The sequence below is a fragment of the Desulfoluna butyratoxydans genome (assembly GCF_900699765.1).
GTDB lineage: Bacteria > Desulfobacterota > Desulfobacteria > Desulfobacterales > Desulfolunaceae > Desulfoluna > Desulfoluna butyratoxydans.
In genome coordinates this window covers 173,014-230,684 of record NZ_CAADHO010000010.1, presented here as the reverse complement: position 1 = coordinate 230,684, position 57,671 = coordinate 173,014, and the positions used below count along the sequence as shown (strand labels likewise).

At 57.8% G+C, this 57,671-nt stretch carries 49 protein-coding genes (1 of these 49 running past the window's edge); 19 read left to right on the top strand and 30 right to left on the bottom strand.

Annotation, left to right across the window (positions count from 1 at the left end; translation table 11 throughout):
• Window positions 1-962: 962 nt before the first annotated feature.
• Together MSL71_RS22030 and MSL71_RS22025 are read right to left on the bottom strand one after the other, a co-directional pair.
• Window positions 963-1,790: a hypothetical protein gene (locus MSL71_RS22030; protein ID WP_180144999.1), complete on the bottom strand. Its 828-nt coding sequence runs from the start codon at window positions 1,788-1,790 to the stop codon at window positions 963-965.
• Window positions 1,791-2,206: 416 nt separating this feature from the next.
• Complete coding sequence (locus MSL71_RS22025; RefSeq protein ID WP_180144996.1) at window positions 2,207-2,635, bottom strand: hypothetical protein; 429 nt, start codon at window positions 2,633-2,635, stop codon at window positions 2,207-2,209.
• Window positions 2,636-3,289: 654 nt separating this feature from the next.
• Between MSL71_RS22025 and MSL71_RS22020 the strand changes: the two genes are divergently transcribed.
• From MSL71_RS22020 to MSL71_RS22010, 3 genes are read left to right on the top strand one after another with little or no spacing between them, the layout of a single operon-like run.
• Window positions 3,290-5,068: an adenine deaminase gene (locus tag MSL71_RS22020; protein ID WP_246317873.1), complete on the top strand. Its 1,779-nt coding sequence runs from the start codon at window positions 3,290-3,292 to the stop codon at window positions 5,066-5,068.
• Between the two features lie 12 nt (window positions 5,069-5,080).
• Window positions 5,081-6,811, top strand: a complete 1,731-nt coding sequence (gene ade / locus MSL71_RS22015; protein WP_180144990.1) for an adenine deaminase — start codon at window positions 5,081-5,083, stop codon at window positions 6,809-6,811.
• Between the two features lie 17 nt (window positions 6,812-6,828).
• Entirely contained in the window at window positions 6,829-8,385 is a 1,557-nt protein-coding gene (locus MSL71_RS22010) for a xanthine/uracil/vitamin C permease (protein ID WP_180144987.1), read from the top strand.
• Between the two features lie 1,057 nt (window positions 8,386-9,442).
• On the opposite strand, the gene MSL71_RS22005 is transcribed toward MSL71_RS22010, so the two are convergent.
• Both MSL71_RS22005 and MSL71_RS22000 read right to left on the bottom strand, forming a co-directional pair.
• Complete coding sequence (locus MSL71_RS22005) at window positions 9,443-11,620, bottom strand: SulP family inorganic anion transporter (RefSeq protein WP_180144984.1); 2,178 nt, start codon at window positions 11,618-11,620, stop codon at window positions 9,443-9,445.
• A 600-nt stretch (window positions 11,621-12,220) separates the two neighbouring features.
• Window positions 12,221-13,501 carry a Y-family DNA polymerase gene (locus MSL71_RS22000; protein WP_180144981.1) on the bottom strand — a complete coding sequence of 427 codons (1,281 nt, stop codon included), beginning with the start codon at window positions 13,499-13,501 and terminating at the stop codon, window positions 12,221-12,223.
• Window positions 13,502-13,852: 351 nt separating this feature from the next.
• Between MSL71_RS22000 and MSL71_RS21995 the strand changes: the two genes are divergently transcribed.
• Window positions 13,853-14,782 (top strand): foldase protein PrsA, encoded by a 930-nt coding sequence (locus MSL71_RS21995; protein WP_180144979.1) that lies wholly within the window; start codon window positions 13,853-13,855, stop codon window positions 14,780-14,782.
• Between the two features lie 16 nt (window positions 14,783-14,798).
• Window positions 14,799-15,812, top strand: coding sequence for a 3-oxoacyl-ACP synthase III family protein (locus tag MSL71_RS21990; protein WP_180144976.1), 1,014 nt, complete (start codon window positions 14,799-14,801; stop codon window positions 15,810-15,812).
• A 528-nt stretch (window positions 15,813-16,340) separates the two neighbouring features.
• On the opposite strand, the gene pgi is transcribed toward MSL71_RS21990, so the two are convergent.
• Entirely contained in the window at window positions 16,341-17,975 is a 1,635-nt protein-coding gene (pgi, locus tag MSL71_RS21985; RefSeq protein WP_180144974.1) for a glucose-6-phosphate isomerase, read from the bottom strand.
• A gap of 352 nt (window positions 17,976-18,327) precedes the next feature.
• Here pgi and MSL71_RS21980 point away from each other — a divergent pair, with 352 nt between their 5' ends.
• Complete coding sequence (locus tag MSL71_RS21980; protein ID WP_180144971.1) at window positions 18,328-19,578, top strand: hypothetical protein; 1,251 nt, start codon at window positions 18,328-18,330, stop codon at window positions 19,576-19,578.
• Between the two features lie 39 nt (window positions 19,579-19,617).
• On the top strand, window positions 19,618-20,961 hold the full coding sequence (gene glmM, locus MSL71_RS21975) for a phosphoglucosamine mutase (protein ID WP_180144968.1): 1,344 nt from the start codon (window positions 19,618-19,620) through the stop codon (window positions 20,959-20,961).
• A gap of 221 nt (window positions 20,962-21,182) precedes the next feature.
• Here the strand turns inward: glmM and MSL71_RS21970 are convergent, their stop codons facing one another.
• Window positions 21,183-21,884, bottom strand: coding sequence for a Bax inhibitor-1/YccA family protein (locus tag MSL71_RS21970; RefSeq protein WP_180144964.1), 702 nt, complete (start codon window positions 21,882-21,884; stop codon window positions 21,183-21,185).
• 409 nt (window positions 21,885-22,293) lie between these two features.
• On the opposite strand from MSL71_RS21970, the gene MSL71_RS21965 reads away from it, so the two are divergent.
• The 8 genes from MSL71_RS21965 (at window position 22,294) to MSL71_RS21930 (ending at window position 31,948) form a co-directional block, all read left to right on the top strand.
• Window positions 22,294-22,566, top strand: a complete 273-nt coding sequence (locus MSL71_RS21965) for a hypothetical protein (protein ID WP_180144961.1) — start codon at window positions 22,294-22,296, stop codon at window positions 22,564-22,566.
• A gap of 459 nt (window positions 22,567-23,025) precedes the next feature.
• Window positions 23,026-24,375 (top strand): exodeoxyribonuclease VII large subunit, encoded by a 1,350-nt coding sequence (gene xseA, locus MSL71_RS21960; RefSeq protein WP_180144958.1) that lies wholly within the window; start codon window positions 23,026-23,028, stop codon window positions 24,373-24,375.
• Complete coding sequence (xseB, locus tag MSL71_RS21955; RefSeq protein ID WP_180144955.1) at window positions 24,356-24,598, top strand: exodeoxyribonuclease VII small subunit; 243 nt, start codon at window positions 24,356-24,358, stop codon at window positions 24,596-24,598. The genes xseA and xseB overlap by 20 nt, the downstream gene beginning before the upstream one ends.
• Window positions 24,595-25,488 carry a polyprenyl synthetase family protein gene (locus MSL71_RS21950; RefSeq protein WP_180144952.1) on the top strand — a complete coding sequence of 298 codons (894 nt, stop codon included), beginning with the start codon at window positions 24,595-24,597 and terminating at the stop codon, window positions 25,486-25,488. The genes xseB and MSL71_RS21950 overlap by 4 nt, the downstream gene beginning before the upstream one ends.
• A gap of 75 nt (window positions 25,489-25,563) precedes the next feature.
• Window positions 25,564-27,474, top strand: a complete 1,911-nt coding sequence (gene dxs / locus MSL71_RS21945; protein ID WP_218951108.1) for a 1-deoxy-D-xylulose-5-phosphate synthase — start codon at window positions 25,564-25,566, stop codon at window positions 27,472-27,474.
• A 40-nt stretch (window positions 27,475-27,514) separates the two neighbouring features.
• A complete protein-coding gene (locus MSL71_RS21940) occupies window positions 27,515-28,237 on the top strand; it encodes a TlyA family RNA methyltransferase (RefSeq protein WP_180144949.1) in 723 nt (240 codons plus the stop codon).
• 215 nt (window positions 28,238-28,452) lie between these two features.
• Window positions 28,453-30,510: an elongation factor G gene (gene fusA, locus MSL71_RS21935; protein WP_180144946.1), complete on the top strand. Its 2,058-nt coding sequence runs from the start codon at window positions 28,453-28,455 to the stop codon at window positions 30,508-30,510.
• 97 nt (window positions 30,511-30,607) lie between these two features.
• Window positions 30,608-31,948, top strand: a complete 1,341-nt coding sequence (locus tag MSL71_RS21930; RefSeq protein WP_180144944.1) for a pyridoxal phosphate-dependent aminotransferase — start codon at window positions 30,608-30,610, stop codon at window positions 31,946-31,948.
• 95 nt (window positions 31,949-32,043) lie between these two features.
• On the opposite strand, the gene MSL71_RS21925 is transcribed toward MSL71_RS21930, so the two are convergent.
• The 16 genes from MSL71_RS21925 to MSL71_RS21850 all read right to left on the bottom strand — a co-directional run bounded on the left by MSL71_RS21925 (window position 32,044) and on the right by MSL71_RS21850 (window position 46,706).
• Complete coding sequence (locus MSL71_RS21925; RefSeq protein WP_180144942.1) at window positions 32,044-32,511, bottom strand: PilZ domain-containing protein; 468 nt, start codon at window positions 32,509-32,511, stop codon at window positions 32,044-32,046.
• 26 nt (window positions 32,512-32,537) lie between these two features.
• Window positions 32,538-33,005 carry a PilZ domain-containing protein gene (locus MSL71_RS21920; RefSeq protein ID WP_180144939.1) on the bottom strand — a complete coding sequence of 156 codons (468 nt, stop codon included), beginning with the start codon at window positions 33,003-33,005 and terminating at the stop codon, window positions 32,538-32,540.
• Window positions 33,006-33,118: 113 nt separating this feature from the next.
• A complete protein-coding gene (locus MSL71_RS21915; protein WP_218951107.1) occupies window positions 33,119-35,500 on the bottom strand; it encodes a GspE/PulE family protein in 2,382 nt (793 codons plus the stop codon).
• Between the two features lie 39 nt (window positions 35,501-35,539).
• Window positions 35,540-35,920 (bottom strand): hypothetical protein, encoded by a 381-nt coding sequence (locus tag MSL71_RS21910; protein WP_180144937.1) that lies wholly within the window; start codon window positions 35,918-35,920, stop codon window positions 35,540-35,542.
• 34 nt (window positions 35,921-35,954) lie between these two features.
• Window positions 35,955-36,992 (bottom strand): response regulator, encoded by a 1,038-nt coding sequence (locus MSL71_RS21905; protein ID WP_180144934.1) that lies wholly within the window; start codon window positions 36,990-36,992, stop codon window positions 35,955-35,957.
• A gap of 85 nt (window positions 36,993-37,077) precedes the next feature.
• A complete protein-coding gene (locus MSL71_RS21900; protein WP_180144930.1) occupies window positions 37,078-38,082 on the bottom strand; it encodes a hypothetical protein in 1,005 nt (334 codons plus the stop codon).
• Window positions 38,083-38,244: 162 nt separating this feature from the next.
• On the bottom strand, window positions 38,245-39,474 hold the full coding sequence (locus MSL71_RS21895; RefSeq protein WP_180144926.1) for a HAMP domain-containing protein: 1,230 nt from the start codon (window positions 39,472-39,474) through the stop codon (window positions 38,245-38,247).
• Window positions 39,475-39,557: 83 nt separating this feature from the next.
• The gene (locus tag MSL71_RS21890) at window positions 39,558-40,019 is read right to left on the bottom strand and encodes a DUF8082 domain-containing protein (protein ID WP_180144923.1); all 462 of its coding nucleotides are present in this window, start codon (window positions 40,017-40,019) and stop codon (window positions 39,558-39,560) included.
• Window positions 40,020-40,037: 18 nt separating this feature from the next.
• Complete coding sequence (locus MSL71_RS21885) at window positions 40,038-40,586, bottom strand: hypothetical protein (RefSeq protein WP_180144920.1); 549 nt, start codon at window positions 40,584-40,586, stop codon at window positions 40,038-40,040.
• Between the two features lie 2 nt (window positions 40,587-40,588).
• Entirely contained in the window at window positions 40,589-41,209 is a 621-nt protein-coding gene (locus MSL71_RS21880; RefSeq protein WP_180144918.1) for a GTP-binding protein, read from the bottom strand.
• A gap of 62 nt (window positions 41,210-41,271) precedes the next feature.
• Entirely contained in the window at window positions 41,272-41,667 is a 396-nt protein-coding gene (locus MSL71_RS21875; RefSeq protein WP_180144915.1) for a roadblock/LC7 domain-containing protein, read from the bottom strand.
• A 401-nt stretch (window positions 41,668-42,068) separates the two neighbouring features.
• Entirely contained in the window at window positions 42,069-42,944 is an 876-nt protein-coding gene (locus tag MSL71_RS21870; protein ID WP_180144912.1) for a phosphoribosylaminoimidazolesuccinocarboxamide synthase, read from the bottom strand.
• A gap of 311 nt (window positions 42,945-43,255) precedes the next feature.
• Window positions 43,256-43,591, bottom strand: coding sequence for a PilZ domain-containing protein (locus MSL71_RS21865; RefSeq protein WP_180144909.1), 336 nt, complete (start codon window positions 43,589-43,591; stop codon window positions 43,256-43,258).
• A gap of 198 nt (window positions 43,592-43,789) precedes the next feature.
• Window positions 43,790-44,953, bottom strand: a complete 1,164-nt coding sequence (locus MSL71_RS21860) for a cyclic nucleotide-binding domain-containing protein (protein ID WP_180144906.1) — start codon at window positions 44,951-44,953, stop codon at window positions 43,790-43,792.
• 118 nt (window positions 44,954-45,071) lie between these two features.
• Window positions 45,072-45,686 carry a GTP-binding protein gene (locus MSL71_RS21855; protein WP_180144903.1) on the bottom strand — a complete coding sequence of 205 codons (615 nt, stop codon included), beginning with the start codon at window positions 45,684-45,686 and terminating at the stop codon, window positions 45,072-45,074.
• A gap of 93 nt (window positions 45,687-45,779) precedes the next feature.
• Window positions 45,780-46,706 carry a hypothetical protein gene (locus MSL71_RS21850; protein WP_180144900.1) on the bottom strand — a complete coding sequence of 309 codons (927 nt, stop codon included), beginning with the start codon at window positions 46,704-46,706 and terminating at the stop codon, window positions 45,780-45,782.
• Window positions 46,707-47,468: 762 nt separating this feature from the next.
• Between MSL71_RS21850 and MSL71_RS21845 the strand changes: the two genes are divergently transcribed.
• The 3 genes from MSL71_RS21845 to MSL71_RS21835 all read left to right on the top strand — a co-directional run bounded on the left by MSL71_RS21845 (window position 47,469) and on the right by MSL71_RS21835 (window position 51,496).
• Entirely contained in the window at window positions 47,469-49,733 is a 2,265-nt protein-coding gene (locus MSL71_RS21845) for a Tex family protein (RefSeq protein ID WP_180144897.1), read from the top strand.
• A 94-nt stretch (window positions 49,734-49,827) separates the two neighbouring features.
• Window positions 49,828-50,268 carry a D-aminoacyl-tRNA deacylase gene (dtd, locus tag MSL71_RS21840; protein WP_180144893.1) on the top strand — a complete coding sequence of 147 codons (441 nt, stop codon included), beginning with the start codon at window positions 49,828-49,830 and terminating at the stop codon, window positions 50,266-50,268.
• A 13-nt stretch (window positions 50,269-50,281) separates the two neighbouring features.
• Complete coding sequence (locus MSL71_RS21835) at window positions 50,282-51,496, top strand: D-alanyl-D-alanine carboxypeptidase/D-alanyl-D-alanine-endopeptidase (protein ID WP_180144889.1); 1,215 nt, start codon at window positions 50,282-50,284, stop codon at window positions 51,494-51,496.
• Window positions 51,497-51,575: 79 nt separating this feature from the next.
• Here MSL71_RS21835 and folE2 read toward each other — a convergent pair whose 3' ends face one another.
• The gene (gene folE2 / locus MSL71_RS21830) at window positions 51,576-52,376 is read right to left on the bottom strand and encodes a GTP cyclohydrolase FolE2 (RefSeq protein WP_180144886.1); all 801 of its coding nucleotides are present in this window, start codon (window positions 52,374-52,376) and stop codon (window positions 51,576-51,578) included.
• Between the two features lie 60 nt (window positions 52,377-52,436).
• Complete coding sequence (locus MSL71_RS21825; RefSeq protein WP_281374541.1) at window positions 52,437-53,168, bottom strand: PP-loop family protein; 732 nt, start codon at window positions 53,166-53,168, stop codon at window positions 52,437-52,439.
• A 63-nt stretch (window positions 53,169-53,231) separates the two neighbouring features.
• Here MSL71_RS21825 and MSL71_RS26755 point away from each other — a divergent pair, with 63 nt between their 5' ends.
• Window positions 53,232-53,363 (top strand): hypothetical protein, encoded by a 132-nt coding sequence (locus MSL71_RS26755; RefSeq protein WP_281374543.1) that lies wholly within the window; start codon window positions 53,232-53,234, stop codon window positions 53,361-53,363.
• Here the strand turns inward: MSL71_RS26755 and rpoZ are convergent.
• From rpoZ to lon, 6 genes are all read right to left on the bottom strand, one after another.
• Window positions 53,325-53,525: a DNA-directed RNA polymerase subunit omega gene (gene rpoZ, locus MSL71_RS21820; protein ID WP_180144883.1), complete on the bottom strand. Its 201-nt coding sequence runs from the start codon at window positions 53,523-53,525 to the stop codon at window positions 53,325-53,327. The genes MSL71_RS26755 and rpoZ overlap by 39 nt on opposite strands.
• Window positions 53,526-53,694: 169 nt before the next feature.
• Window positions 53,695-54,162, bottom strand: a complete 468-nt coding sequence (greA, locus tag MSL71_RS21815; protein WP_180144880.1) for a transcription elongation factor GreA — start codon at window positions 54,160-54,162, stop codon at window positions 53,695-53,697.
• Window positions 54,163-54,368: 206 nt separating this feature from the next.
• Window positions 54,369-55,112 (bottom strand): CDP-diacylglycerol--serine O-phosphatidyltransferase, encoded by a 744-nt coding sequence (gene pssA / locus MSL71_RS21810; RefSeq protein WP_180144877.1) that lies wholly within the window; start codon window positions 55,110-55,112, stop codon window positions 54,369-54,371.
• Window positions 55,109-55,780, bottom strand: a complete 672-nt coding sequence (locus MSL71_RS21805) for a phosphatidylserine decarboxylase family protein (protein WP_180144874.1) — start codon at window positions 55,778-55,780, stop codon at window positions 55,109-55,111. Before MSL71_RS21805 ends, pssA begins: the two co-directional genes overlap by 4 nt.
• A gap of 301 nt (window positions 55,781-56,081) precedes the next feature.
• On the bottom strand, window positions 56,082-56,792 hold the full coding sequence (tsaB, locus tag MSL71_RS21800; protein ID WP_180144871.1) for a tRNA (adenosine(37)-N6)-threonylcarbamoyltransferase complex dimerization subunit type 1 TsaB: 711 nt from the start codon (window positions 56,790-56,792) through the stop codon (window positions 56,082-56,084).
• Window positions 56,789-57,671 carry the end of an endopeptidase La gene (gene lon, locus MSL71_RS21795; RefSeq protein ID WP_180144868.1) on the bottom strand. It continues 1,598 nt past the right edge of the window, so 883 of the gene's 2,481 nt are visible here — the last part of the coding sequence; its start codon lies off the right edge, out of view; it ends in the stop codon at window positions 56,789-56,791. The genes tsaB and lon overlap by 4 nt, the downstream gene beginning before the upstream one ends.

Genomic DNA, 57,671 nt, shown 5'->3' with positions numbered 1-57,671 from the left:
CCAGGAAAAGATGGGCACGCTCCGCTTTGCCCATCCTACGTGTGACACGCGGCTACCGGAATCGCGTTAACCCGAACCCTGTAGGATGGGCAAAGGCAAGCCCGCAACCGTTGGGATGGCGATGGCATTGGCGCCGTGCCCATCGCGTATGGCGAAAGATTCTGTTGCTTGGGAAGGTGTGGGGTAACCATACGAAGATGGGCACGCTTCGCTTTGCCCATCCTACGTGCAACACATGGCTAACGGAGCCGTTACCCCGAGATCTGTAGGATGGGCAAAGGCAAGCCCGCAACCGTTGGGATGGCAATGGCCTTGGTGCCGTGCCCATCGCGTATGCCGAAAGATTCTGTTGGTTGGGAAGGTGTGGCGTAACCAGGAAAAGATGGGCACGCTCCGCTTTGCCCATCATACGTGTGTCACACGGCTACCGGGGTCGTTAACCCGAGCCTGTAGGATGGGCAAAGGCAAGCCCGCACCCGTTGGCCTGGCGACGGCCTTGGTGCCGTGCCCATCGCGTGTGGCGAAAGGGTCTGTTGGTTGGGAACGTGTGGGGTAACCAGAAAAAGATGGGCACGCTTCGCTTTGCCCATCCTACGTGTGGCACACGGCTACCGGTGTCGTTAACCCGAGTTCTGTAGGATGGGCAAAGGCAAGCCCGCACCAGTTGGACGGGCGTCGGCCTTGGCGCCGTGCCCATCGGGTATGGTGAAGGGTTCTGTTGGTTGGGAAGGTGTGGGGTAACCAGGCAACGATGGGCACGCTCCGCTTTGCCCATCCTACGTGTGGCACACGGCTACCGGGGTCGTTAGCCAGAGCCTGTAGGATGGGCAAAGGCAAGCCCGCAACCGTTGGGCGGGCGACGGCCTTGGTGCCGTGCCCATCATGTATGAGGAAAACCGGCCATGTCTGGAATGGCCTTTGTCGGTCTGCGTCAATGAGCATGACGCGCCCTTTTTTTCTACCTATCGGTTGAGGCTTATGCTCAGCCCGTAAGAGAGCGTTTCGTTTTCCGGTTCGACCACATGGCCGATGGGCGCGCCATTGGAGTAGAGATCGCCAACCTCTGAACGCTGCATGTCCCAATAGGAAATAAACGGCTCGATGGAGATTGAAGCGCCCCCGGCAAGAGCCCTTTCAAACATCAGGGAGCACCGGACCCCATAGCCTTCGCCAAAGTCCTGATCAAGGGAAGGGTCATTGTAGGCTGGGTCTGCATCGCTCACGTGGCTTTTCACGGTCCCCCGACAAAAAAGATCGTATTCTGCCGTCAATCCCCACGTCCACTTCTCGGCAAGCGGTCCCGCCGTTTTCACACCGATGGGGGCATACCAGTAGTGAATTTCTCGTTCATATCCATAGGCAGAGGAGATAACGTCGTTCCAGTAGCGATACCCGACTCCCGTATAGGGCGTTATGAGGTATCTGCCCTTGATGCCGATGTCATAGCCAATAAGGCCCCGGCACTCCACGAGCCAATCATCCGTATCTGTTTCAAAAGGTGTCCCGTCCTGGAGGTGACCGTCGTAGTCGAGGCTGCCCATGCTGTATTCGACGCTGGCATGAACCATCACATTGTAAGCCGTGTGGTGCGTATAGTGTCCGACAACGCCATACATGAACCCCGTCTCCTCCATGATCCCGGGCTCCTTGTAGTCGAAATAGTGGGTTTTCAGCCCCACGCCAAACCGATGCCGGTCTGTTAGCGGTGTTTGGGTGTCTGCAAGGGCAGGGGTAAGCATGCTTATGAGAAAAATCATTGACAGCAGGCAGCCCGTAAACGTCTTTTTCATGTCTCTTTGTACCTCACATCGGTTTCGGCCATCCAGTCAAGCCGCCGGAAAGCAGTTCAAACGCACAGAAATGTATTGCCCGTTTCCTGATTTACTTAAAAATGGACCAAATGGTAGTACGGTTCACGGTGGTTTTCAAGGGGAGACTTCATCACGTGGCGGCGTTTCAGGGCAGGGGAGGATGATTTTTTTTTTGGGGGGGGGGGGAGGGCATGTGACGAGCCGGCCATGCCCGGGATGGCTGTGTGAGGAAGCCTGAGTTTCCATGGTGATGGGTGGTGTTGGGCATTGCCCGACGGGCAAGGTAGTGCCACGCCCATCGGGCACGGGAAGAATAAGCCGTTTCGGGGCCGTCGTATAAGCTCCTTAACATTGATATTGTGGGCCAATCACATCCGAACAGGACCTACAGACCGCTACTCGATTATTTGATCTATTTGTTCCAAATGTTCCCAAGCCTCTTGGACAGAAACAGTCGGAATCGTAAAATGAGGTTTCGAGAGATCGTTGATATCTCTTCCTGTGCTTGCAGCACAAGCATATACAACCATGTATAAGGCTTTATGGATGGATTCTATTTTTGAATTGTAAGCCTCAATTGATATATCACCCGCCACAAGTTGTGTGCACAACTCTTCAGATTTCTTTTTGATATTGAGAGCGATCTTCTCTTCATCCTTGGATGGACAACACTCACTAAAATCAAATTCAATGTCTGCTTTCATAACACCGATGTTTGCATTTTTCATATCAAGGGCATTCATTTCAGGTCTCACCTTGAGACTTTTCATGCAACACGCAGTAAGACAAACCGATACCAGAATGATTAAAATGACATGTTTCATTTAACGCCTCCATTTAAAATTGATGATGAATGCCACGAGTAACCGGTTGAAGACCGCTCAGGCTCTCGGTAAAAAATAAATTATTCAGGTAAGAAGTAATGATGGTTCGTCGCCAGTGGCAGGTGAGCCACTTATAGCTTTAATAGTCATTTTTTTCCAGGCAAAACGAAACATTGCGAGAGATAACAAAAAATCCCATGACAAATTCCCACCACAAGAAAATACCAGATCCATGGAAAGAAAAGTGAGGACGGCGATAGAAGGGTGAGCTGGTTTTGAACGGTATGGGTAAATGACCAATGAAAGGCACTCTCCGCTGCTCGTCATACGGAGGCGTGGTGCGAATGTCTTTGGTGTTTGCGGCATCATGTCAGGGGAGGGGAGAACATGCCCGGCCCCCTGCGGCATTGTTTTGCCTCAGCAATGTGCCTTTCAAGGGAAACTAAAAAACCATCTCCTCAATTCGTCTTGTTCAAAAAAGATTGAAATAATTTCCATATGGTTTAATATAGCCCCTCATCCACAACATAGCTTCTTTTGTAAGCGCTTGTAATCTTTCATAAATTCGTCGGGATATGTGTTGCAGGACGGGAAACCTGATTTGCCAGAAATGGACGGCCTATCTCATAACTATTTATAGGAGGATTTATGCAAATGGGTAAAGATAGGCTGAAACGACTCATTCGGGCCGGACGTGGCCTTGTTCCGGCACACAAAGTCGTACGAGGCGGTCAGCTGGTCAATGTCATGTCCAGTGAAATCTACCCCGCAGACGTGGCCATCTATGATGAGATCATCGTCGCCATCGGTGATGTGACAGACTACATCGGCGAAGAGACCGAGATCATCGACGCCACCGGCAAGTACCTTGCACCCGGACTCATCGACGGGCACCTGCACAGCGAATGCAGCAAACTCAGCATCACAAGCTTTGCAAAGGCGGTGGTTCCCTGTGGAACGACCTGCATCGTCTCCGGCCTTGACGAGTACATCTCCGTATCGGGGATCGAAGGCTTAAAGGAAGTCTTTGCCGAGATCAAGGAAAGCCCCTTGAAAGTCTTCTGGGGAGCCCCTTACAAGACCCCGTACACCTTCCCCAAATCCACGGTATCCTACAACTTCACCGAAGAGACCCACAAAGAGGTCCAGACGTGGCCGGAGTGTTTCGGCGTGTGGGAGACTGTCCGCGAAGCGGTGATCGAAGAAGACGAGGACACCCTGGGAGCCCTGGCTGTGGCCCAGGCCAACAGGATGCCCATCTTCGGATGCGCCCCCATGGCCCGTGGTAAGGACCTGAACGGTTACCTCTGTGCCGGTGTCCGCCTCGACCACGAGAGCTACGATCACGAAGAGGTGGTGGAAAAAATGCGAAACGGCATGCACATGCTGATCCGCGAGTCGTCCGTTACCCATTTCCTGAAAGAGAACATCCGCGCCGTCACCGAGGTGAACCCCGCCTTTGCGCGCCGCGTGAGCTTCTGCACCGATGATGTCACGGCAACGGACATCCTGGAGAAAGGGCACATGGACCACGTGGTCCGCCTGGCCATCAAAGAGGGTGTCGATCCCATGACCGCCATCCAGATGGGCTCCATCAACAGCGCCGAGGCTTACCGTGTGGACCACCTGGTGGGCTCCATCACCCCGGGCAAGCTTGCGGACATCCTCGTGGTGGACAACCCCGAAACCTTCAACGTCGAGGCGGTGATCACCAACGGCAAGCTGGTCTCCAAAGGCAGGGACCTGACTTACGAGCTGAACGCTCCCAAGCGCAGCACCGTGCTCTCCAGCGAGCTCAAATGCGAGAAAACCACCCAGGCCGACTTTGAATACCGGGTGGATATGGAAGAGGGCACCGCAGAGGTTCTCTCCATGAACGTGGTGGGCCCCTTTGTCCGCAAGCGCCGCGACGTGACCTTAAACGTTGAGAACCACATCGTCCAGCCCGATACCGAGCAGGACGCCCTCATGGTCTCTGTGGTGGAACGGTTCGGCCGCAACGGCAACAAGTCCCTGGCGTTCTGCTCCGGCTGGAAGCTGAAGAAAGGGGCCATGGCCTCTTCTGCGGCCCCTGACGACAACAACATCGTGGTCATGGGCGCCGATGCAAAGGACATGTCCATTGCCGTGAACCATCTCATCGAAAACGGCGGCGGCCAGGTGATTGTTGAAGGTGGAAAAATCATCGAGTTCCTTGCCCTGCCCGTGGGCGGCATTGCAAGCGACCTGGACGCAAAGGAGATCGCGCATCAGGAGACATTGCTCAACAAGGCGGCCCAGGCCCTTGGCTGCGACCTGCCTGAGCCCCTGATGTACATGTTCTTCCTGCCCATTACGGCGATCCCCGACTACGCCATCACGGACGTGGGGCCTGTGGACTGCATCGCCCTTGAAACCTTTGACCCCATTCTTGGCCTGACCCCGGCGAAGTAGGGGAGGAAACCCATGAAAAAGACAGAGCTGAAAAATTTGATCGATGTGGCCGCAGGCCGCGTCGAAGCCGACCTTGTTATCAAAAACGCCAAGGTTGTTGATGTTTACAACGGCACCATCGTGGAAGGCGACATTGCCGTCACAGGCGGTCTCATCGCCGGTGTGGGCGAGTATGCCGCCGCCAACGAAGTAGACGCCAAGGGCCAGTACGCGGCCCCCGGGTTCATCGACAGCCATATCCATATCGAATCATCTTATGTAAGCCCGGAGGAGCTCGGCCGCCTGGTGGTCCCCCACGGCACCACCACCATCATTGCCGACCCCCACGAGATCGCCAACGTCTGCGGGTTTGCGGGTCTGGATTACATGATCTCCGCATCCAAGCTCACCGCCCTGGACGTGCAGATGATGCTGCCCTCGTGCGTGCCGGCAACACCCTTTGAACACGCCGGTTGCACCATCGACGCCCAGGCCATGGAAGAGCCCATCAAGCGTGACGAGGTCCTGGGCCTCGGCGAGTTCATGAACTTTCCCGGCGTTGTCAACGGCCTGGATGATTCCCTGGACAAGCTCCTGGTGGCAAAACGCGCGGGCAAACCCGTTGACGGGCACAGCCCCGGCGTCTTCGGCAACGACCTCAACGCCTATGCCGCCGCCCGCATCCGCACCGACCATGAGTGCGCCACCGTGGAGGAGATGCACGACCGCATTGCCCGCGGCATGTACGTACTCATGCGCCAGGGCTCTGCCTGCCACAACCTCAAAGACCTGCTCAAAGGCGTCACCGCTTCCAACAGCAGGCGCTGCCTGTTCTGCGCGGACGACTGCCAGCCCAAGACCATTCTCAGCATCGGTCACCTGGACAACCACCTGCGCATCTGCGCAGAAGAGGGCATCGATCCCATCATGGCCATCCAGATGGCCACCTTAAACGCTGCGGAGTGCTACGAGCTCACCGACCGAGGCGCCATTGCCCCGGGCCTGAAGGCCGACATCGTGCTCTTTGACAACCTGAGCGATTTTGCCGTTCAAAAGGTATGGATCGACGGGGCCCTGGTGGGAGACGGCGGCACCTACCTGCCCGAAGTCACGCGCCACGATATCTCCGCCACCAAGGGTCACTTCAAGGTCAAGGAGTTCTCCAAAGAGAAACTCTCCCTTAAGATCAACTCAGACAAGGCCCACGTCATTCAGATCCTGCCCGGCGGCGTGGTCACCGAAAAAGGCGTTGAAGAGATCTCCCGCACCAGTGACGGAGAGTTCCTCCACAACCCGGACAAGGACGTGGTGAAGGTGGCCGTGGTGGAACGCCACCAGAACACCGGCAACGTGGCCGTGGGGCTTCTCCGCGGCTACGGCATCAAGCAGGGCGCAATTGCCCTGTCCGTGGCCCACGACTCCCACAACATCATCGTGGTGGGCGTCACCGACGAGGACATGGCCTTTGCCGTGGAGTCCCTCATTGCCCAGGGCGGCGGCATTGTCCTGGCCAACAACGGCGAGGTGGTGGAGAGCATGCCCATGCCCATCGCAGGCCTCATGAGCGATCAGAGCGGGGAGTGGGTGGAAGAGCGCCTGACGGCCATCCACGAAAAAGCCCACGAGGTGTTGTCCGTCAGCGGCGATGTGGAGCCGGTGATGACCCTCTGCTTTATGTCCCTTGCCGTAATCCCGGAGATCAAGCTCACCGACATGGGGCTGTTTGATGTGACCCGTTTTGATTTCATTTCCATTGAAGCATAAAGGACTGGCTTAAAAAGATGAGTACGAAGTTACCCTTGTTCTGCAAAGGCGATATTGGCGGCCTCACCTACATCCTGGCCAACAATATCGTAAACTATATCATTGTCATCGCGACCCTCTCCGGTGTCCTCGGATGGCCGGACGAAATTGTCTACGGACGCGTGATCCCCGGTCTCTCCATGGGGCTCCTGGTGAGTGGTTTCTACTATGCCTACAACGCCTGGCGCCTGGCCCAGACCGAAGGCCGCACCGATGTCACCGCGCTGCCCTCGGGCGTGTCCACGCCTGCCATGTTCGTGATCCTCTTCGGCGTCATCATGCCGCTGCACTACGCCCTGGGCGACCCTGAACTGGAGTGGTCCGCAGCGGTTGCCGCCTGCTTTATCGGCGGGTTCATCGAGTTCCTGGGCGGATTCATCGGTCCCTGGCTCAAGGAGCGTATTCCCCGTGCAGCCCTCCTCGGCACCGTGGCAGGCATCGGGTTTATCTGGATGTCCACCCAGGGTGTGTTTGACCTCTACAGCGATCCTTTGGTGGGGCTGCCCATCCTGGCCGTGGCCGTCATGGGCGTGTTCGGCGGGTACCTGTTTCCCAAACGCATGCCTCCCTTTGCTGTTGCCATCGTGGGCGGCATTGTGTACGCCCTTGTCCTTGGCCGCACCTCCATCGACTTCAGCGGCATCGGCTTCTACACCCCCAACCCTGTTCGAGCCTTTGACGCGCTGCTCAACGGGTTTGCCGTGGTGCTGCCTTACCTCTCCGTGATCATCCCCATTGAGGTCTACAACTTCATTGAGACCATGGACAACGTGGAAGCTGCCAACGCCGCTGGGGACAACTACAACGTCCGCAACGCACAGTTCGCAGACGGCGTGGCCACCATGATCTCCGCCCTCTTCGGCGGTGTGGTTCCCAACACCGTATGGCTGGGCCATGCCGGTCTCAAAAAGGCCGGGGCCTGCATCGGGTTCTCCTGGCTGGGCGGTCTTCTCCTGGGGCTTTCCGGGATCTTTGGCCTCTTCACCTTTTTCAGCGCCCTGGTGCCCCCTGCGGTGGCGGCCATCACCTACCTCTGGTGCGCAACCATCATGCTTGCCCAGGCCTTTAAGGACTGCAAGCCCAAGCACTACGCCGGTGTGGGTATCGCCATGGTTCCCCCCATCGCCGATTTCCTCTACACCCAGGTAACCGGCGCCGTGGGCATCTCCGGTGTCTGGGCCGAAACCCAGGCCTCCGGCCTCGCCGGGTACGGCTCCAAGGTCACCCAGAACCTCATGGAAGCAGGCGTCATGTGGAACGGCGTCCCCGCCGTTAAAGCCGGTGCTATCATCATCGGCATCATCCTGAGCAGCTTCGTGGTGTTCATCATCGACCGCCGCCTGGACAAAGCCGCCATCGTCTCCTTTGCCGCAGCGGGCCTCTCCGTGTTCGGCTTTATCCACAGCGCCATGCTCGGTTTCTTCCCCACCTCCGAGTTTGTCCTCGCCTATGTGGTCATGGGCTGCGTCTGCTTCGTCCTCCACCTGGGGCGCGGCAAGTGGTTCGACGCCGAAGAAGATTTTGATTATGTGTAACAGCTCCGGTGCTCCGGTCGTGTGACGCCCGGGGCCAGAGCTCAGAATAGAAGATGAAAACCCAAACGCCCTTCGGCTTCGCGCCGAAGGGCGTTTGGTGTTTGTGGGGGAGGTGTTAAGGGCGGCTCAATTAAAAACACCCGTGCAGCCAAACCGAAAAAGGCGTAAGGCCGCACCCAACGAAAACCGGAAGCCGACGATGAGTCATACCGCCGCGTGTTTCGACAGTAAGCGATGTGCCGTAGGGTGCGCCGTGCGCACCGAAAATCAGTCAAGGTATCGATATGTATGGATTTTTGAAGTAGGCCGGTGGTCCGCGTTACGCCGGGCGGTGCGGGGGCCGCACCCTACAAAAACCGGGAGTTTACGGTGAGTCATACCGACACGTTTTTCGACAGTAGGCGATGTGCCGTAGGGTGCGCCGTGCGCACCGAGAGGCATCCAACAAACCGAATTTGAACGATTTTTTAAAAGACGCCCGTATAGCCGAAACCGCCAAAAGCGTAAGGCCGATGGTCCTTGTTACGTCAAGCGGTGCGGGGGCCGCACCCTACAAAAAACCGACGCCGACGATGGGACATACCGCTTCGTACCTCGGCAGGGGCCTAAGAATTCAATAAATATTACGAAAAATACACTTCCGAATGATCCGGCTTGTGCCGGTTGACAATTTCCGTATGATTTTCTTCAGAAGGGAAGCATCCCTTTTTGCCAGATGGTCAGAAACGATCTCGTCTGTTGTGTCATCTAAAATCGGTAACACCTTAAAATCTGCGAGGCACGACATGGTTTCCTCATACATTTACGGTTAAAAGAAGCATCCGTCACGGATCGTATCGACGCGCCCAATCAATGAGCACGGCAATCGCCATGCGTCAACACGTATATCCTTAAATGAATACCAGAAATCAATCTCCATGCCCATCAAACTTATTTAAACCACAGAAAATATAATCCCGGCCGTCCGGCTAAACGATCCATACTGTGTATCTGTATAAAACGGGGAGGGAAGGGGCATGGGGCCGTAAGGCAACCCGCATGCCCCTTTCCTTTTCCATCAGGCCCGGGCCTTGTGAAGGGATTTTTCTTCCCTGGGCAGGTAGGTGGAAAGGGGGCACGACTGGCACTCCCCCTCCCGGTGGATCTTTTCATAGACTGATTTCAATGCCTCGTCGCCGGTGGCATAGAAATGATCCTCGCCGATGGTTTCCAGAAGATGGGTTCGCTTCAACACGTCGAAGACCCTTTCCTTGACTCCGCTGAAGGAGACGTCCCGATTGCTTTCACGCACGGTCTCCACCAGAATGGCCAGGGCCTCTTCACCTGATGCGTCGATGTCGTTAATTCCGCTTGCTTCGATGATGACGTGCTTCAAATCCGGCTTTTCGGCGATATACGCCAGGACCTTGTCTTCAAGATAGGTGGCGTTGGTAAAGATCAAAGGCCCGTCAAAACGGACCACGGCAATATGATCGCACTCCTTGAGCCCGTATTTTTCAGCGCTCTTGAGGGAGTCGTTATGGGATCGTGAGAGAAGCGCCACCTGCGGCCTGAGGCTCTTGAAAAGAAAAACCAGAAAGGTCATGCCCACCCCCACATAGATGCCTTCTTCCAGGTTGGGGGCAAAGTAGAGGGTGCAGACAAAGGTCACCACGGAAATCACGCCGTCGGCCCGCTTTGCCTTCCACGCATGGACAAACCCACGCACATTGATCAGCCCGATGACCGCCATCATAATCACGGCCGCCAGGACTGCCTGGGGGAGGTGGTAGAGAAGCGGGGTAAAGAAAAGCAGGGTCAGGGCCACCATGATGCTGGTGACCACAGAGGAGATCCCGCTCACCGCGTTGGCCTGAAGGTTGACCGCAGAGCGGGAAAAGGACCCGGAGACTGCGTAGCTCTGGCCAAAGGCACCGATCATGTTGGCAAGGCCCTGGCCGATGAGCTCCTGATTGGGATCAAGCTTCTGTCCTGTTTTGGCGGCCATGGCCTTGGCAATGGCGATGGCCTCCATGAACCCCAGCAGGGAAATAATCACCGCATAGGGCAACAGCTGGACAAAGGCCGCCAGGTAGCTGCTGTTCTCCGGTGCGGCAGGCACACTGAGTTTCAAGCCCCGGGGAATATCCCCCACGACGGCTCCGGCACCGATCATCTCAATGGCGTCGTCTGCGATGACCCGGTTTTTTACCCGGATGCGCCATGTGCGGCCATCGGTCTTCATGCCCGATGGCAAGGTATCTCCAACATAGAACCCTCGAGCACCGTCCGATTCTTCGGGTGCAAGAAGGTGAACCCGTCTCAGGGCCTCGCGCTTTTGCCGTGATGCATCCTTGAGCCCCAGAATTTCCGCGTTGATCATGGCCAACCTGTAATCGAATTCAAGCTGTTCCGAGGAAGGCGCGCGGGGCGTCACGCCCTTAGGCAATTCCTTTCGCCCGTTGTTCAGCGTTGCCCGTTCTTCCGCGAGGCGTTCAATGGATCGAATGTCATCGTTGAATGCGGCAATGGTCTCAAGGACCGCAGGGGCATGGATGTCTGCCGTTGTCACCACCTGATCGTTGTTGAAATGAAACGCCTTGGACAGGACAATGGTCAGGGCCACGGCCACCAGAACGTTGGGAACCTTTGGCGCCACGCGCTTAAGCACAAGCATGACGGCAATGGCAAAGGCGCCCAGGCCCAGGGTGGGCAAGTGGGTGTAATGAAGGGCGGACTGAATGACATGGATGATGGTCTGGTAGTGATGGGGAGCCTTGTCCACATACACACCGAAGAGCTTTGAAAACTGGCTGGACGCGATGATAATGGCCGCAGCATTGGTAAACCCGTTGACCACCGGGTGGGAGAGAAGGTTCACCACCAGCCCCAGGCGAAGCGCCCCCAGAAGAAACTGAAAGATCCCCACGGTGAGCGCCAGGAGCACAGAGTAGGCGATGAACTGGGCACTCCCCGCTGTGGCCAGCGGTTCAAGGGAGGCCGCTGACATCATGGAGACAATGGCCACCGGCCCTGTGGCCAGCTGGCGGCTCGACCCGAACAGCGCTGCGATCATGGGCGGCAGGAATGCCGCATAGAGCCCGTAATAGGCGGGAAGCCCGGCGAGCTGGGCGTACGCCATGGACTGCGGTATCAATACCATTGCAACGGTGATCCCGGCCACGAGATCGGTTTTAAACGTGCCTGAGTCGTACGCCTCGAACCATGATAAAAACGGAAAAATCCTGGTTAGCATGTGGGTTTTCCCCCTCTACAGTGGAGCGTTATGGTTTGGCAAACGGTGGTCCCCGCCTGCTTACGACCCTGTACAGATTTCCACCAGAAATCAAGCAAATCACCAGGCACAACAAGGCAAGTATTCCCCTTCACCACACAGAGCAAATTACGCTTACCAAACAATGAATTAACACACGCACTACACCAAGACAAGAACGGGGTCGCAAAACGACATACAAAACAGAGTAATTGAGTAAATTTGGTATGATTTAATCGGCGGGGACGCACGGCCGGCAGGTTGCATCAAGCGGCGCGAAAACCGGGAAATCGCAGGGCAATGCCGTGCGAGTTTCTTACAGGGGGCGAAAAATCGTAGGGTGCGCCGTGCGCACCAAAAACTGGGCAAGATATCTATATTGTTTACTTTTCAGACTGGATCCATGTAACAGGACCGATCAAGCGTAAGGCCGACGGCCCCCGTTACGCCAGGCGGTGCGGGAGCCGCACCCTACGAACCCTGGCAAACCAAAAGACGTCGATAAGCAATGCCGTGGCGAGTGTCAACAGAAGACGATAAATCGTAGGGTGCACCGACAAGAAACAAAACCGGGAAAAGAAATCAAGTCACCCGGAGAAGCTGATCCCAGCGCGTGGTGTAGGAAGGGGACTTGTGGTTGAACCGGGTGTGCCAGGCTTTGGGGGCCAGGCGGCTTGCGGCGAGCCCGGAAGAGGCGTAGCCCACGGTGCGCCGCCCCATGGAGGTGTTCAGGGCGTCCACGGTTTTCATCAGGGCCGAGGCACGGGTGCGGTCCATGGTATCGAAGAGGAGCTGCTGCTCCGCAGCTTCCCGGGTCAGCTCCCGCATGTGGACTCCCAGTTTTTTGAACGGGGTGTTTTCCCGGTAGATGGTGTCAAAGGCTTCAAGGGCGCCCTTGATGATCTCCGGGCTGTCCGAGGTCGTGGTCGGGAACCGGAACGTGGCCGTGTTGTAGTAGAAATCGTCTTTGCGAAACCTGCTGCTCATGGCGTAGACTTCCATGGCGCCTGCCCGAAGGCCGTCTTTTCGAAGCTTTTCAGCGGCCCGTTCTGCATAGGAGGAGAGGGCCTCCCGAAGTTCCCGGAGGTCATCGATGCCCCTGACAAAGGTGCGGGATACCCCGACCCCTTTTTTTGTGGGTGGATTGGCCTCCAACGGGTAGCAGGAGATCCCGGAGAGCTCGTCCATGATCCGGGTGCCGTTGATCCCCATGCGTTTGCGGATCATGGCCCGGTCCGCCTTTGCCAGGTCCAGGGCGGTGTTGATCCCCCGAACCTTCAGAAATTCTGCATACCGCCGGCCAACGCCCCACACCTTGCCCGCCGGCGTGGCCGCAAGGGCCCGTTCATGCCAGACCGGATCACAGATATCGCAGACTCCGCCAAGACTGGGGCACTTTTTGGCAAACCCCGTGGCCACCTTGGCCAGGGTTTTGGTGGGGCCCACACCAACGGAGACCGGGATACCCGTGTCCTGCGTCACGGTTTGGGCGATGGTGCGGCACAGCCTTGGAACATCTGCCGCCCGGAACGCGGAAAGGTCCAGAAAGGACTCGTCGATGGAGTACACCTCAAGGTCCGGCACCAGCTGGCCCAGGGTGATGGTCACCCGCCGAGACATGTCCCCGTAGAGGGCATAGTTCGATGAGAAGACGGCCACGTCGTGCTTTTTGAGCAGCGCTTCCAGGGTGAAGACCGGAGCCCCCATGCCGATGCCCAGGGCCTTGGCCTCGTTGGAGCGCGCCACAGCGCATCCGTCGTTGTTGGAAAGGACGATGACAGGACGGCCCACAAGGGTCGGGTTGAACACGCGCTCGCAGGAGACGTAAAAATTGTTGCAGTCCACAAGGGCAAAACGGGCCATGGGTGCCTCGGTAAAGGTAATGGTTCGGGTTCCTGATGAGGGATACAACCACAGAATAAAGGCTCGGGCAAGCTTTTGAAAGGATTTGTTCCCCAAGACGACCCCGGCCAATGGCCTCTGTGGGTACAGGCTGTATCCCCTTGTGAAAAAGCCCATCCGCCCCATGACCGCCCAAGGCCCTTACCTTATAAAAAGCCCTGTGAACGCCTGCCTGCCGGGGCGGACCATACGCCCCTGTTTGACATATCGTACGCTTGTGCGTAGAGTGTCAGAGCACGATGGAGGGCATCCAAGCCCTCACAAGGTCCTGCATAACCATGTACCCATTTAAAAACACTTTGGAGACCACACATGCTGAAACCTCTCACCAGACTCCTTGCCACCACCTCGGCATGCCTCATGCTTATGGCGGGTGGAGCCGGGGCCATGGAGATCGCTTCCGTCAATGACGAAGCCATCACCCTCAAGGAACTGAACTACGCCGTCCAGACTCTTCCGGAGTATCGGAAGCTCCAGCAGGAGGTCCTCAAGCGCGTTATCATCAACACCCTTTACTACCAGGAAAGCGTAAAAGCAGGGGTCAAGGTGGAAGAAAACCTTGTGACCGAAAACTATGAAAAGCTGAAAAGCCAGTTCACCAGCGACAAGGTAGACTTCGACAAGCTCCTGGCCTCCCAGGGCAAGACACCGGCAGACATCAAAAACGGCATCCGAAAGCAGCTCATGGTCCAGACCTTTATGGAGCAGCTCGATAAAAAAGCCAACATCGTGGTCACCGACGAGGAAGCGCGACTCTTTTACGATGAGCAGCCCGCCCTTTTCAGCACCCCGGAGAAGGTACGCGTCAGCCACATCCACATCGCACTTCCCGCCGACGCCACCGACGAAGAGACCAAAGAGGCCCTTAAAAAGATCCAGGCCGTGGAAAAAGAGCTGGACGCAGGCAAGCCCTTTGCCGAGGTCGCCAAGGCCAAATCCAACGCGGTGGACGCCAAGAACGGCGGGGACGTCGGGTTCATCACCAAAGACTCTCCCGTGGCCAAGTCCCTGCTGGATGCATCCTTTTCCCTGAAAAAGGGTGAGCGCAGCGGCATCGTCAAGTCCCTGGACGGCTACCACATCATTGAAGTAACCGATCGCAAGGCGCCCTCCACCATGGGCTTCGACGAAGTCAAAAGTTCCATCAAGAACAACATGACCAAAGAACGCCTGCAGATCCAGCGCGCCTACTTTGAAAAATCCATGGCTGACAAGGCCGACATCAAAATCTACCTTAAATAGAAAGGAACATATATATATGAAACGAAGTGTAATCAGAGGCACCGGCCGTTGTATCCCCTCCCGATGCGTCACCAACGACGACCTTTCCAAGATGATGGATACCAACGACGAGTGGATCCAGCAGCGTACCGGTATCAAGACCCGTTACTGGGTTCCGGAAGGAGAGATCGTCGGGGCGTCCGACCTTGCCCTGGAAGCGGCCAAAAAGGCCCTGGACACCGCCGGGTGGGAAGCCGAAGAGTTGGACCTGATCATCTTCGCCACCCTGAGCCCGGACATCTTTTTCCCCGGCTCCGGTTGCCTCCTTCAGGCCAAGCTAGGCCTCTCCGAGACACCGGCCCTTGATATCCGCCAGCAGTGCACCGGTTTTATCTACGGCATGGGCACGGCAGACGCCTACATCCGCAGCGGCATGTACAACAAGGTCCTGGTCATCGGGGCCGAAGTCCACAGCACCGGCCTGGACAAGACCACAGCCGGTCGTGACGTGGCCGTGCTCTTCGGAGACGGCGCAGGCGCCGTCTGCCTGGAGGGAATCGAGACAGAGAAGAATGTAGGGATCATCGGCACCATCCTGAAGGCCGACGGCAAATTCGCCGACAAGCTCATGCTGGAGCTGCCTGCCTCCAAGTACCCGGAGCGTATCAACGCCGAGCTTCTCAAGACCGGCGGCCAGTTCCCCACCATGGACGGCACCCGCATCTTCAAGCTGGCCCTCCGCAAGCTCCCCGAGGTCACCCGTGAGGTGCTGGACCAGGCCGACATGACCCTGGACGAGGTAGACATGGTGATCCCCCACCAGGCCAACCTGCGTATCAACGAGGCCTACCAGAAAACCCTGGGCCTCCCCAGCGACAAAATCTTCAACAACATCCAGAAATACGGCAACACCACCGCCGCCACCATTCCCATCGCCCTGGACGAAACCATTGAGCAGGGCCTCGTGGACCCCGCATCAAGCACCGTCCTCTTCTCCGCATTGGGCGCAGGGCTTACCTGGGCGGCCATGATCTACCGCTTCGGCGAGTAGCAGCCACTGCCGCAAGGCACATGACCAAACAAAAAAACGGAGCCGCTTTTTAAAAAGCGGCTCCGTTTTTTGTTTTGGGCCATAGGCGACCAGACCTGCGCCATCTTAACGGACGCGCGCTCGCCTTCCGTTGTAGGGCTGGCGAAAAAAAGAATAAAAGCGCCTCCGGCGGCAAGGTGAGCCACCTTGAAAGCTGGTTGCCGCCACACATTGACCCTCGTTCCTCTGGTCAATGTGTGGCGGCATTTCTTTAGTTTTGATCCGCGAGGCCGGTCGGTGGTTCGTGAGGGACACCGTGCGCACCGAAAACCATTCAAGATGTCGATATTGGAAGGGTTTTGGCAAAGGACGGTGGCAAACGCTGCTTCAGGCGGTGCGGGAGCCGCACCCTACAGCACGCGTAACCGGTCGGTGGCTCGTAGGGTGCGCCGTGCGCACCGAAAAACATTCAACACACCGATATTGAGATGTTTTATTGGTGCCAGTTTAACCATAAATCCCCCGGCAGGGCCGCCGGAGGCATGCCCCTTAAAGGGGCAACCGTCCGGCAAACAACCGTTCCAGATAGAACCGGGTGATCTCATCCATATGACCGAAGCTGTGCTCCGGATTCGTATTGCGCGCCACAATCTCCCGGCGCAGGTCGTTGGCGATGGTCTTGCCCAGCTCCACCCCGAACTGGTCAAAGGGGTTGATGTCCCAGATAAAAGCTTTGTACACGGTCTGGGCCTCGTAGTAGGCGAGGAGGCGTCCCACGTTCACCGGTGAGAGGTCGTTGAGCAAGATGGTGGAGGAGGGGCGGTTGCCCTGGAAGAACCGGGTCTTCTCCTCGGAGTCTTTTCCCACGGCAAGGGCAGTGGCCTGGGAGATGAGGTTGGCCCAGAGTTCCTGGTGGTTGCTCACCCCGTGGGGACGGCAGCCCCCTTCCGGGTACTGGGGCGTGATCACCCCGATGAAGTCGATGGGGAAGGGGTGGCCCTGGTGGGCCAGCTGGAAAAAGGAGTGCTGGGCGTTGGTGCCGGGCTCTCCGAAGATGATCACCCCGGAGGACTGGTCGATCTCGTAGTTGTTGATGGTAACGGACTTGCCGTTGCTCTCCATGTTAAGCTGCTGGATGTGGGGGGCCAGTTTGGAGAGGGGAGAGGCATAGGGAATCACGGCCTGGGCCTGGTACCCGAGAAAATTGTTGTTCCAGATCCCGATGAGGGCCGACACCAGGGGGATATTCTCTGGGGAGGGGGCGTACTTGGTGTGGATGTCCATCTCCCGGGCCCCTTCCAGAAACTGGTTGAAGCGGTCGTAGCCCAGGTAGAGACTCAGGGGCACGCCCCCCACCGCCGAGGTGACGCTGAACCGGCCACCGATGAAATCGAACATGTGAAAGGTCTCGATGCCGGACTCTTTGCCCTTGTCTCCGGGGCTCCCCTTGCTGGTCACCGTCACGAAATGCTTTACGGCATCCAGGCCGCAGGAGGTCATGTAGGCCTTCATCTGCTGGGCGTTGGCCATGGTCTCCACCGTGGTGAAGCTCTTGGAGATGACGATGCACAGGGTGGATTCCGGGTCGATCTTGGTTTTGATGGTCTCGAAATTGTGGGAGTCCACGTTGGAGAGAAAATGGAGCTCCATGCCTTTGTCGGCATAGGCAAACAGAGCGTTGGCCACGAACTCGGTGCCCAGGTAGGAGCCACCGATGCCGATGACCACGATGTGACGAAACTTTTTCCCGGTGCTGCCGCACACCGTGCCATCGTGGACCTTTTCGCTGAACTCCTTCATCTGGCGACGAACCGCGTCGATCTCATCCATCACGTTGACCCCGTCCACACAGATGGACTGGCCGGAGAAGCTGCGTGCGGCCGTGTGCAGGGCGGCGCGGTTCTCCGTCACGTTCACCTTGCAGCCGTCCACCTTGTCGCGATATTTGCGATGAACTTTCGCGACCTTGGCGAGTTCAAAGAGAAGGTCCATGGTCTTACGCGTGACCCGTTGCCGCGAAAAATCGTAGAAGAAGTCCACATGCTTTAAGGAAAATCCCTCCATCCGGCCGTCTTCTTGTATCAGCTGCTTCAAATGGTATTCAGGCCTCTTCATCTCTTCCGCATGGGCTTTGAGTTTTTTCCACACAGGGGTTTTGCTGATCCTGAAACCTTTTTCAGCCATCGTCTCTCCAGTTCGTGTTGTTGTGATTCCGCGAGGCAATCGGGTTAAAAAAAGATTAAATTATAAGGGCGGGGCCAGGGTGTGACAAGGGAAAAAAATTTGCGACGGCCGCGACGGGCCAAGATACCGGATCATTAATACATCCTGTTCCATCAAAGATGGAAGGGTGAAAAACAGGCGATGACCGGAACGCGCCGCGAGCCCTCCGCCCGATACGTAGAGCCTCCGGTACCGCAGCACCCCTCAGTCCGGGGCTCCTCCGCCGGGCCTTTCCCTTGACTTGCCATTCACCAGCCGTTAAAAACATGATATTTATAAACCTGACCACACCATCCTACCATAAGAGGCCATCATGAACGAAACAGAACCCGGTGACATCATTCGCGCGCTCCTGGACAAAGGCGTCAATATTCCCGCCCCCATGAGCATTGAGATCTCTCCGGAGGTCCGTATCGATCGCATCTCCGGCGACGGGGTGACCCTCCACAGGGGCTGCCGGATCTCCGGGGAAGAGACCTTCATCGGCCCGGGGGTCGTCCTCGGCGAAGAGGCGCCCATGACCGTGGACTCCTGCCAGCTGGCAAAAGGCGTCCGCCTCAAGGGAGGCTTTGCCCAGAAAACCGTCTTCCTGGAAAAAGCCGAAGTCGGCTCCGGCGCCCATCTGCGCGAAGGCACCATTCTGGAAGAGGAGGCCTCCTGCGCCCACACCGTGGGGCTCAAACAGACCATTTTGCTCCCCTTTGTCACCCTGGGGAGCCTCATCAACTTCTGCGACGTGCTCATGGCCGGAGGCACCAGCCGACGCGACCACAGTGAGGTGGGCAGCTCCTACATCCACTTCAACTTCACCCCCAACCAGGACAAGGCCACGGCCTCCCTTTTGGGGAATGTCCCCGAAGGGGTGATGCTGGACAAACGGCCCATTTTTCTGGGAGGGCAGGGGGGCCTGGTGGGACCGTGCCACCTGGCCTTCGGCACGGTGGTGGCCGCAGGTACCCTCATGCGCAAGGACGAAGAGACCGAAGGGAGGCTCCACTTCGGCGGTGCCATGCGGGCAGGCTCCGTTGCCGCCCCCGAAGGGATCTACCAGAACGTCACCCGCATCGTGAAGCACAACATCCGCTACATGGGCAACCTCGTGGCCCTCGCCGCCTGGACCCGCCAGGTCCGAAGCGCCTTTGTGGGCAGGACCTACCCCAAGGCAGTGCACCAGGGACACCTGGCCAACCTGGACCGTGCCCTGAATGAACGCATGAAGCGATTCCGCGCCTTTGCCGAAAAGCTTCCCGCCTCCCTTGCCATGGGGATGGAAAAGGGGACGGTTCCGGCCGACTCCTCCCTGGCCGCCCAGAAAAAAGAGGTGACATCACAACTCGAAGCGTTTCAGGAGGCCCTCCAGGCCTTTGCCGCCCCTGGCGCCCACCCCAAGGTTCCCGGCTCCTTCGAGGAGGTCGTGGGCCAGATGGCCGCCGGAGCCGGTTACATCGAAACCATCCACGGCCTGGACGACCGGGAACGCGCCCTGGGTCGGGACTGGCTCTTCGACATCGTCCGCCGTACAGAGGCCTTAGGGGCCGAGCACTTCTCCTTAACTTACGCTTAAGACATGGGCCACAGCCCATTAAAAACCAAGGTGATATCCATGAAATTATTCGGAACCGACGGCATCCGCGGGACCTTCAATCAGCACCCCATGACCGTGGAAACCGCCCTTCGGGTGGGCCAGGCCGTGGCAGCCACCTTTGCCACCCCATCCAAACACACCGTCATCATCGGGCGGGATACCCGGCAGTCGGGCCAGGCCCTTTCCTCGGCCCTTGCCGCAGGCGTCATGAGCATGGGCGCCCATGTGGCCCTGGCGGGTGTGATTCCCACCCCCGGCGTGGCCTTTCTCACGGCCGCCCATGACGAGGCAGCCCTGGGCGTGGTGATCTCCGCCTCCCACAACCCCTTTGAAGACAACGGCATCAAGCTGTTTAACGAAGACGGCTTCAAATTCGACGAGGCCGTGGAAGCCCGCATCGAAGCCCTGGTGGCAGACACCGACGCCCTTCAGTCGCACCTGAAAGCAGCTTCCACCGTAGGAACCATGAACCACATCCCCCATGCCGCCACCCGCTACCTGGGTTTCCTTAAAGAGGCATGCCCCGTGGACATCTCCGGCCTGCGCCTGGTGGCCGATGCCTCCAACGGCGCGGCAAGCAGCCTCGTGGAGCCCCTTCTCAGGGGCGCCGGAGCCGAGCTGACACTCATCAACGCCACCCCCAACGGGATCAACATCAACGCGGGCTGCGGCTCCGAGCACCCGGACGAAGTACAGGCCCTGGTGACATCCTCCGGAGCATCCGCCGGTCTTGCCTTTGACGGAGACGCCGACCGCTTGATCTGCGTGGACGAGACCGGAGAGATCGTCTCCGGCGACCAGGTCATCGCCATTGTGGCCGAATACTACCGGACCCAGGGAATCCTTGCCAACGACACCGTGGTCACAACCGTCATGAGCAACATGGGCCTTTCCGCCTGCCTGGAAGAAAAGGGGGTCACCCACACCAAAAGCGCGGTGGGGGATCGCCACGTCATGCTCGCCATGAAAGAGCAGGGCGCCGTGGTGGGCGGGGAAGACTCCGGCCACATGATCTTTCTGGATCGCCACACCACCGGAGACGGCCTGTTGAGCGCGCTCCTCCTGCTCACCGTCCTCAAAGAGACCGGCAAGCCGCTCTCCGAACTGAAACAGGCCATGACCGTATTTCCCCAGGTACTCATTAACGTGGACGTTGCCGAGAAAAAGCCATTGGAAGAGCTCACCGCAGTGCCCAAGGCCATTGACGAAGCGGAAAAAGCATTGAACGGAAAAGGGCGCACCCTGGTGCGCTACTCCGGCACCCAGAAAATGCTCCGGGTGATGGTGGAAGGGGAGGACGCCGACCTCACCCGCTACTGGGCCGAGGCCATTGCCGAGGCTGTTCGCCAAGAGATCGGATAAAAGCAAAGCGTTATAAATACAAAAAACAATGCCTCCGGCGGCGAGGTGTGCCACCTCGAAAGCAGGTTGCGAATGCACTTTTCCCCTCGTTCCTCGGGGAAAATCACATTCGCCTTTGACTTTGACCGGAAGGGCCCGTGTATACGCCCTAAAAAAAACGGCCCGTGTTACCCGGATAACCGGAAACACGGGCCGTTTGGATTCACCAAAAAAGCCGTGGGCTATTCGCGGTTCCCCATGATGCGAAGGAGCATGAGGAAGAGGTTGATGAAATCAAGATAGAGGGTGAGGGCACCCATGATGGCGCCTTTGCGCAGGGTCCCTGCGTCCAGATCACCGGGCTGGGAGAGGGCCATCATCTTGATTTTCTGGGTGTCGTAGGCGGTGAGGCCCACAAAGACGATGACGCCCACGTAGGAAATAATCATGGCCATGCCGGAACTTCTGAGGAAGATGTTCACCACCGTGGCGATGATGATGCCGATGAGGCCCATGAACATGAAGTTGCCCATGCCCGTCAGGTCTTTTTTGGTCACCATGCCGTAGACGCTGCACGTTCCGAACATGGCCGCACACACCACAAAGGTCGAAAAAATGGACGCCCCGGTGTAAATCCTAAAAATGAAGGCGAGGGTAGCTCCGTTTAACGCCGAATAAAGCACGAAGAGCAGGGTGGCTGTGCCTGCTTTAATCCGCTGGATGCCCGCTGAAAGCACAAACACCATGCCGAGTTCAGCGATAATCAGCCCGAAAAGCACCATGCGGTTGCCGTGAATAAGTTGAAGCATCGCCTCTGAGTGTGCAACGTACCACGCCACACCGGCGGTAAGAAGAAGTCCCACCGCCATCCAGTTGTAAACACTCATCAGAAAGGTGTTTACCGCTGCCTGGGAACGGACATTTTGAACAGATGAAGACTGCATTGATCCTCCGAATTGAGAAGTTGATGATGACGCCGCAATGTTGCGAGGCTATCTCGTTGGATACCGGATCTTTATCGGACCATCCGGGCCCACAGCAGAAAAGATAACACAGGTATCCGCGATTTCAACCTGTAAAACGCGAGAGCGCCCGGTAAGAATGATCTGCGCGGGAACATAAAGCAAAAAACAACCGCTCATTTCAAAAATTTAATGGCGGCAGATGGCCGGGCACAGAAAAAAACAACCCATGGTCACGATGGCAACGGCAGGGGCACGGGGGATTCCCGGGGATCGTTTTCCATAGAAGGACGGTACGCCACTTGACCCGAACCCGCCATCCGGGATATGCGAAGGAGATATGGACACAGCAGCACAAAACCAACCGACAACCGCAGTGGAACCATCCACCATGAAACTGAGCCAGACCGAACTCTTTGAGCACCTGAAGACGACCCTTGAAAAAATGGGTGCCACGTATCAGGAACACAGCTTCCGGGCCACCACGATTCCGGTCAAGAGCGGCCTCTGCGTGGTTCGCGGGGAACTCTGCTTCATCATGGACAAACGGCGGAAGCTCCGCGAGAAGAATCGCATCCTCGGCCGCGCCCTGGCACGCATGGACCTGGACACCGTCCACATTCCGCCTGCGGTGAGGGAATTTATCTCTGGAGATGCATCGTGATGCATCAGGGGAGGTCCTCGAACCCTGATACGGCTTCCATATGCAAAAGTTTACATAATATCTATTATCGGACGCTATCAATATAGAAGGCGATTGCAACGCGCCACACCCATCCATTTGATTCCACAGAGGTTTTAATTGTAAGTCGTTCTGATTTAAACAGGCGGCTGCAACGTCCGAAATGCTTTAAGTGTCGGCACCCACGACCGGCTGACATTATCTGTGACACCACGGCATCCACACAGATCCGTGCATCGTCACCCTGACAGACGGCAAGGAAATACGACGAGCCCACAGACACCCGGCGACCATAGTTGCCGGGCAAAATCGGCTCTTTTATTGAACCCCACCTGCAACTGTGCTAGATTGGCGAACCCGGAGCTGATCCTCCGTGCGCAGCCTGTGCCGATGAACGGCGTCGGGCACCCCTTGGCAACCCCTTCAGGAAAGACATTGGAGATGACGGAACGAAAAGAGATCTATTCGGTCTCGAGCCTGACCCGCGAAATCAAAGGCGTGCTTGAGAACCGATTCCCATACGTGTGGATTTACGGAGAGATATCCAACCTTCGCATTCCCTCGTCGGGCCACTGCTATTTCACGCTGAAGGACCAGGGCGCCCAGATCAGCGGCGTCCTCTTCCGCGGCCAGGCCTCCCGGCTGAAGTTTCGCCTTCAGGACGGCCAGACCATCACCGGATTGGGACGCGTCAGCCTGTATGAGCCCAGGGGTACCTACCAAATCATTTTTGAATACATGGAACCCAAGGGCGCCGGGGCCCTGCAGCTCGCCTTTGAGCAACTCAAGCGAAAACTCGCTGCCGAGGGACTCTTTGACGAGGCCATTAAGAAAAAACGCCCCCCCTTCCCCGAGCGCATTGCCCTGGTCACCTCCCCCACGGGGGCTGTGGTTCACGACATGCTCACCGTCTTTCGTCTCCGCTATCCCAACGCGGAGCTCCTGGTGGTGCCCGTAAGGGTCCAGGGCGACCAGGCCTGCCTCGATATCCCGGCGGCCATCGCCGGGATCAACCGGCACATGGCCGCCGACCTTATTATAGTAGCGCGGGGCGGAGGGTCCTTGGAGGACCTGGCCCCCTTCAACAGCGAAGAGGTGGCCCGGGCCATCCACGGGTCGGTGCTTCCCGTCATCAGCGCCGTGGGCCATGAGACGGACTACACCATCGCCGATTTCACGGCGGACATGCGGGCTCCGACCCCCACGGCAGCCGCGTCCCTTGCGGTTCCGGACAAAAAACGGCTGAAAGAAGACGTGGCCCTGCTGGCGGCCCGGCTCCGCCTCTGCATGGACCGAAGGATAGAAGACGGGAGGCTGCGACTGAACGCGGCATCACGCCGCCTTGTGGACCCGAAAAAAAAGATATATGATCACAGGTTGCGGGTAGACGAACTGACCCAGCGCATGGCACGGGCCATTCGTCGGGAACTGGGCGATCGAAGGACAGCCCTCACCTGGCGCAGGGACCGGCTGGCCAAGGCCTCTCCCCTCCTGGCCGTGGAGGCCGGACGCCGCGAGGTACGCAGTCTGTCCAGGCGCCTGAACCTTGCCATGGAGGCACGGCTGGCCCGGAGCCGGGACACCCAGAAGCGCCTGGAACAAAACCTCAGCGCCCTGAGCCCCAAACTGGTCCTGGACCGGGGCTACAGCATTGTGCGCGATTCACAAAGCGGTGAGGTCATCACCCGCGCAGCCCAGGTGGAGATCGGATCTTCCCTGGATGTGGTTCTTGCAGACGGCTTGCTTGAAGCCGTTGTGGAAAGGAAAGACGATGGCAAAGAAAAAATTTGAAGAGGCAGTGGCCCAGCTGGAGGCCATTGTCGAAGATCTGGAGTCAGGGGATCTTCCGCTGGACAAGGCCATGAAACGCTTTGAAGAGGGCGTCAAGCTCTCCAAGACCTGCTCGGACACCCTGGACGAAGCCGAGACCCGCGTGCGGATCCTCACCGGCGAAACCGCCGAGGGCCTCCAGGACGCCCCCTTTACCGAAACCGATCAGCGGGGCGCGGAATGAGCGCATTCGACTTAAAAGGGTACCTCGAAGCAAAACGGGTCGTCGTGGAGGAGTCCCTTAAAGGGCACCTTGCCACCCTGACCCCTTCCGTGGAAACGCGGGTGGCCCAGGCCATGGCCTACTCCCTGATGGCCGGGGGCAAGCGGCTGCGGCCCATCCTCTGCATGGCCGCCTGCGAGGCGGTGGGCGGAGATCCCGAAACAGCCATGAAGGCGGCGTGTGCCCTGGAGATGATCCACACCTACTCCCTGGTCCACGACGACCTGCCCGCCATGGACGACGATGATTTCAGGCGGGGACGCCCCACCTGCCACAAGGCCTTTGACGAAGCAACGGCCGTCCTGGCAGGGGATGCCCTGCTCACCTCGGCGTTTCACCTCCTGGCCCTGGACCGGGGCCCCCGTGCCGAGGTAACCCTGGACGTCATCCGCCTCATTGCCGATGCCTCCGGCGCCTTTGGCATGATAGAAGGCCAGATGCGGGACATCGAAGCCGAAGGCCGCGCCCTGGACCTTGGCTCTTTACGGGAGCTGCACGGCCTGAAAACCGGCGCCCTTATCCGCGCCTCCGTGGAGTCCGGCGCCGTCCTGGGCGATGCGGCAAACGGTGAGCGGGAGGCCCTGACCCGCTACGCAGAAAAGATCGGCCTGGCCTTCCAGGTAACCGACGACATCCTCAACGTGGAAGGCGACCCGGACCTCATGGGCAAAGGGGTCGGCACGGACGCTGAACACGACAAGGCCACCTACCCGTCCCTCATGGGGCTGGAAGAATCCAAGGCCTACGCAAAGCAGCTGGTGGAGGAGGCCGTGAATGCCCTGGCCGTCCTTGATGAACGAGCAAACCCCTTGAAGGCGCTGGCCCTGTACGTTGTCCAGCGCCAACGTTGATTTCCGCCCCCAGGGGCTGAAAGCGAACTTTTATTTCCTCACCATGGGTGGGGGGGAACCATACAGGTGATGGTGATGACCCTTTTAGATCAGATCGACTCCCCGGCAGACCTGAAGAAGCTGGATCGCAGCCAGCTTCCCCAGCTTGCCCGGGAGATTCGGGACAATATTGTGGATGTGGTGTCCAAAAACGGCGGCCACCTGGCATCCAGCCTCGGCGTCGTGGAGCTGACCATTGCGGTTCACTACGTGTTTGACGTGCCCTTTGACAAGGTCGTCTGGGACGTGGGCCACCAGGCCTATGCCCACAAACTGCTCACCGGACGGCGGGACGCATTTCCGACCCTGAGAACCCTGGGGGGCATCTCCGGCTTTCCCAAGGTGAGCGAAAGCCCCTACGACGCGTTCACCACCGGCCACAGCAGCACCTCGGTGTCTGCGGGCTACGGCATGAGCTGCGCCCGGGACATAAAGGGCGAAAACGGAAAGGTCATCTCCATCATTGGCGACGGCAGCCTCACCGGCGGCATCGCCTACGAGGGGCTCAACCAGTCCGGGCCCTCCAGCCGCAACCACCTGGTGATCTTAAATGACAACGAGATGTCCATCGCCAAAAACGTGGGCGCCCTCTCCTCTTTTTTGAGCCGCACCTTTTCCGCCAAGTACCTCCAGGACCTCAAGGGCGAATTCAAAAAAGCCATGAAAGCCCTGCCCAAGGTGGGAGACGACATCTACCAGTTTGCCAAGAAGACCGAAGAGTCCTTCAAGGCCTTCGTCACCCCCGGCATGCTCTTTGAAGCGTTCAAGTTCGAGTACCTCGGCCCCATCGACGGCCACAACATGGAACACCTCATCGACATCCTGGAGAACATCAAAAAGCTCAATAAGCCGGTGCTGCTGCACGTCATGAGCAAAAAAGGCATGGGCTACGCCCCGGCCGAGGCAAACCCCGTCTATTTCCACGGCGTGGGCGCCTTTGAAAAAGAGACGGGCAACAGCATGAAGGCCAAGCCCAAGGCCCCCTCCTATACCGAGGTCTTCGGCAGGAGCATGGTGGAGCTGGCTGAAACCGACAAGCGCATCGTGGCCGTCACCGCGGCCATGCCCGAAGGGACAGGGCTCACGGAGTTTGCCTCCCGGTTCCCAGAGCGCTTCTTTGATGTGGGCATCGCCGAGCAACACGGGGTAACCTTTGCCGCGGGCATGGCCACCGAAGGGATGAAGCCGGTGGTGGCCATCTACTCCACCTTCCTCCAGAGGGCCTACGACCAGATCCTCCACGATGTCTGCCTGGACAGGCACCCGGTGATCTTTGCCGTGGATCGCGGCGGCCTCGTGGGCGAAGATGGCCCCACCCACCACGGGCTCTTTGACCTGGCCTACCTGCGCCCCCTGCCCAACATGGTCATCATGGCCCCTGCCGATGAGAATGAGCTGCGGCAGATGCTCCGCACCGCCCTGGACCATGATGGCCCCATCGCCATCCGTTACCCGCGCGGGGCTGCCGAAGGGGTCCCCGTGGATGCGTCGGCCCCTGCCCTTCCCATCGGCAAAGGCGCCCTGGTCCGTGAAGGCAGCGATCTCGTCCTGCTTGCCATCGGCACCACCCTTGCCACCTGCATGGAAGCGGCCGAAAAGCTTTCAGCCCAGGGTATTGAAGCTGCCGTCATCAACGCACGCTTTGTCAAACCCCTGGACAAGGACCTCATCCTCCACTGGGCGGGCAAAACAGGCCGCGTGGTGACCGTGGAAGAGCACATGAAGGCCGGCGGCTTCGGCAGCGCAGTACTGGAGCTCTTCTCGGACGAGGGCCTGGCACACATCACCACCGCCCGTGTGGGCATCGAAGATCACTTTGTGGAGCACGGTCCCCGGGCGGAGTTGTGCCGTCGCCAGGGCATCTCCACCGAGGGTGTCATGGAGGCCGCGTTCCGTGTGACGGGACGGACCGAAAGCGTCACCACCCTGGCCGGAAAGGGCCGATAACGAGAAAGGACAAGGAAAACATTTGAGTCAGGAAGTGAAAATGAGAATTGACCAGCTCCTCGTGGACAAGGGGCTGGTGGAGAGCCGCCACAAAGCCCAGGCGCTGATTCTGGCCGGAAAAGTACTGGTAAACCGGGTACCTGTCACCAAGGCCGGGACCAAGGTTTTGACAAGCGCCGAGATACACGTCAAAGAGGACGAGATTCCGTATGTCAGCCGAGGGGCCCTGAAACTGGAAGAAGCCCTGAAAACCCTTGAAATCGACATTGCCCATGATGTATGTCTGGACATCGGCGCTTCCACGGGAGGCTTTACCGATTGCCTGCTCCGACACGGGGCAGACAAAGTCTATGCCGTGGACGTGGGCTACGGCCAGCTGGCCTGGTCCCTGCGCAACGATGAAAGGGTCGTGGTGCTGGAACGCACCAACATCCGCTACCTGACGGAAGAGCAGGTCCCCGAGAAAGTGGACCTGGTCACCATAGACACCTCCTTCATCTCACTGAAGCTGGTGGTACCGGCGGCCCTTGGTTTTCTCAAGAAAGAGGGACGAATTCTCGCGCTCATCAAACCTCAATTTGAGGTAGGAAAAGGGAAAGTGGGAAAAGGCGGGGTCGTCAAGGACCCGGCACAGCACGCGGAAGTCATCGACAATCTTAGCGATTTCTTCCAGGAACTCGGCCTTGAAAAAGAGGCTGTCATCCCCTCCCCCATTCTCGGCCCCAAGGGCAATCGCGAGTTCATTATCTCTTTGAAATACTGACGGGATTGATATATATACCTAAGTTCGTAACGGTATGTTTATACACAACGCCCCAGGGAGATTTCTCACAGGGCGTTGGCAGAAGCACTCGACCCGGCACGAACCGCACGAAAGAGACGGAGATGCGGGGTCGAGAAGCAAAACATGTAATTCAGGAGAAGAGACTGTCACGTAGACATAGGCTTGAATCATTCACATATTGAGGAGGTTGTTTAATGAAGTTATCTTCTGATAAACTGCGTAACGTCGCTCTGGCAGCCCATGGAGGTGCAGGCAAGACATCCCTTGCCGAGGCATTGATTTTCAACGCGGGCGCAACCAGCCGACTTGGCCGTGTGGAAGAGGGCAACACCGTGATGGACTACTCTGAAGAAGAGCAGCGCCGCACCGCGTCCCTCAGCAGCGCCTTTTTTCAATATGAGTGGAAAAAACACATCATCAGCCTCATCGATACCCCGGGTGACAAAAACTTCTTCTCCGACGCCAAAACCTGCATGCCCGCAGCCGACGCTGCCGTCATCGTCATCGACGCCTGCACGGGCTCCGATATCCGCACCGAACAATCCGCACAATTTGCAGGTGAAAACGCCATCCCGGCCGTCTGTTTCATCAACAAACTCGACCACGAGCGTGCCGACTTCAGGCAGGCCTTCAACAGCGCGGTCGACGCCCTTGATCCCAAGCCTATTCTGATTCAACTCCCCATCGGGGAAAAAGACGCCTTCACCGGTGTCGTGGACCTCATCGCCAACAAGGCCTACAGCCTCAAAGACGGCAAGGCCGAGCCCATGGACATCCCTGCGGACATGGCCGACGATGTGGAGTCCGAACGAGCCGAACTCATTGAAAACATCGCCGAAGCAGATGACGAGCTCCTTGAGCGCTATCTGGAAGGCGACGAAATAAAAGACGCAGAGCTGGTGGCCGCCCTCAAGACCGGCACCAAAAACCGTCAGTTCATGCCGGTTCTCTGCGGCGCGGCCACGGCCAACATGGGCGTGACCCTCCTGGCCGACTTCATCGTGGACGGCCTGCCCAGCCCGCTGGAGCGAGCCCCCTTCCCCACCACGGACGGAGAGGGCGTGGCCTTTGACCCAAGCGCCCCCTTTTCAGGGTATGTCTTCAAGACCATCGTGGACCCCTATGCGGGCCGCCTCTCCCTGATCAAGATCGTGTCCGGTTCCTTAGGCAAAGACGGCACCGTCTACAATACCGACAAGGACAGCAAGGAGCGCTTCTCCCAGCTTCTCTACCTTGCCGGAAAAGACCAGAAGCCCATCGACCACGCCGAAGCCGGAGCCATCGTGGCCGTGGCCAAACTCAAAGAGACCTTCACCGGAGCCACCCTGTGCGACGAATCCCGCAAGGTGGTCCTCAAGCCCACGGACCCCATCGCCCCGGTAATCTCCTTTGCCGTGGAGGCCGCCAACCAGGGAGACGAAGACAAGGTATTCTCCTCCCTCTCCAGGCTCCAGGAGGAAGATCCCTCCCTGGGCCTCGACCGTATTGCCGAAACAAAAGAGATCCTTTTGAACGGCATGGGTATGGTCCATGTGGAGGCCACCATTGAAAAGCTCAAGCGGAAGTTCAACCTCGAAGTGGTGATCAAGCCCCCCAAGGTCCCCTACCGAGAGACCGTCCGCAAAAAAGTCCGTGTTCAGGGCAAGCACAAGAAACAGACCGGCGGGCACGGCCAGTACGGGGACTGCTGGATCGTCCTGGAGCCCCAGCAGAGAGGCGACGGCTTTGAATTCGTGGACGCCATCGTCGGCGGGGTTATCCCCAAGACCTACATCCCCGCCGTGGAAAAAGGGATTGCAGAGGCGTCCTCCAAAGGGGTCCTCGCCGGTTTTCCCTGTGTGGACTTCAAGGTGACCCTGGATTACGGCTCCTTCCATGCCGTGGATTCCTCGGAGATGGCCTTCAAGATGGCCGGTTCCCTGGCCTTCCGAAAGGCGTGCGAAGAGTCCGGCGGGGTCCTTCTGGAGCCTGTCATGAACGTGGCCGTCATCGTACCCGATGATTTCACCGGCGACGTCATGGGGGATCTCAACTCCAGAAGGGGCCGGGTCCTTGGCATGGACAGCGAAGGCAAATACCAGGTGATCAACGCCCATGTGCCCATGGCCGAGATCCTCACCTACGCCCCGGACCTCAACTCCATGACCGGAGGACGGGGCACCTTCACCCGGGAATTCTCCCATTACGACGAGGTTCCCGGGGATATCGCCAAAAAAGTACTTGAAAAGATTGCGGCGGAGCAGGAAAATTAGCTCCGCTTGAATGTTTCTGAATAAGAAACAGCAGAGGATGCGGTTCACCCGGATCCTCTGCTGTTTTGTTTTTGAGAGAGGAAGAGACTTTAAAAAAATGAGACGAAATATTGTACATGTCGGATCCGGGCAGCTCACGTACGAAATCCGTGAAATCGTAGCCGTGGCCAACGAACTGGCAGCCCTTGGCGTCGACATCACCTGGGAAAACATCGGAGACCCCGTGGCAAAGGGAGAGTCCATCCCCCACTGGATCAAAGAGATCATCACCGATCTCGTGGGACAAGACGACACCTACGGCTATGTGGCCACACGGGGCGTTTCCAAGACCCAGCAGTTCCTTGCCGAATGCGTCAACAGCCGCGGAGGCACGCAGATCACCAAAGACGACATTGTCTTCTTCAACGGACTGGGCGACGCCGTGGCCAAGATTTTCGGGTTCCTCAAACGCGAAGCCCGGGTCATCGGCCCCTCCCCCGCCTACTCCACCCACTCCTCTGCCGAGGCGGCCCACTCGGGCTACAATCACCTCACCTACGAGCTGGACCCGGAGAACGGCTGGCTGCCGGACCTGGAGGACCTGGAAAACAAGGTCAAGTACAACGACGCCATCGCCGGCATCCTCATCATCAACCCGGACAACCCCACCGGCGCGGTCTACCCCCGGGAGGTCCTGGAAAAGATGGTGGACATTGCGCGGCGACATCGCATCTTCATCATCTGCGACGAAATCTACTCCCACATCGTCTACGACGACGCCTCCACCGTTCACTTGAGCGAAGTCATCGGCGAAGTCCCGGGCATGGCGCTGCGCGGCATCTCCAAAGAGTACCCCTGGCCCGGCGGTCGCTGCGGATGGCTTGAGGTGTACAACCAGAACAGCTACCCCATGTTCCGTCAGTACATCCAGAGTATCGTCAACGCCAAGATGCTGGAGGTGTGCTCCACGAGCCTACCCCAGCACTCCATTCCCCTGGTCATGGGCCACCCCAACTACCGGGGACACCTTGAGATGCGCCGGGACATGTTCCACCGCCGGGCCGACGAAGCCTACGACATGCTCAAAGATGTGGAAGGGATCTCGGTCATCAAGCCCAAAGGGGCCTTTTACATGTCCGTCCTCTTTGATGACGGCGTGCTGAACAGCGACCAGACCCTTGCCATCGGCAACGAACGCGTCCGAGGCTATATCGAAGAAAAGATCGAAAACGTGGAAGTGGACAAGCGGTTCGTCTACTACCTGCTTGCCGCCACCGGCATCTGCGTGGTTCCCCTCACCGGGTTCTGCTGTTCCCGCAAAGGCTTCCGCATCACCCTCCTTGAAACCGACGACGACAAACGCCGGTGGACATTCCAGACCGTGGCCGACAGCATCCGTGCCTACCTGGAGTCCAACCAAGGCTCCGCCGGTGATGAGGCGTGCCGCCTGGCCGTATAAAAGAGTACGGCACCGGCTTTAAAAACAAAAGCCCCTCGGACGGAAACGAGTTTCCGTCTTTGAGGGGCTTTGCTGGTTTAAGGGCTTACGGGATTTTAATGAAACTCGATATAAAGTCCCAGCTTACCGTAGTGCTGGGTGGTGTCGAAGGCCATGCCCACCTCCAGATCGCTGATGCTGCGGATGGTGCCGTACTTTTCAATGAGGGAGTGCTCCCTGTCGTCCAGGTGAAACGCCAGCTCCACCCGCATCCCCACCTCCAGAGGCACCGAGGTCACCAGCCGAACCCTCAGCCCCGACTGGGAGATGTCCGTCACCGTTCCCGACAGGTTGTATCCCCGCTCCTGGATCTTGCAGACCACCGGCAGCTCGACATCCTTGCGCACAAACTGCCGCCGTTCGAGCTGCACATGAAAGCTGTGGCCGCAGGTGCACCGACACCGGATCTTTACATGACTCTGGACCCCCATGAAGGTGGAGACATCCTGTTCCTTCACCCGGTGACACGATGGGCAGGTGATAAACGCCTGGAAATCTTCTTTCACAAGAATCGTAGCAAGCATGGTTTCCCGTCCTCACCGGCCGGAAATCATGAAAACATAAGATACTGGCCGATTTTGTCGTATTTTTCTATTTCGGTGAATTCAAGGCCCAGGAACGGGCCGTTGATGCTTCGGACCACCGCCGTTTTGCTGATGAATGACCGATCTTTGTCGTCGAGGTTGAACTCCACGTGGATAATGTCTTCAATGGCAAAGGGAAAAGCCGTGTTGACCCGGATCCTACACCCGGACCGGGACAGGTCTTTGACGGTCATGATAAATTTTCGGCCGTCATCGGAACCGAAGGCTACCCCTGACAATTCGAGGGATTTGCGATAGTACTTTCGCCGCTCGATCACCACGGGAAAGACATGGCCGCATTTGCAGGTGCACTTGATCCTGAGCTGCGCCTTGGCGGTCAGGAGCTTGGAGATGTCCGTGGTCCGCGAGCGCTCGCATACGGGGCACACAAAGGTTGCCGTGGTGCTGGTTCCGAGAAATATTTTTTCTGCCATTGCCTTGCCTTTTATTTGGAGGGTCGAAAACCCGAGGCTCGTGAACACTCGCCCGCAGGGCCTGCGTCATCGTCGCGGCCCCATCGCCCTTCTTTGAATTCCGGCATCTGCTGTCAACTGACGCACACCCGACGGATCTCCGCGACATCGGTAACGCCGTCCAGGGCCTTGACGAGGCCGTCCTGGATCAACGTCGTCATCCCCTGCTCTGCGGCCACGCGAAACAGCTCATCGGTGTGAGCGGCCCGCTTGATCATCTGCTTCACCTCGGAAGAGCCGTACATCAGTTCATGGATGGCAACCCGGCCCTTATAGCCGGAACCGGAGCAGACCGAGCACCCCACGGGTTTGAAAAGGCGCATGTCCGAGGAATACCGGATCCCGGTGCTCTCAAAGGCCTCCTTGCCGTAGAGTTCCACGATGCGGTCGAACTCGTCCCGGTCCGGGGTGTACTCGTCTCTGCAGTTGGTGCAGAGCCTTCGGACCAGGCGCTGGGCCAGGACTCCCTGGAACGCATCGGAAAAGTTCAGGGGGTTGAGCCCCATGTCCAGGAGCCGCGTCACCGTCTCCGGAGCGCTGTTGGTATGAAGGGTGGAGAGGACCAGGTGGCCGGTGAGGGACGCTTCGATGCCGATGGAGGCGGTTTCGTGATCCCGCATCTCGCCGATCATGATCACGTCCGGATCGGCCCGGAGAAAGGCCCGCATCACCCGGGCAAAATCCAGGCCGATCTTTGCCTTGCACTCCACCTGACGCAGGCCGGGCTGGGTGATTTCCACGGGATCCTCAGCAGTCCAGATCTTGATCCCGGGTTTGTTGATATGCGCCATGGCGGCATGGAGGGTGGTGGTCTTTCCCGAGCCGGTGGGCCCCACGCAGAGGATCAACCCGTAAGGCTGGGCCACAATCTTTTTCAGGATATCCAGGTTGCGCTCGCTGAGCCCCATCTGATCGATTTTCATGGCTCCGGAGTCTGCCAGGATACGGAGCACCGCATCTTCAAACCCGCCTGCCGTGGGCAGGGTGGCCACTCGCAGCTCAAAGGGCTTCACCCCTTTTCTCTTGAACTTGATCTTCCCGTCCTGGGGAAGCCGCCGCTCGGCAATGTCCAGATGACTCATGATCTTCAGGCGGGAGAGGATCCCCATGGCGTTGGAGATGGGCACCTTGAGCACATCCTGGCACACGCCGTCGATGCGGTATCGGATATGCACCTTCTTGGAGTGGGGGGACGGCTCCACATGGATATCGGAAGCCCCTTTTCGGTAGGCGGTGATGATCACCTGGTCCACCATCTTCACGATCTGGCTCGACGACTCGGAGAGGGCCGGGTCCGCCTCCTGATCGTCCGGCATCTCGTCCACTTCCTCTTCGAACTCCACGTCGAGCATCATGTCGAATTCGCCGTCTTCCTCTCCGGGCCCCTCTTCTACATGGCGGTCGGAATCGTAGAAGAACTTGATCAGTTCGATGATCTCTTCCCGTACGCCCACGGAGTAACGGATGTGCTTGGCACTGAGGAGGCTGTAGATGTGGTCCGTCTTTTCCAGGTTTTTCGGGTCATCGATGAGGACTTCCACCACCCCTTCGGTCATGTCCCATGACAGGGGCACCCAGCTGTTCTGGATAAGAAAGCTCTTCTTCAGCTTCCCCAGGAGTTCCACGGGGATGGGAATATCGGTGCCGAACTCCACAAAGGGGCACTCGTAATAATAGGAGAGGGATTTGCCGAGCTCTTCCTTGTCCACATACATGTCCTCAATGAGGATGGACTCGCAGCTTTTCCCGGTTTTTCGCGCAAGGTTGAGGGCATTCTGCAACTGGGCGGTGTTGACCTGGTCCGTGTCCAGAAGGTAGCCGTAGCGGGATTCGTAGCTCCGTGATCCCTTGATCCCCTCAATCTGGGCTTCCAGCCCGGTGTAACCCGAATCCAGCCCGCGGACATCTTCGTAGAAGCCCATGGCCTCGTCGCTCTTTTCGAGCTTTTCCATCTCCAGCCCGAACCGGAAGAGGATATCGGCGGCCGCCTCCTGGGTGACGTTGTTCGTCTCGATGAGTTCGAGGACCTTTTTGCGAATTTTGGATACGGCATGAAGCTGCATGAGGACGTCGGCAAGCTGGGGCACCAGCTTGGCCACCGGATACTTGGTGTTGAGAAGCTTCAACAGCTCGCCCAGGGCTTCCCTCTGCAGGCCAAGCTCTTTGAAGGCGTGGGCGCTCTCCAGAATCTCATCGGCGCTGTCTTCAGACCATGAATTCTTGATGGCGCTGAGCTCCTGGCTGCTGAGCTCAATGACCTCATCGTCGTCGTCCAGCTCGGCCGCCTTGGTCCTCAGTTCATCAAGCTCCAGCCCGATAAAATCGTTGACCTCTTCGTCAAGGTCACCGTCGTAGGCATCCAGAATCGCCACATAAACGGCAATGGACTCGCCGTAGAGTCCGTGCTTTTTGTAGGCTTTGGCGGTATCGATTTTAGACTTCAGCTGTTTTTCCAAAGCGTATCCTCGCAGATTTGCCGCACACCGTCAGGTGCACTACATTTTAAAGAAACGACCAAAACCTCGTGTCTTGCGACTTTTATCCATATCGGTTGAAATGAGATCGCACGTCATGCGAACCATGGCGGCCACGCACCCTGGGGCCATGAGGATATAAAGGATTCCGTCGACGGTTCGACGGTAGTAGACTCGCAGGGCATCGAACAGGATCTCCCCTTCCGTGGCGCCGTCCACCAGGGGAGCCATATCGCGCCAGCGCATTTTCTCCGCAAGAAAAGCCCTGGCCTCGCGACACTCATGCTCGCTGCCACCATGGGACTCGGAAAGTTCGGCAACCAGGGGCTTTCCGGCGTCGCTGATGTAAAAAACCCCCTGAACCCCGTCGATGCTGAACAAATCATCAAAATGGTTTGCCATATCCACCTGAATACATAAAAGATTATAATCTGATTCACACGTCCAGTACAGCGTCAATTAATGATTCTTTCTGGACCTTTGCTCCCACCACCAGCCGGGCCGGGACCCCGGCACCCATCACCACCATTCGCTGATCGGTTTCCCGATTGCTCAACACAGCCTTGAGGGGCCCGGCCCCCAGGATGTTTCCGAACATCTGCAAAGCGGCCATTTTATCCGCCAGCTCCGGCGCCCAGGCCGCGGCCTCCACGGCATCCGGGTTGCCGCTTGCCTTGACAACCAGCTCCGCAAGGCGCTCCAGTTCATCCGGGGATCCGCCGCGGGCCCCATCCACAGGGTCACCGGAGGATGCATCCCCCCCTTGCTCAGCGACCTGGCCCGGCGAGCCGCTTCCCATCTCATCCTTTAACCGCATGGCGTCCAGCAGAATCGCCTGGAGCTCTCCCTGGATCCCTTTCCGGGTGAGAACACAGGAATTTTCAATGAGAAGGGTTACCCGTTCCCATCCCAGGACACGATAGGCTGCCTTGTTGCCCGTCATGGGGCCGTAGCGTGCATTGAGGATATCCCCGTCACGGAAAAAAAGAACGCCCTGGGTGCCCGTCATTTCGTTGACTACCCGAATGGTACAGGTCTTGGCTTCCATCTCGATGAGCTGCAGGAACATCTCCAGGGAGGCATTTTTCAGGGTGCCGCCCCCGGCCTGCTCCTTGAAGATCTGGTCAATGGTCCGGACCAGATCCTCAACAACCAGCGGCTTGGTAAAATACGCCCGCGCTCCGTAACGCATGACGGCCTCGCGGGTTTTGGGCTTATCGAAACTGGTGACGACAATGGCGGGGACATCGGGAAAAAATCGCCGGATTTTTTCCAGGAGCCCGTATCCGTCGACATTGGGCATCTGAAGATCCGTCACCACAAGGGCAATGGGACGCCGCTTCAAGAGCTCGACGGCCTCCCCGCCGTCGGTGCAGGTGAGGACCGCATACCGATCCTTCAGCTTGGAAAACAGCTTGTGGATGAGATTGAGAAAAGGCTGGTTGTCGTCCACGACGAGAATCTGTCTGACCATGGTGTGACCATCCTGTGTTTCCCCCGCCCCCCATGGGGCAGGGATAAAAAAGATACCGGCGTCGGGCACTCAAAGGAATAAGGCGTCAGACAACCGCTTTAAACGTATCGATCTCCTGATGATACTGCTGGCGCCAGGTTTTCAGGTTCTGCTGAAGCTCCATGCCGAGCCCACGCTCCAGGGCCAGCTCCCGAAGGCACTCGGTCACCGCCGCCACGACTCGCTGGACCTTATCGGTTCCCGTGTAGGTAATGGAGCCACCCTGGTAGCTGAACTCCTCGGTAAACGGATCCAGGAACTCATACCGGGATACTTTTTCGAGGAATTTCCGTTTCAGCACCGTATCAAACGGATCGGGCTGTTCCTTCCCCCCGGTATAGGTCTGCTCAAAAACCCCCAGAAGTACCTCCAGCATCTCCACGGCATTCTGACCCTGTCCCCCTTTGCCCTCGCCGGAGAGAGGCGCCCTCTCCTTGAGACAATCGTCACTGAGCCGATGGGTCTCCAGCTGAACCCGCTTGATGGCAATACGGGTGCGGCTGTTTTTGGCGTTGGCCATGATGCGCCCCAGCTCCTGGTTCGGGTCCCTGAGGATCCCGCCGCTCTTGCCCAGCACCGCGCCGGCGATCTCCCCCATGATGACATGCACCTGGTCTGCCTTCCCCGAAGGGTTCAGCACCTCGATGAGTCCGGTGAACCGGTCCTGGGTGATCTTTTTCATGAGCGCCTCCAGGTCCACGGTGGAGGAGGTCAGGTTTTTGTGGATCAACGCCGCCTCATTGAGGTTGGCCCAGTACCCGATGCTCTCGTCCGGGATCTCGAAGACCGAGAGGGTGTGCCGGGCCTCATCGGCCATGCGCAGCAGCTCATCAAGGGCCGGTTGACGATCCCGGTCCCGGCCGTCGATGCAGGTATGGGCGTTGATCAACGCCCCCTGATCAAAAAAAACCACGCCTTCCGATGCGGGGGCCCGCATGATGACACAGCCCGAGGGCAAAGCGTTTCGAAAATGATCGACAAACCGCCTGATACGTATGTAACCGGTGTGCAGGTTGCTGACCACAGGGGTCTCTCTGGGAATGACTATCATAGATCAATCTCACTGGTTGGACAAACAGTCTTGCCGTCCGTGACGGCTGCAATCACGGGACGCTGCCCGCATCAACACAAACGGGAGCATCTCAGGTGACGTGGAAAAACAGCCGTTCTCCGCCTGGTCTCTGCTCCCGCTGATAACACCCGTATGGAAACGCTACCGCTTTTTGCGGAGCCGTTCAATGGAAAATCGCAAACTGTCCTGCATGCGCGTCACCGCCTCGGCCAGACTGCCGATCTCATCACGGGATTTGATATCGATGACCACATCAAGCTCGCCGACGCTGATCCGGTCCGCCGCATCCGTCAGCATCTGGATATTGGAGGTGAGCCGGTAGCCGTAAATCATGATGGAGAGGCCGATGAAAAGGATGACCACAGCGATGAACCCTATGGTCATCTTCTGGGTGGCCTCGGTGAGCCCGGTGGCACTCTTTTCGATGAGCTGAATGGGCCCGGTAAAGTCTTCAATGAAGGTGGTGCTCAAAATCAGGTAGGGGGTCTGCTCAATGGGCTCCACGGCCATGAACTTCTCTTTTTCCGTGTTGTCCGCACTGACCGTTCGGTAGTACCCCTTGATGCCCCGGCCACCCTTCATGGCCTTGAACACCTCTTCAAAACTCTGATAGCCCAGGCCAAGCTCCTCCTTCATCTTGCTTAGAAGAGGCTTGCCCAGGTAGGACTCGTTGCGGTGGCACCAGATGCGGTAGCCCGTCTCTTCATCCTGATCCGGGGCGGGGATCTCGATCAGGGCCGTAAACCCTTCGGTGCCGACATCCTGAACCGCGATATCCCGCATATCGAAATCATAGTAAAAATCGTCTTTGTTCAGATCCGGGTTGTTTCGAAGGAAAATGGAGCACTGGGAGGCCACGCTTTTGGCCTTGTTGACGATGATCTCCTCGGCCATCTGGCGCACCACGTCGGTGCTCTCGCCGGTGATGCTGTTGGCCAGGGTGAGCATCTGGTACTGGGTAAAGGCGCTGCTGCCGATGAACAGCAAAATGGGAATCCCGAAAAAGAGAAAAAACATCTTGGTCCGCAGGCCGAACCCCTTGTAGGAGGTCTTTTTCTTTCGGGCCACGCGGGGACCGTCCGCCGTTTTCTCTTCGGGGTCTGAGTTCTTGGAGACGACCTTCAGGGGGGGGGTGGCCGGGGGTGCAGGAGCCGCGTCCGGCTCAGGGGAATTTTCGCTGACAGGCACGGACTGAATAGGCCCGGAGCCCTCTCCGACAGCGACATCTTCTTCCCCGGGGGGACGGATGGTGATGATGTGTTCACACACTTTGCATTTGATCTTGATGCCATCCGGAGTCTTGATGTGGTTCATCAGTTTTCCGGGGTCCAGATGGTAAATCTTCCCGCACTCTTCACATATCACGACCATACCCTGCTTGCTCCTTGACTGTTGAAATCTCGTTGGGGATTGTCACCGTTGGAATTGAGGTGCTCTGGCCTGCAGTGGGTCCGTCAGAAATTCTTTAGCCTCGACAACAGGACCTGCTGGAACTCCGCTCTCTTTTCATCCCGGGGGATTTCCCGGGCCAGGGCGTCCACCAGCTCAGCCGCACGTGTCAGGGGAATGCTCTCACGATCAAGGGCCATCTCCTGGAGAAGGTCCTCAAGGAGGATCTCCGCCATGGGGCCCATGGCCTTGGAGAGCTGATCCGTAAGAAAAGGGTAAAAATCACCCGACAGAGTCGGCACCGAAGAGACCACTTCCTCAATGAGGCCGAGGTGATCCAGGCGAATCAGGACATCCCGGATATCGGACAGGGTCAGCCCGAGTTCTCCGGCAAGCTCGGCGGTATTTTTTTCACCGTTGAGCTGCATCAGCAGGGTGAGCATGCGGCTGTCCAGCGACACCTCACCCAGGTCCTCTCTGACGGCTCGCCGGTATACGGACGACGCGATGTTTCCTTTTAAAACCATGGCAACCTGCACTTGCTCCTATTTCCGTTTCACCAACCGAGCGATCTCCTCTCGAACCGCCTGACGAATAAAGGCCTTCACCTCATCGGAAAGCCCGACCCCTGCCCTGCCGGAGGCAGACGGTTTCGCCGCCCCGTGTTGGGCAATGAGCGCCTTGAACCTCTTGAACTCACGTACATGGTATGCCGCCGCACGATTTTTCTGTTCTTCGGACATGCCCGAGGCCACGGCCGCCTCAAAGCTGTCGAAAAGGGATTTCAAAAACGAGACGGTTTCGGGATGGGCGGCGGCTTTTTTGGCTTTCAGGTAGCGGCCGATGGTGTCGAGGAGTTTGATATAGATGGTCAGCGCCTTGTCGTCGCAGCAGCTGCCCCCGAGACGTTTCAACTCCTGCAGGTAGGCATCGAGGTTTTTGTCCCCGATCTCCCACTCCATCTCAAGGATCACGGCCTTGAGGGTTTCCAGGGGGTCCCCGGAGGTCTCCGGCTTCTGGGCCGGGCTGTCGTCGAACAGCTCGTCCAGGCGGCTGTCCAGCTCTTCGTTCATGGATGAACCGTTTATCGTCATTGTTAAACACTCCCTCCGAGCTCAAGCTTTTCGCGAATGGACATCACCGTCATGGAGATGATCCGCTTCATGGTCACCGCCACGTTATCGCCGTTCACGGCACTGGCTGTGTAGTAGGGTGCTTTGAGGCTTGTGTTGAGGTCTTTTTCCATCACCTCCACGGGCAGGACCGGGATTCCCTCGGATTCCAGGTCCCGCTTGTTGTACTGCATGACCAGCGGAATGGTTTCGATGTTCTTGTTGAAGGAGACAAGGTTTTCCGCCAGGTTTTCCAGGGAACGGATGTTCATCTCCTGCCTCAGCGTCATGGAATCAGCAACAAATACGATCCCGTCCACACCGCGCAGCACCAGCTTTCGGGTGGCGTTGTACTTTACCTGCCCTGGAACGGTGTAGAATTGCACTTTAATGGTGTACCCCTTGATCATCCCGATGTCAAAGGGCAGGAAGTCAAAAAAAAGGGTGCGGTCGTTGTAAGTCTTCACCGTCACCATTTCACTCTTGATCCTGCTTCGGAACTTTTCGTTGATGTACTCCAGATTTGTGGTCTTGCCCCCCCTGCCCGGACCATAATAGACAATCTTAACTTGGACTTCACGTTTTTTTGGATTTATCAGTGCCAAACCATTAACCTCTCTGATACATGATTGCCCGGATTCTCTAACATGCCGGCGGTCCGACGCCTCTAAACCAGGAGGTCCCGGATCCTGTCGTTTGCCTCGTTGACTTTCAAGCGAAGAAATCCCAGGGACACATCTTTTCCGAAAATGGTCAGGAGAAGCAAATCGGTTCCAATTTTGCTGAAATGAATGCTGTCGCTTTCCCCCTTATGGAACAACAGAGAAAACTCTTCCTCTCCGATGATGTTGGCCATGGCACTGACCGCACCGAAGTTCGCGGCAGCAAGGGCCGCAAGCGAATACACGTCATGTTGGCACCGACCGTTGTCCAGGTTGACAATCACGTTGCCTGCCAGGTCGATAAGCACAACGCTCTGAACACCGAGCTCAATGAGCTCTTCATTCAGGACATCTTCAATGGATTCAAGTTGTTTTTTACTGAAATCAAAGGGAAAATCCATATTGGCGGGTCCTTCGCTCCGTATCTGTTGATGGGTTTCATGCCTGGCGGCAGTGCGTCTGGAATGTCTACAGGCAGAGGTTTCTTCTGTCGATATCAACCGGTTACTCGAACAGACCAGAAAACATTGATCCTAAGTAATAACAGGCAGATCCTATAACCCTATAGCTCATTTAAATTGATTAATCAATTTAAAACAAATGACAAACAGCGGATCACGTGTTGATCCGCTGTTTGTTTTCTACGGTAAATGTGTGTTCGGGGGGTTTTCCGGCAGAGGCCCTGCAAGGAAATGATCCTCTTCAATAACAGGGCACTCCGGCATCTCTGAGGACACAGCGCTCCCGGTGCGGGCAAGGAAAGGCGTCATGGGGCGTATGTCGCTCATGGGTGCGATGCCCCTTAAGCCTTTCCCGTGAAGAGTTCGAGGGCTTCCAGATATTTTTTGGACGTGCGCTCAAGCACCTCCCCGGGGATGGAGGGTCCCGGAGGGGTTTTATCCCAGGTCAGGGTCTCCAGGTAATCCCGGACAAACTGCTTGTCAAAGCTCTCCTGAGCGCCACCGGGCTTGTAGGTGGCCTTGGGCCAGAATCGGGAAGAGTCCGGGGTCAAGACTTCATCGATGAGGATCAGCTCGCCGTCGCAGATCCCGAACTCAAATTTGGTATCAGCGATGATGATGCCCTTTTCAGCGGCGACCTCAACCCCTTTGTTGTAGATGGCAAGGCTGATGTCCCGAACCTTTTCCGCCATGTCCGCCCCGATGATCTCGGCGGCCTCTTCAAAGGAGATGTTGATATCGTGGTCGCCCACGTCTGCTTTGGTGGAGGGGGTAAAGAGGGGCTCGGCCAGGCGATCCGACTCCTTCAGGCCTTCGGGCAGGGGGATACCGCACACGGTACCGTCTTTCTTGTAGGACTTCCAGCCGGACCCGGAGATATATCCCCTCACCACACACTCAACCATCAGGGGCTTGGCTTTCCTGACGATCATGCTGCGGCCCCTGAGGGCTTCCGCGTGGGGCTTCAGGATCTCAGGGTACGCGTCCACATCCGCTGTGATCAGGTGGTTGTCGATGAGAGAGCGCATCTGCTCATACCAGTACAGTGAAATCTGGGTCAGGACCCGCCCTTTTTCGGGGATGGGATCGGGCAGCACCACGTCAAAGGCCGAGAGCCTGTCCGTTGCCACCATCAAGAGGGAATCTCCAAGATCGTAGATGTCCCGTACTTTCCCTTTCTGAACCAGTTGAACGCCTTCAAGATTGCTGGTGTACATACCATTACTCCATAAAGAAGATAAACTCGGTTTAAAAAAACATCATGCCCATTGCAGGCCGGTATTTATTTTGCCTCACTGTATAGCACTTATTCAATAACAGGTAAATCCAAAGGTTTCAGGTCGGTGTTCCTTCTCAGGACGCACACAATCCAGGCCCCAAAAGCACTGGCGGCCAGCTGCTTCCTCCCCGGAACCGACGGATGTCTCCCGAAAAGCCGGACCCGGGTCCATGGCATGGCACCGCGGAGCCCAAAGGCAAGGCCAGACAGTATCATTCCGACGACTTACCGCCGGGACCACCCCGAGAGCTACCCCTTCTGGAACCCCTCGACAAACTTGAGAAGGATCTCATGGTCCCTGTCGCTGAGTTCTCCAAAACGGATTCCGGATTCAGCACGCCCGGTCTTCCCCGTGCGGGTGTAGGCCACCTCGCCGACAATCTCCACCACATCGTCCCTGAACCCGATGTCCAGATGAACTCTGTGGTTGGGGTCAATGGGAACATGGGTCTCCAGAAGGATTCCCCCTTCGCTGACGTCGAGGGTTTTTCCCATGCCCTGCTGGACCACGGTGTTCTCCGCATTGACACAGGCGTAGGAAAGGAGGTTGGTCGAGTTGTAGCGTGTGTGTTTTCTTTTTTCCATGGGGGCAGTCCTGACGGTTGGTACCGGACACTCTTCGTCTGCAGGAAAAGGCCGGCACCCCTTCCCCTGCGTCAACACCATATCGTGTGGATGCACCAAAAAACGTTAAACCTGCAACGGCCACAGGCTCCCGGAACCAACGGAAGGGCCATGGCGTCGTATCGGCAGGTTTTCAAAGGTCCGTGGCGGCATCTAAACTTACAAAATATTTCGAGAGGCCAGGTCCGTAATCAGGGAGACACAGACCGAGGTGTACTCGATCATATTCTTGATAAGGTTCGGCGCTTTGTCATACTCAGCCATCAACACATCCGTATCCAGAATGCTGAGTTTCAAGTCCGGTGAGGCATATACCGAGGCCATGTCCGGTTCATGGACATGCTTGAACATGGGCAGGCGGCCGATAAAGTCCCCCGGCCCCATGGCACCCAGAAACACCTTTTCTCCCCCGTTCTCCTGAACAAGATAGGCCTGGCCTGCTTCAATGGAAAACATCTTGGTGACATGGTCGCCCTGGCGAACCACGGGCTTGATCTCACGGGGCAGACCGGACATGGGCTTCCCGCTGTACTTCAACGCAACGGCCCGGTCCGAAATCATGGCAAGGCGGTGCTCAAGGCCCCTGACCACGTACAGAAGATCCTCGGAGAGTCCGGCAAGGTCCGAGGTAAGCTGCCGGGTATCGATGACCCCCAGAAGAACCTCTCCTTCGGCCACGGCTGTGGCCGAGCGGGGGTGATCGGGTCGCGTCATGGAGGAGAGATTCCCCACAAAGGCGCCGCTCCCCACACGGGAGACCACCACCGAGCCCATGGAGGTGTTCTTCACGATCTTGACCACGCCCTCCAGGACCACCCAGATCCAGTTGCCGTGGCGACCCTGCTCAATGATACGGTCCCCGGCCCGGAAAGCCTCTTCATCGGCGAGGTACATGTAATCGGAGAACGCGGGCCCGCGAGCCACGGGCAGGTGAATGCGACCGGATTCGTCCCGCATCTTGTCCCCGGTGTACTGGACGGGCCCCACCTTTTCGATCTCGCCTTCATCCACCATCTTCAGGGCGTCCAGAATGATGGCCATGGCGGATTTCTGAATGACCCGATCGCCGGGAAACTCTTCCCGGGACACCTCAAAGCCGCCCTCGCCCCAGCCGAACAGGGCGTAGAGGGCTTCCTCCCCTTCCCTGCCGTCGCAGAAGGCGTTGACGGGATTGCCGTCGAGGACGTAGATCACGCCGGGTGTCTCCACATACCGACTGGAGAGCTTCACCACGCCGCTCTTGCCGTCGGCACTGAGGAGCTGCAGAAGGTCCGCAAGGTCAAAAAAACTTAAATCGCCTGTCAGTACAGGTTGTGAACTCATCGTGCCCCGTATCGTCTTTCATCGGTTTACGGACAAAGAAACCGCACCATGGGCGCGGTCTCCATCAACCATTACTGCAATGTCGCATACCAGAGGCCAAGGGGCGACGCCCCGGCCCTTACTTGGCCCACTGCAACTCCTTGTGAAGAGAGATCAGGGTCTGCTTGAGACACTCCTGAAGGGTCTTGCCCACACCGGTTCCCCGGGTGGCGCTGGCTTCGAAACTCTTCACCTTGAGCTGGCGGTTGAGGTCCCTTTCCATCTGCTCAACGGACATGATGGGCACCCCCTCATCGGCAAGGTCCCGTTTGTTGTACTGGAGCACCAGGGGAATCCGCGTGATACTCTGGCCGTACTCTTTCAGGTTTTGCTGAAGGTCTTTGAGGGAGAGCATGTTCTTCTCCCGGCGAACCGCCAGGGAGTCGGCGACAAAAACGACCCCGTCCAGCCCCTTGAGCACCAGCTTACGGGTGGAGCTGTACTTCTGCTGCCCGGGGACGGTAAAGATCTGGACACGCACGTCGCATCCGTTGATTTTGCCGAGCCCCATGGGAAGAAAGTCAAAAAAAAGCGTGCTGTCCCCTTCGGTATCCACGGAGACCATTTCACCGGTCACCTGTTTTTTAAAGGCTTTGAATATGTACTCGAGGTTGGTCGTCTTCCCACACCTGCCGGGGCCGTAGTAGACAATTTTGCACTCAATTTCACGCTTCTGGATGTTAAATATGGCCATATGGTTCCCGCATTGTGGCAAATGGGCGTGGCCCATTTCGTTGTACCTGTTGAAAACGGATTGTCTGCATCACCCGCCATGCAGTGGGCATGGTTACATACTGTTGATACGGATATCCAGACTGAAATCCCCCTTTTTCGGGCCGGAGAGGATCTCGGTGTTGGATTCCACCACCGCAGCACCTTTAAAAATTGCAATGGGGGAGAAAAAATCGACGTCGTGGATGGGCTTGCCTTTCCCCAAATACTCCAGAAGCGCCTTTTCGCTGCTCCCCACGATGAGGCTCAGCAGGCTCCCGGACTGAAAGCTGACATCCAGTTCCACGTGCTGCCCCTCCATGGGCCCCCCTTGAAAATTGATGCCGATGGACGTGATGTCAATGATATCGTCGTCCACCGGAGCTGTAAAGTCCTCCTCCAGGGAAACCGCCCCGCCGTCGGTGGCCATGGCGGCGTCATCCCATGCGATGCCGTTTTTCTCAAAGGCGGCCTGCATGAACTGCGTCAGGGAGGTATACTGCTCCGGAGTAAAAAAGCCCTTTGACCACCAGCGCTTCACCATATCCACGGCCTCAGCGGCCTCGGAAAGCTCAAGATGGCATTTTACAGCGTTTTTCGCAGCCGAAAGGCTGATGCCGGGGCGGCGCACCAGTCGCCGGAACTCTTCCAGGGCTTTTCGATGCTGACCGAACTTGGCAAGGGTAATGGCTTCGTTTATCTCTTTTTCATCGTCGCTCAGTCCCTCTTCGGTCGTGGTGAAGAGCCGCTTGATCAAATCCTGGACTTTGCTTGAAACCTCGGGATTGACACGGGACTGGTCCCACTTGGCAATGGCATGGTCCAGATCTTCCCGTTTTTTCTCCACGGCTGCGATGAGGACGTCACGATTCTGGATGCGGGTCTGTTGTTGAAGAATGTCGATGACAAGGGTGTATTTTTTACGGGCTTCTCTCAAGAGGCGCTGAGACTTGTAAAGCTCGGCCTCTTTGAGCAGTGATTTGACTCTCTCTTTGATATTCATTCAACGACCCCTGAAGGATAATAATGCTGTACCGCCAACCATGATACAGGTCGCATGTGAATTCGTGAGTTGCACAGGGGTTGCATTTTCCCCTGGGGGTGCCCTTTGTCCGGCCGACATACCGTCAAACCGCATCAGGGACGCCGCAGGACCGGCCTGCCTGATTGCGACGGTCCAAAAAAGCCTGCATGGGGAACAGGTTAGGCCCTGCCGTCGGCCGCCGACCAGGCTGCCAAACTCACGTTCTGAAACAGAAATATTATTTTTTCAGCGCATTATGTCAACACATAAATTTCAAAATCCCTTGATAGATGGTGTGTTTCAGCAGGCAGAGCGCATGGTCCCTCCTCGCGGTGAGGGCCACGCCGCCGGGAAAATTCAATTGAAAATCCGATGCCTATCCTTTATTTCAATAAAGTGCAGCTATTTTTCTACACCTTTTTATTATCTGCCTTACACAGGGAGGATGTCAAACACAAATGAGCGGCACGGACCATGGGCCGCCTTTTCACCTGCGTTCTGCGAAAAGGGTTTTTCACGCCACCGTTTCATGGTAACGATGACAGCCGACCATGGACAAAGGCCCCCGTGACGGATACGGATTCCACCCCTGTCCATGGACGCAGGCTCAGACCTTAAAGACAAAACCGACAGCGCACAGGGCGCAGGGCTCCCCTCCGGGCGGGCCCCGAAGTGACAACACGGCGCTTTCGTGCCCGAGCCCTCGCATACCCCATTAACCTGATTAAACGGGTCAACTGAATGGACAACACAGCAATGATTGCCGGCCGACTGAACGTAACGCCGGCCCAGGTCACCGAAACCCTGGCTCTCCTCGACCAGGGCGCCACCGTTCCCTTTATCGCCCGCTACCGTAAAGAGGCCACGGGCAGCCTCGACGAAGTGGCCGTCGCCGAAATACGGGACCTTTCGGCCCAACTCAGAGAACTGGACGCGCGCAAGGCGACCATCCTCACCTCCCTTGAAAAAAACGGACACCTCACCGACGAACTGGAGGCACGTGTCCGGGCCTCGGACGCCCTGGCCGACCTTGAAGATATTTACCTTCCATTCCGCCCCAAACGGCGCACCAAAGGCCAGCAGGCACGGGAAAAAGGCCTGGAACCCCTGGCCGAGGCGATATTCGCCCAGACAGGTCAAAACCCGGAAGCCCTGGCCCCGGACTTCGTGGATAACGCAAAGGGCGTGGAGACCCCGGCAGACGCCCTGGCCGGTGCCGTGGACATCATGGCCGAATGGATCAACGAACAGGAGCCTGTCCGAAAGGCCCTGCGCGAACTCTACGCCAAAAAGAGCACCATCTCCTGCCGTGTGGCCACGGGCATGGAAGAGAAAGGCGCCAAGTTCCGGGACTACTTTGACTGGAACGAACCCCTTCACGACGCGCCGTCCCACCGCATCCTCGCCGCCCGGCGCGGTGAACGGGAAGAGGTCCTCAACCTCACCATCCGCCCCACCGAAGAGGATGCCCTCCAGATCCTGAACACCCTGCTCATCACAGGGGACGGCCCCGACTCCGCCCTGGTGCGCAAAGCCCTTGAGCAAGGGTACAAGCGCCTCCTCTCACGGGCCATGGAGACCGAAGCGCGGCTCCTGTCCAAAGAGCGGGCCGACCGGGAGGCCATCACGGTCTTTGCCGACAACTTAAGGGAACTCCTCCTCTCCCCGCCCATGGGTGCCAGGCGGGTCCTGGGCATCGACCCCGGGTTCCGAACCGGCTGCAAGGTGGTGTGCCTGGACAGCCAGGGCAAGCTGCTCCACAACGACACCATCTACCCCAACATGGGCGAGCACAAAGATAAAAAGGCCGCCGAGACCATCCGGAACCTGGTGGAACGGTTCAACATGGAAGCCGTGGCCATCGGCAACGGCACGGCCGGCAGGGAGACCGAACGGTTCGTCAAGGGCCTGGGCCTGCCCAGGGAGATCATCGTCACCCTGGTCAACGAAAGCGGCGCCTCCATCTATTCGGCCTCGGAGACCGCCAGAAAAGAGTTCCCCGACCTGGACCTCACCGTAAGGGGCGCTGTCTCCATCGGCAGGCGCCTCATGGATCCCCTGTCCGAACTGGTGAAGATCGACCCCAAATCCATCGGCGTGGGCCAGTATCAGCACGACGTGGACCAGACCGCCCTGAAAAACTCCCTGGACGACACCGTGGTCAGCTGTGTCAACGGGGTGGGCGTGGACGTCAACCGGGCCAGTGCCGAGCTCCTCACCTATGTGTCGGGCCTCGGTCCCCAGCTGGCACGCAACATTGTGGGGTACCGCGATGAAAACGGGCCCTTCGAAACCCGGAAGGCCCTCCTCAAGGTACCCCGCCTGGGCCCCAAGGCCTTTGAACAATGCGCCGGATTCCTCCGCATCGTCAAAGCACAAAACCCCCTTGATTCAAGCGCGGTTCACCCGGAGAGCTACGGGATCGTGGACGCCATGGCAAAGGATCTCCATGCGGACGTCTCCTCCCTCATCGGGCGCACCGACCTGAAGCAGGCTCTGGACCTCTCCGCCTACATCACGGACACCGTGGGACTCCCCACCCTCACCGACATCTGCGAGGAGCTGGCCAAGCCCGGGCGGGACCCCCGTGACGACTTCAAGCTCTTCAACTACCGGGAAGGGGTGGAGACCATGGACGATCTTGAGGAGGGCATGCGCCTTCCCGGCGTCGTCACCAACGTCACCGCCTTCGGTGCCTTTGTGGATATCGGCGTTCACCAGGACGGGCTTGTGCACATCAGCGAGATGTCCGATAAATTCGTCAAGAACCCTGCGGACGTGGTGAAGGTCCACCAGAAGGTGCAGGTGCGGGTCATCGGCATCGACAAACCCCGGAAGCGAATCTCCCTGTCCATGAAGAGCCCCTCCGAAGGCGGGTCCGCCCCCCAGGACAAAAAACAGCCCCCACGGCCGACAAAGCCCAAACGGCAGCCCAAGAATTCCCAGCGAAGGGAAGACAAGGGCCGCCCCTTCAACAACCCCTTTGCCGACCTCTTGAAAAAATAATCCCCTGCCGGGCGGCTCTGCCAAGGAGGGCCCGGCCTAAAGATATCTGGCCCGCGCACAGCGCGGGCCGTCACAGCCAGATACGGAGTATGGAATGCGAGCAGTGGTACAACGCGTCAGCCAGGGATCGGTTCAGGTGGAAGGCGAAGAGACCGGAGCCATCGACAAAGGGCTGGTGGTGCTCCTCGGCGTCGGCCGGGGCGACACGGAAAAGGAGGCCCGCTACCTGGCCGATAAGATTTCGGGCCTGCGGATCTTTGAAGACGAGGACGGCAAGATGAACCGTTCCCTGCAGGACGTGGGGGGCGCCATGCTGGTGGTCTCCCAGTTCACCCTCTACGGAGACTGCAGCAAAGGGCGACGCCCTTCCTTTATCGATGCGGCCCCGCCCGATGAGGCCGACGCCCTTTACAACTGCTTTATCGAAGCGGTGCGGTTCAAGGGAATCCCCGCAGAGACCGGGCGGTTCCAGACCCACATGGAAGTCTCCCTCACCAACGACGGGCCCGTGACCCTCATTGTCGAGAGCAAGTAGAGGCTTAACCCCCATGAAACGCCCCCTTTTGATCCTTACGGGCCTCGCCCTCCTTCTCCTGCCGTCCCTGGCAGGCGGCGAGGCCCTGCCCCCGGCCCTTGCGGCCGTTCTTCGCCCTTCCGATGCCCTGCTGGTCACCGAAGAGCCCCACAGAGTGGTCTACGCTCAGAACCCCGACACCCTGTCCGTCCCCGCCTCAACCCTGAAGGTCGCCACGGCCCTGATGGCCTTCCAGACCCTGGGGGAGGCCTACCGGTTCCCCACTGATGTGGCCCTCACCAACGAGCACACCCTCTTTCTCAAAGGGTACGGAGACCCCCTGCTTACCTCCGAGGTACTGGAAGCGTATGCGAAAAAGGTGGCCGGGGAACTTATGGCCCGGGGAGTGCGCCGCGTCACCGGCATCCGGGTGGACGACACCTACGTTGACCGCATCACCATCCCCGGGGTGTCCGCCCGGTCAAGCCAGCCCTACGATGCCCCCAACGGGGCCCTCTGCGCCAATTTCAATACGGTGAATTATCGCAGGACGAAAAAGGAAGCCCTTGTGAGCGCCGAGCCCCAGACCCCCCTGCTCCCCTTTGTGGCCAAACGGATCCCACGGGACGCCCCGGGCGGGCGCATCCGCCTCTCTCCGGCCGAGAGCCGTCTCTATGCGGGCCACCTCTTCGGCTGGTTCCTGCAACAGCACGGCATCACCGTAACGGGCACCGTGGCGCCGCGTCCCATGCCCGAAGGCCCCCTTCCCTACACCCGGCGGTTGTTTTCCCCCTGGACGCTTCCCGAGGTTGTGCAAAAGCTCATGGCGTTTTCCAACAACTTCATGGCCAACCAGCTTTTCCTGACCTCCGGCGCCCACGCCAAAGGGAGCCCCGCCACCCTGGAAAAAGGGCGCAAAACCTTCTGCGATGTGATGACACGCCTCATCGGGCAGTGCCCCGCCGTGGTGGAGGGCTCCGGCATCTCCCGGAAAAACACCCTCACGGCCCGAACCATGGACGCCCTTCTGGTGTGCTTTAAGCCCTACGCCCCCCTGCTTCATAAAGAGAACGGCGCCCGGTACAAAACCGGAACCCTCAACGGGGTCTCCACCCGGGTGGGATACCTCGCCATGCCCGACGGCCGGCAGTATCGCTTTGTCATCTTTACCCACCGGGCAAACGGAAACGCGGGCCGCATCTTAAAGGCCCTGAAAATCGCCCTGGCCGACCAGGCACCCCGCCAATAAAAAAACGGGCCCGCCGACGCATTGCGTCAACGGGCCCGTTTCCATGTTTCGTAACAAAATACCCTTTAAAAAGGAAGACTCACGCTCCGGCGACGATCCCCTCTTTGGTGCTTGCGATGTACGCATAGGCGCTGTGATTGTGAATGGACTCAAAGTTCTCAGCGCTCAGCTCGAACCAGGTGATGTTGTCGTCCCGGTTCAGGGCCGTGGCGATATCCCGGACGATGTCCTCAACAAACTTGGGGTTGTTGTAGGCCTGCTCCGTGACGTACTTTTCGTCCACGCGCTTGAGCACCGAGTAGATCTCACACGACGCAGCCTGCTCCACCAGCTCAATCATGTCCTCGATCCAGTTGAACTTGCGAAATCGCGTGGCCAGTCGCACTTCACCGCGCTGGTTGTGGGCTCCATGGGTGCTGATCTCCTTGGAGCAGGGGCACAGGGACGTGATGGGAACCACCACCTCCGAGATCAAATCAATCTCGTCGTGCTCATTGCTCGTTCCCAGGAACCGGCACGAATAATCCACCAGCCCGGGGGAATGGCTTTCCGGAGCAGTTTTCTCAATAAAATAGGGAAAAGTAATATCCACATGGGAAGATTTCGCGCCCAGGATTTTTTTCATCTCAACTAGTATACGAGAGAGGGTGGGCAGCGAAAGCTCCAGGTCGTTTCGAAAGGAATGCAACAGCTCGACGAAGCGACTCATATGGGTACCCTTGGAGTGGTGAGGCAGATCCACATACATGTTGATGGAGGCCACCGTATGCTGGGTTCCGTTGGACCTGTCCAGGACACGCACCGGGTATTTCAAATTTTTAATGCCGACCTGATCAATAGGAATATTGCGATAATCAGGCTGTTTCTGCATATCAATCATGTTGTCTGTTCCGTCCCCTGTCAAAGTGAGTTGTAGAACAACAAAAGCAAAGAAACGACGCTATGTCAACAAGTAGTCCAACCGGACCTGGCTCAGGGATCGGAAAAGATTTCCTTTGACGTGGGGGTTATCCTTGCAGAGCGCAGTCAAAAGATCTTTGATTTCACGGCGTTTTGATACCGCCGCCGAAGGGCACGGGTTGGTGTAGACCGGCAACGCCTGTTCCGATGCAAACCGGACAATGTCGGCTTCCTCGGCCAGGTAGAGAGGCCGGATCACCGTGACTTCACCGTTAAACATCGACTGGTGAGGCATCATCGTGCTGATCTGTCCCGAGTAAAACATGTTGATGAGCAGGGTTTCAATGACATCATCCTTGTTATGACCCAGGGCCAGGGTGCGGCACCCCAGCTCGGAGGTCAATTCAAACAACCGCTTTCGTCTCAGGCGCGAACAGATAAAACAGGGGTTCGCGGCCTGCTCATCCTTGTGGGCTTCCGGGCCGTGATTCGTGATTTCGCACGTCAGGGTCAACCCCAGCCCGCGGCAATGCGCCGCCAGCTCGTCGGCAAACCCGCCGTCGAATCCGGGATCGATATAAATCGGGTGGATGGAGTACGTCACCGGGATCCTGCGAAGCCGCTCCACAAGAAGAGTCAAAAGGGTCAGGCTGTCCTTTCCTCCCGAAAGCCCCAAGGCAATCCTGTCGCCGTCTTCAATCATGGCGTACTGGTGGATGGCTTTCCCCATGGCACGATTGAGGCGCTGGTATATTCGCGTTTCTCGTATCACATTGTTCCTGAAAATCTGTGGAATGGTTGGGTGGGCCCTGCAAAAGCCGGGAAGGAGAGGATCATGAAGGACGACAGCCACCCCTTCAGGCCGCCACAGAAACTGCGGCCCGAAGTGAAAGGTGACCTGTCACAGGCTGACCTGATCGAAAGCGGGCTACGACTCGTCTTCCGTTTTCAGGAAGACCTTGCCTGAGGCAATCTCTCTAAGGGCGGTGACAACATCTTCGTTGTTGGCGGACTGAACGACGAATTCAGCTCCGTCACGAATCTGGCGTACGCGCTTGGAAGCCATATGCACGAGCATAAAGCGATTGGGTACCTTCTCAAGGCAATCTTCAACGGTTACTCTGGCCAAGGTCATTCTCCTTGTGTTCGAAAAATAACGTGTTTTGTATACCGGTCTGAAACGCGAAAAGCCGCGCTCCTCCGGGGGAAATCAACTGTCGTTACGGGTGAGCCGGGCCGTGACAAAAACGAAACCGGGCCCCATGCCGACTTATTACTATATACGAACCAAAAAAAGATTACAAGATCTCAACAAGCTCGTAGAGTCGCTGGCCGCCGGGGGCCTGGACAGTCACTTCGCTTCCCGGAGCCTTGCCGAGGATGGCCTGACCCAGGGGAGACGAAACAGAAACCTTGCCCTTTGCAATGTCCGACTCCTCCTGACCGACCAGCTGATAGGTCACTTCTTCACCGGTGTCAACATTTTCAAGAACAAATCGGCTGGCGAAGACCACCTTGTCCGAGGGAAGGGTTTCGGGATCGATCACATCAGCGTTGGCGACCTTGTACTCCAGATCCATGATACGCCCTTCAATGAAGGACTGACGGTCTTTTGCCGCGTCGTACTCGGCATTTTCCGAAAGGTCCCCATGGCTTCGTGCGACCTCGATGGCTTCAATGGTCTTGGGGCGATCCACCGTCTTCAGCTGGTGGAGTTCCCTTTTCAAAGTTTCGTAGCCTTCCTTGGTAATGGGAATGGTCTTCAAAATAGTGCTCCTGGTGTTTCTGTGGGACCCGGGCAATGGCCCGACCCCGTTACAGTGTCCTTTAAAAACAAAAACCTCTTTCGCCTTCGGGATCCATCGACTGAATCCCCGGCAACGAAAGGGGCTTTGTCTGTTTATCTTTTCAGAAAGGCCCCATCATACATGAAGGGGCCTTGTTCTTACACAAAAAAAGCGCCGGGCGCGGATCAGGCGCGCCCTTCCGCCTGCTTGGCACGCCTGGCCAGCACAACGGTAAGGATGGGTCCGGAGACCACGTAACAGAGCGAAATGACAAAAAGTGCCAGATGAGGCTTCTGCGCGATGAAGATGAAAACAAGGATGGCGGTAACCAGCATGTTAAACTTCATCTTCTTAAAAAGCTCGGCCTTTTTAAAGCTCTCGTATTTCACAGAGCTGACCATCAAAAACGACAGGGCGTACATCCCGAGCAGAAAAACAAGGGGAAACTCCGAAGCCGGCACATTGAATTTCGTGCAGAACATCACGGCCGTGGCGTTCATCCCCGCGGCAGCCGGAATGGGAAGCCCCAGAAAATGGTTGCTGGGCGTTGCCTCAGCCATGGTGTTGAACCGCGCAAGGCGAAGGGCCCCGCAGATGGTAAAAAGAAAAGCTGCAAGCCATCCGATGCGTCCCATGGGTTTCAAGATCCAGAGATACATCAGCAGCGAGGGCGCCAGCCCAAAGGAAACCAGGTCCGCCAGGGAGTCAAACTCGATGCCGAACTGGCTGGTGGTGTTGGTGGCGCGGGCAATCTTGCCGTCCAGCGAGTCAAAAACCACCGCAATCAAAATGGCAATGGCCGCAAACTCAAAGCGTCCCTCCAGGGCGGAGACAATGCAGAGGAACCCGAAGAACAGGTTCATGGATGTAAACGCGTTGGGCAGCAGGTAGATTCCTTTTTTCAGCCGTTCTTTTCGTGCATCTTTCATGAGAGTACCCCCATAACCGTTGTGCCGGCCTGAACTTTATCGCCGATGGCCACACGGCAGGCAAAGTCGGTGGGCAGGTAAAGATCGAGGCGAGAGCCAAAGCAAATCATGCCGTAGCGTCGGCCCCGTGTAACGCGGTCCCCTTCGTTTACGCCGCAGATAATGCGCCGGGCCACAAGCCCTGCAATCTGGACGGTGGCAAAGGTCACCCCCTGGTCCGTTTCAATCACCAGGGCATTGCGCTCGTTGTGCTCGGAGGCTTTGTCCAGACTGGCGTTGAAAAACTTTCCGGGGTGGTAATGAATGGCCTTGACCGTGCCGTCAAAGGGGACCCTGTTGACATGCACGTTGAACACATTCATGAAAATGCTGATCTTAAAGCATTTCCCCTCGACATACGGGTTCTCGTCCACAACCTCGGCGAAAATCACCTTGCCGTCCGCAGGGGACGAGAGATAGCCCTCCCCTACTTCCACGGCCCGGTCCGGGTCCCTGAAGAAGTAGCAGACAAAGAGGGTGATGAAAAAAGAGATCAGGGCGAGTGTGTGAAAATGAATCCCTGCAAGGAAAAGAGTGGAAACACAGGCTACCACAATAAAGGGGATGCCGGGTTTTGCAACTTGAAATGCTTTCAGACTCGGTGTTTCAGGCCAGGTAAAACGATCCATTCGCGGTTCCAGTATTCATATGGTTGAAACGCCTCCGCCCACCGTCTCGCCCTGGTGCAGACACGCACCCGGGGACAGCCGACGCAAGACATCAATATCATCGTTGCTTATGCACGCTTCCTGTTGGCGTGGTGCATCTGATGAGGTCGGTAAGACTCACAGCCGCCATCCGTGCCATGGCAACAGATGGGAATCAAACGTTGTTTGCGGGGCGTCCACGCCCCGCAATCTCGGCATTTTTAAATGCCTCCTTCTGTATTGAGGAGTATCAGATCACCCATGCCTTGTCAAACGAAAGCCCCTAACCGTGCCCCTCTGAAGCATTTCGGAGCTCCAGGGCGATCTCGGCGTCCGACTTTCTCAGATACAGAGGCGTCAGGGCAGCCGCGTCCTTTCCCTCCCCCCTGCCCAGGGCTTCCAGGGCAAGGGCCGCCACAACGGAAGGGCGTATAGTATCATACTCCGGAGCAAAAAAAACCTTTTCTTTCAAGGCGTTCCTGAAAAAGTCGCCATAGGCGGACGCACCGGTCCCGATACAGAGGACCTCACCGGCGAGCCGCTCCGAAAAGTCTTCCGGCCGAACAGCCTCGGGGGAAGAGACCTCGGTCACACCGCCTGTCCCGTCCGGCCGGTAGAGGGCCGCATACACCTCGCCCTTGCGGGCGTCGATCATGGAGGCGATGGGTTTTCCAGCCAGAGCCGCCCCCCGGGCCAGGGCCTCCAAAGTGCTGACCCCCACAACGGGTTTACCGGCCACCTCGGCCAGGCCCTTGACCACACTCATGCCGATGCGCAGCCCGGTAAAACTACCGGGCCCCACAGTGACAGCAAAGCCGTCCAGATCTCCCAGGGCCAGCCCGGAACGGGACAGGGTCTCATCCACCATGCCCAGCAGGTGGCGGGAATGGGTCTGGCGGCTTGTAAAGAGGCTCTCGGACAGAAGACCTTCCCCGTCTGTGACGGCCACGCCACACGACAGGGTGGAGGTATCCACGGCAAGGAGTCGCATCATGCCGCCTCCTCTTTTGCCTTGCGCTTGCCTTTGGCCTTGGTCTTGCCTTTGGCGGCGGCAGCTTCCTCCTCCTTCTTGAGGCGGGCAGCATCTTCAGCCAGGGTGTCGAACCCCTCGATGGCGATCTTGAGCACATCGTCCAGGTGCCGGACGGGCACAAAGGAGATCCGCTTTTTCACACTCTGGGGAATCTCCGCCAGGTCCTTGGCATTCTTCACCGGGAACAGAACGGTCTTGATCCCGCCCCGCAAGGCACCCAGAGCCTTCTCCTTCAGGCCGCCAATGGGCAGGACCCGCCCGCGCAGGGAGATCTCGCCGGTCATGGCCACATCACTGCTCACCGGCCGATCCACCACGGCGGAAAACAGGGAGGTGGCAATGGCAATACCCGCCGAAGGCCCGTCCTTGGGGGTGGCCCCGTCCGGCACATGGATGTGGATATCAAGATCATCGAAACTGTCTTTGAATCCCAGACCTGCAAGGGCATGGCGCGTATAGCTCATGGCCGCCTTCACAGATTCCTGCATCACCTCGCCCAGCTGGCCGGTGACAATGAGTTCCCCCTTGCCGGGAATGATGGAGGTTTCCACATAAAGCACCTCCCCGCCCACCTGGGTCCAGGCAAGGCCGGTGGAAAGACCCACCTGGCTCTCTTCCTTGTCCAGCTCCGAAAGGTACTTCGGGGGTCCCAGGTACTTTTCCAGGTTGGCGCGGCTGACACGCTGCCCGCCCTTGGCGCCTTCGGCCACCTTGCGGGCGATCTTGCGGCAGACCGAACCCAGCTCGCGTTCCAGGCTTCGGACCCCGGCCTCCAGGGTGTAGTGCTGAATGACGTCGTCCAGGGCCCCTGCGCTCAGCTGCAGGTGACGCTTTTTCAGG

Bases quoted from the DNA above. Each gene is read 5' to 3' on its own strand.
- MSL71_RS22030 (WP_180144999.1), bottom strand. From the start codon at position 1,790: ATGAAAAAGACGTTTACGGGCTGCCTGCTGTCAATGATTTTTCTCATA.
- MSL71_RS22025 (WP_180144996.1), bottom strand. From the start codon at position 2,635: ATGAAACATGTCATTTTAATCATTCTGGTATCGGTTTGTCTTACTGCG.
- MSL71_RS22020 (WP_246317873.1), top strand. From the start codon at position 3,290: ATGGGTAAAGATAGGCTGAAACGACTCATTCGGGCCGGACGTGGCCTT.
- ade (WP_180144990.1), top strand. From the start codon at position 5,081: ATGAAAAAGACAGAGCTGAAAAATTTGATCGATGTGGCCGCAGGCCGC.
- MSL71_RS22010 (WP_180144987.1), top strand. From the start codon at position 6,829: ATGAGTACGAAGTTACCCTTGTTCTGCAAAGGCGATATTGGCGGCCTC.
- MSL71_RS22005 (WP_180144984.1), bottom strand. From the start codon at position 11,620: ATGCTAACCAGGATTTTTCCGTTTTTATCATGGTTCGAGGCGTACGAC.
- MSL71_RS22000 (WP_180144981.1), bottom strand. From the start codon at position 13,501: ATGGCCCGTTTTGCCCTTGTGGACTGCAACAATTTTTACGTCTCCTGC.
- MSL71_RS21995 (WP_180144979.1), top strand. From the start codon at position 13,853: ATGCTGAAACCTCTCACCAGACTCCTTGCCACCACCTCGGCATGCCTC.
- MSL71_RS21990 (WP_180144976.1), top strand. From the start codon at position 14,799: ATGAAACGAAGTGTAATCAGAGGCACCGGCCGTTGTATCCCCTCCCGA.
- pgi (WP_180144974.1), bottom strand. From the start codon at position 17,975: ATGGCTGAAAAAGGTTTCAGGATCAGCAAAACCCCTGTGTGGAAAAAA.
- MSL71_RS21980 (WP_180144971.1), top strand. From the start codon at position 18,328: ATGAACGAAACAGAACCCGGTGACATCATTCGCGCGCTCCTGGACAAA.
- glmM (WP_180144968.1), top strand. From the start codon at position 19,618: ATGAAATTATTCGGAACCGACGGCATCCGCGGGACCTTCAATCAGCAC.
- MSL71_RS21970 (WP_180144964.1), bottom strand. From the start codon at position 21,884: ATGCAGTCTTCATCTGTTCAAAATGTCCGTTCCCAGGCAGCGGTAAAC.
- MSL71_RS21965 (WP_180144961.1), top strand. From the start codon at position 22,294: ATGAAACTGAGCCAGACCGAACTCTTTGAGCACCTGAAGACGACCCTT.
- xseA (WP_180144958.1), top strand. From the start codon at position 23,026: ATGACGGAACGAAAAGAGATCTATTCGGTCTCGAGCCTGACCCGCGAA.
- xseB (WP_180144955.1), top strand. From the start codon at position 24,356: ATGGCAAAGAAAAAATTTGAAGAGGCAGTGGCCCAGCTGGAGGCCATT.
- MSL71_RS21950 (WP_180144952.1), top strand. From the start codon at position 24,595: ATGAGCGCATTCGACTTAAAAGGGTACCTCGAAGCAAAACGGGTCGTC.
- dxs (WP_218951108.1), top strand. From the start codon at position 25,564: ATGACCCTTTTAGATCAGATCGACTCCCCGGCAGACCTGAAGAAGCTG.
- MSL71_RS21940 (WP_180144949.1), top strand. From the start codon at position 27,515: ATGAGAATTGACCAGCTCCTCGTGGACAAGGGGCTGGTGGAGAGCCGC.
- fusA (WP_180144946.1), top strand. From the start codon at position 28,453: ATGAAGTTATCTTCTGATAAACTGCGTAACGTCGCTCTGGCAGCCCAT.
- MSL71_RS21930 (WP_180144944.1), top strand. From the start codon at position 30,608: ATGAGACGAAATATTGTACATGTCGGATCCGGGCAGCTCACGTACGAA.
- MSL71_RS21925 (WP_180144942.1), bottom strand. From the start codon at position 32,511: ATGCTTGCTACGATTCTTGTGAAAGAAGATTTCCAGGCGTTTATCACC.
- MSL71_RS21920 (WP_180144939.1), bottom strand. From the start codon at position 33,005: ATGGCAGAAAAAATATTTCTCGGAACCAGCACCACGGCAACCTTTGTG.
- MSL71_RS21910 (WP_180144937.1), bottom strand. From the start codon at position 35,920: ATGGCAAACCATTTTGATGATTTGTTCAGCATCGACGGGGTTCAGGGG.
- MSL71_RS21905 (WP_180144934.1), bottom strand. From the start codon at position 36,992: ATGGTCAGACAGATTCTCGTCGTGGACGACAACCAGCCTTTTCTCAAT.
- MSL71_RS21900 (WP_180144930.1), bottom strand. From the start codon at position 38,082: ATGATAGTCATTCCCAGAGAGACCCCTGTGGTCAGCAACCTGCACACC.
- MSL71_RS21895 (WP_180144926.1), bottom strand. From the start codon at position 39,474: ATGGTCGTGATATGTGAAGAGTGCGGGAAGATTTACCATCTGGACCCC.
- MSL71_RS21890 (WP_180144923.1), bottom strand. From the start codon at position 40,019: ATGGTTTTAAAAGGAAACATCGCGTCGTCCGTATACCGGCGAGCCGTC.
- MSL71_RS21885 (WP_180144920.1), bottom strand. From the start codon at position 40,586: ATGACGATAAACGGTTCATCCATGAACGAAGAGCTGGACAGCCGCCTG.
- MSL71_RS21875 (WP_180144915.1), bottom strand. From the start codon at position 41,667: ATGGATTTTCCCTTTGATTTCAGTAAAAAACAACTTGAATCCATTGAA.
- MSL71_RS21870 (WP_180144912.1), bottom strand. From the start codon at position 42,944: ATGTACACCAGCAATCTTGAAGGCGTTCAACTGGTTCAGAAAGGGAAA.
- MSL71_RS21865 (WP_180144909.1), bottom strand. From the start codon at position 43,591: ATGGAAAAAAGAAAACACACACGCTACAACTCGACCAACCTCCTTTCC.
- MSL71_RS21860 (WP_180144906.1), bottom strand. From the start codon at position 44,953: ATGAGTTCACAACCTGTACTGACAGGCGATTTAAGTTTTTTTGACCTT.
- MSL71_RS21855 (WP_180144903.1), bottom strand. From the start codon at position 45,686: ATGGCCATATTTAACATCCAGAAGCGTGAAATTGAGTGCAAAATTGTC.
- MSL71_RS21850 (WP_180144900.1), bottom strand. From the start codon at position 46,706: ATGAATATCAAAGAGAGAGTCAAATCACTGCTCAAAGAGGCCGAGCTT.
- MSL71_RS21845 (WP_180144897.1), top strand. From the start codon at position 47,469: ATGGACAACACAGCAATGATTGCCGGCCGACTGAACGTAACGCCGGCC.
- dtd (WP_180144893.1), top strand. From the start codon at position 49,828: ATGCGAGCAGTGGTACAACGCGTCAGCCAGGGATCGGTTCAGGTGGAA.
- MSL71_RS21835 (WP_180144889.1), top strand. From the start codon at position 50,282: ATGAAACGCCCCCTTTTGATCCTTACGGGCCTCGCCCTCCTTCTCCTG.
- folE2 (WP_180144886.1), bottom strand. From the start codon at position 52,376: ATGATTGATATGCAGAAACAGCCTGATTATCGCAATATTCCTATTGAT.
- MSL71_RS26755 (WP_281374543.1), top strand. From the start codon at position 53,232: ATGAAGGACGACAGCCACCCCTTCAGGCCGCCACAGAAACTGCGGCCC.
- pssA (WP_180144877.1), bottom strand. From the start codon at position 55,112: ATGAAAGATGCACGAAAAGAACGGCTGAAAAAAGGAATCTACCTGCTG.
- MSL71_RS21805 (WP_180144874.1), bottom strand. From the start codon at position 55,780: ATGGATCGTTTTACCTGGCCTGAAACACCGAGTCTGAAAGCATTTCAA.
- tsaB (WP_180144871.1), bottom strand. From the start codon at position 56,792: ATGATGCGACTCCTTGCCGTGGATACCTCCACCCTGTCGTGTGGCGTG.